The 56515-nt window shown below is 68.5% G+C and carries 45 protein-coding genes and 7 pseudogenes; 26 read left to right on the top strand and 26 right to left on the bottom strand.

The genetic code is table 11. The features are described 5' to 3' along the window. Nucleotides 1–3: 3 nt before the first annotated feature. A pseudogene (locus ACIRA5_RS49970) lies at nt 4–219 on the top strand (MarR family winged helix-turn-helix transcriptional regulator); the annotation flags it as partial. A gap of 70 nt (nt 220–289) precedes the next feature. Here the strand turns inward: ACIRA5_RS49970 and ACIRA5_RS49965 are convergent. After that, nucleotides 290–484: pseudogene (locus ACIRA5_RS49965) on the bottom strand (zinc ribbon domain-containing protein); the annotation flags it as partial. A gap of 6 nt (nt 485–490) precedes the next feature. On the opposite strand from ACIRA5_RS49965, the gene ACIRA5_RS49960 reads away from it, so the two are divergent. Continuing rightward, on the top strand, nt 491–853 hold the full coding sequence (locus tag ACIRA5_RS49960) for a hypothetical protein (protein ID WP_403704308.1): 363 nt from the start codon (nt 491–493) through the stop codon (nt 851–853). Here ACIRA5_RS49960 and ACIRA5_RS49955 read toward each other — a convergent pair. The 7 genes from ACIRA5_RS49955 to ACIRA5_RS49925 form a co-directional block, all read right to left on the bottom strand. After that, nucleotides 848–1543, bottom strand: a complete 696-nt coding sequence (locus ACIRA5_RS49955) for a hypothetical protein (RefSeq protein ID WP_403704285.1) — start codon at nt 1541–1543, stop codon at nt 848–850. The two genes, ACIRA5_RS49960 and ACIRA5_RS49955, sit on opposite strands and share 6 nt — an antisense overlap. A 1032-nt stretch (nt 1544–2575) precedes the next feature. After that, nucleotides 2576–5770: an RICIN domain-containing protein gene (locus ACIRA5_RS49950; protein WP_403704282.1), complete on the bottom strand. Its 3195-nt coding sequence runs from the start codon at nt 5768–5770 to the stop codon at nt 2576–2578. Nucleotides 5771–5854: 84 nt separating this feature from the next. Continuing rightward, a complete protein-coding gene (locus tag ACIRA5_RS49945; RefSeq protein ID WP_403704279.1) occupies nt 5855–7615 on the bottom strand; it encodes an amylo-alpha-1,6-glucosidase in 1761 nt (586 codons plus the stop codon). Between the two features lie 87 nt (nt 7616–7702). Next, the gene (locus ACIRA5_RS49940; protein ID WP_403704276.1) at nt 7703–8527 is read right to left on the bottom strand and encodes a carbohydrate ABC transporter permease; all 825 of its coding nucleotides are present in this window, start codon (nt 8525–8527) and stop codon (nt 7703–7705) included. Then, nucleotides 8524–9507, bottom strand: coding sequence for a carbohydrate ABC transporter permease (locus ACIRA5_RS49935; RefSeq protein ID WP_403704274.1), 984 nt, complete (start codon nt 9505–9507; stop codon nt 8524–8526). The genes ACIRA5_RS49940 and ACIRA5_RS49935 overlap by 4 nt, the downstream gene beginning before the upstream one ends. Before the next feature lie 10 nt (nt 9508–9517). Next, nucleotides 9518–10765 carry an extracellular solute-binding protein gene (locus tag ACIRA5_RS49930; protein WP_403704271.1) on the bottom strand — a complete coding sequence of 416 codons (1248 nt, stop codon included), beginning with the start codon at nt 10763–10765 and terminating at the stop codon, nt 9518–9520. Between the two features lie 193 nt (nt 10766–10958). After that, nucleotides 10959–11975: a LacI family DNA-binding transcriptional regulator gene (locus ACIRA5_RS49925; protein ID WP_403704268.1), complete on the bottom strand. Its 1017-nt coding sequence runs from the start codon at nt 11973–11975 to the stop codon at nt 10959–10961. Nucleotides 11976–12466: 491 nt separating this feature from the next. Between ACIRA5_RS49925 and ACIRA5_RS49920 the strand changes: the two genes are divergently transcribed. The 8 genes and pseudogenes from ACIRA5_RS49920 (at nt 12467) to ACIRA5_RS49885 (ending at nt 19757) form a co-directional block, all read left to right on the top strand. After that, entirely contained in the window at nt 12467–12823 is a 357-nt protein-coding gene (locus ACIRA5_RS49920; protein ID WP_403704265.1) for a hypothetical protein, read from the top strand. Then, nucleotides 12820–12957 carry a hypothetical protein gene (locus ACIRA5_RS49915; RefSeq protein ID WP_403704262.1) on the top strand — a complete coding sequence of 46 codons (138 nt, stop codon included), beginning with the start codon at nt 12820–12822 and terminating at the stop codon, nt 12955–12957. The genes ACIRA5_RS49920 and ACIRA5_RS49915 overlap by 4 nt, the downstream gene beginning before the upstream one ends. A gap of 342 nt (nt 12958–13299) precedes the next feature. Next, the gene (locus ACIRA5_RS49910) at nt 13300–13899 is read left to right on the top strand and encodes a flavodoxin family protein (RefSeq protein WP_403704259.1); all 600 of its coding nucleotides are present in this window, start codon (nt 13300–13302) and stop codon (nt 13897–13899) included. Between the two features lie 46 nt (nt 13900–13945). Beyond that, nucleotides 13946–14338, top strand: coding sequence for a nuclear transport factor 2 family protein (locus ACIRA5_RS49905; RefSeq protein WP_403704256.1), 393 nt, complete (start codon nt 13946–13948; stop codon nt 14336–14338). 393 nt (nt 14339–14731) lie between these two features. Further along, entirely contained in the window at nt 14732–15601 is an 870-nt protein-coding gene (locus ACIRA5_RS49900) for a helix-turn-helix domain-containing protein (protein WP_403704252.1), read from the top strand. A 377-nt stretch (nt 15602–15978) separates the two neighbouring features. Then, nucleotides 15979–16524, top strand: a pseudogene (locus ACIRA5_RS49895) (RNA-guided endonuclease InsQ/TnpB family protein); the annotation flags it as partial. 577 nt (nt 16525–17101) lie between these two features. Next, a complete protein-coding gene (locus tag ACIRA5_RS49890) occupies nt 17102–17962 on the top strand; it encodes an aldo/keto reductase (RefSeq protein WP_403704249.1) in 861 nt (286 codons plus the stop codon). Between the two features lie 208 nt (nt 17963–18170). Continuing rightward, complete coding sequence (locus ACIRA5_RS49885) at nt 18171–19757, top strand: Na+/H+ antiporter (RefSeq protein ID WP_403704246.1); 1587 nt, start codon at nt 18171–18173, stop codon at nt 19755–19757. 71 nt (nt 19758–19828) lie between these two features. Here the strand turns inward: ACIRA5_RS49885 and ACIRA5_RS49880 are convergent, their stop codons facing one another. Further along, nucleotides 19829–20353 (bottom strand): aldo/keto reductase, encoded by a 525-nt coding sequence (locus ACIRA5_RS49880; RefSeq protein ID WP_403704243.1) that lies wholly within the window; start codon nt 20351–20353, stop codon nt 19829–19831. 126 nt (nt 20354–20479) lie between these two features. On the opposite strand from ACIRA5_RS49880, the gene ACIRA5_RS49875 reads away from it, so the two are divergent. Continuing rightward, nucleotides 20480–21313, top strand: a complete 834-nt coding sequence (locus ACIRA5_RS49875; RefSeq protein WP_403704240.1) for a helix-turn-helix domain-containing protein — start codon at nt 20480–20482, stop codon at nt 21311–21313. A 717-nt stretch (nt 21314–22030) separates the two neighbouring features. On the opposite strand, the gene ACIRA5_RS49870 is transcribed toward ACIRA5_RS49875, so the two are convergent. The 6 genes from ACIRA5_RS49870 to ACIRA5_RS49845 form a co-directional block, all read right to left on the bottom strand. Further along, complete coding sequence (locus ACIRA5_RS49870) at nt 22031–22945, bottom strand: aldo/keto reductase family protein (RefSeq protein ID WP_403704237.1); 915 nt, start codon at nt 22943–22945, stop codon at nt 22031–22033. A gap of 349 nt (nt 22946–23294) precedes the next feature. Next, nucleotides 23295–24041 carry an SDR family NAD(P)-dependent oxidoreductase gene (locus ACIRA5_RS49865; RefSeq protein WP_403704234.1) on the bottom strand — a complete coding sequence of 249 codons (747 nt, stop codon included), beginning with the start codon at nt 24039–24041 and terminating at the stop codon, nt 23295–23297. A 170-nt stretch (nt 24042–24211) separates the two neighbouring features. Beyond that, nucleotides 24212–25096 (bottom strand): aldo/keto reductase, encoded by an 885-nt coding sequence (locus ACIRA5_RS49860; RefSeq protein WP_403704231.1) that lies wholly within the window; start codon nt 25094–25096, stop codon nt 24212–24214. A 159-nt stretch (nt 25097–25255) separates the two neighbouring features. Next, nucleotides 25256–26713, bottom strand: a complete 1458-nt coding sequence (locus ACIRA5_RS49855; protein ID WP_403704227.1) for an ATP-binding protein — start codon at nt 26711–26713, stop codon at nt 25256–25258. Beyond that, nucleotides 26710–28374, bottom strand: a complete 1665-nt coding sequence (locus tag ACIRA5_RS49850) for an FAD-dependent oxidoreductase (protein WP_403704224.1) — start codon at nt 28372–28374, stop codon at nt 26710–26712. Before ACIRA5_RS49850 ends, ACIRA5_RS49855 begins: the two co-directional genes overlap by 4 nt. A gap of 20 nt (nt 28375–28394) precedes the next feature. Beyond that, on the bottom strand, nt 28395–28655 hold the full coding sequence (locus ACIRA5_RS49845; protein ID WP_403704221.1) for a UBP-type zinc finger domain-containing protein: 261 nt from the start codon (nt 28653–28655) through the stop codon (nt 28395–28397). 204 nt (nt 28656–28859) lie between these two features. Between ACIRA5_RS49845 and ACIRA5_RS49840 the strand changes: the two genes are divergently transcribed. The 5 genes from ACIRA5_RS49840 (at nt 28860) to ACIRA5_RS49820 (ending at nt 35828) form a co-directional block, all read left to right on the top strand. Continuing rightward, nucleotides 28860–29837 (top strand): NADP-dependent oxidoreductase, encoded by a 978-nt coding sequence (locus ACIRA5_RS49840; RefSeq protein ID WP_403704218.1) that lies wholly within the window; start codon nt 28860–28862, stop codon nt 29835–29837. A gap of 1179 nt (nt 29838–31016) precedes the next feature. Then, on the top strand, nt 31017–31670 hold the full coding sequence (locus ACIRA5_RS49835) for a hypothetical protein (RefSeq protein WP_403704215.1): 654 nt from the start codon (nt 31017–31019) through the stop codon (nt 31668–31670). Then, a complete protein-coding gene (locus ACIRA5_RS49830; protein ID WP_403704212.1) occupies nt 31667–31837 on the top strand; it encodes a response regulator transcription factor in 171 nt (56 codons plus the stop codon). The genes ACIRA5_RS49835 and ACIRA5_RS49830 overlap by 4 nt, the downstream gene beginning before the upstream one ends. A gap of 511 nt (nt 31838–32348) precedes the next feature. Further along, nucleotides 32349–34991: a fibronectin type III domain-containing protein gene (locus ACIRA5_RS49825; protein WP_403704209.1), complete on the top strand. Its 2643-nt coding sequence runs from the start codon at nt 32349–32351 to the stop codon at nt 34989–34991. Between the two features lie 195 nt (nt 34992–35186). After that, nucleotides 35187–35828, top strand: a complete 642-nt coding sequence (locus tag ACIRA5_RS49820; RefSeq protein WP_403704206.1) for a hypothetical protein — start codon at nt 35187–35189, stop codon at nt 35826–35828. Between the two features lie 7 nt (nt 35829–35835). Here the strand turns inward: ACIRA5_RS49820 and ACIRA5_RS49815 are convergent, their stop codons facing one another. Next, nucleotides 35836–36054 carry a hypothetical protein gene (locus ACIRA5_RS49815; RefSeq protein ID WP_403704203.1) on the bottom strand — a complete coding sequence of 73 codons (219 nt, stop codon included), beginning with the start codon at nt 36052–36054 and terminating at the stop codon, nt 35836–35838. 157 nt (nt 36055–36211) lie between these two features. Between ACIRA5_RS49815 and ACIRA5_RS49810 the strand changes: the two genes are divergently transcribed. The 3 genes from ACIRA5_RS49810 to ACIRA5_RS49800 all read left to right on the top strand — a co-directional run bounded on the left by ACIRA5_RS49810 (nt 36212) and on the right by ACIRA5_RS49800 (nt 39247). Next, complete coding sequence (locus ACIRA5_RS49810) at nt 36212–36733, top strand: hypothetical protein (RefSeq protein WP_403704201.1); 522 nt, start codon at nt 36212–36214, stop codon at nt 36731–36733. 169 nt (nt 36734–36902) lie between these two features. Beyond that, complete coding sequence (locus ACIRA5_RS49805; RefSeq protein ID WP_403704198.1) at nt 36903–37877, top strand: tyrosine-type recombinase/integrase; 975 nt, start codon at nt 36903–36905, stop codon at nt 37875–37877. 146 nt (nt 37878–38023) lie between these two features. After that, nucleotides 38024–39247, top strand: coding sequence for an MFS transporter (locus ACIRA5_RS49800; RefSeq protein ID WP_403704300.1), 1224 nt, complete (start codon nt 38024–38026; stop codon nt 39245–39247). Between the two features lie 35 nt (nt 39248–39282). Here the strand turns inward: ACIRA5_RS49800 and ACIRA5_RS49795 are convergent. Then, nucleotides 39283–41261 (bottom strand): annotated as a pseudogene (locus ACIRA5_RS49795) (Tn3 family transposase); the annotation flags it as partial. Between the two features lie 107 nt (nt 41262–41368). On the opposite strand from ACIRA5_RS49795, the gene ACIRA5_RS49790 reads away from it, so the two are divergent. Further along, entirely contained in the window at nt 41369–42268 is a 900-nt protein-coding gene (locus ACIRA5_RS49790; RefSeq protein ID WP_403704195.1) for an NAD-dependent protein deacetylase, read from the top strand. Nucleotides 42269–42395: 127 nt separating this feature from the next. Here the strand turns inward: ACIRA5_RS49790 and ACIRA5_RS49785 are convergent, their stop codons facing one another. Both ACIRA5_RS49785 and ACIRA5_RS49780 read right to left on the bottom strand, forming a co-directional pair. Then, on the bottom strand, nt 42396–43229 hold the full coding sequence (locus ACIRA5_RS49785; protein WP_403704192.1) for a class I SAM-dependent methyltransferase: 834 nt from the start codon (nt 43227–43229) through the stop codon (nt 42396–42398). Between the two features lie 214 nt (nt 43230–43443). Then, entirely contained in the window at nt 43444–43902 is a 459-nt protein-coding gene (locus ACIRA5_RS49780; RefSeq protein WP_403704189.1) for a hypothetical protein, read from the bottom strand. A gap of 469 nt (nt 43903–44371) precedes the next feature. Here ACIRA5_RS49780 and pepN point away from each other — a divergent pair, with 469 nt between their 5' ends. Next, nucleotides 44372–46807, top strand: coding sequence for an aminopeptidase N (gene pepN, locus ACIRA5_RS49775; RefSeq protein WP_403704186.1), 2436 nt, complete (start codon nt 44372–44374; stop codon nt 46805–46807). A gap of 552 nt (nt 46808–47359) precedes the next feature. Then, nucleotides 47360–47896 carry an AAA family ATPase gene (locus tag ACIRA5_RS49770; RefSeq protein WP_403704183.1) on the top strand — a complete coding sequence of 179 codons (537 nt, stop codon included), beginning with the start codon at nt 47360–47362 and terminating at the stop codon, nt 47894–47896. Here ACIRA5_RS49770 and ACIRA5_RS49765 read toward each other — a convergent pair. From ACIRA5_RS49765 to ACIRA5_RS49755, 3 genes and pseudogenes are all read right to left on the bottom strand, one after another. Next, the gene (locus tag ACIRA5_RS49765) at nt 47817–48368 is read right to left on the bottom strand and encodes a hypothetical protein (protein ID WP_403704180.1); all 552 of its coding nucleotides are present in this window, start codon (nt 48366–48368) and stop codon (nt 47817–47819) included. The two genes, ACIRA5_RS49770 and ACIRA5_RS49765, sit on opposite strands and share 80 nt — an antisense overlap. 26 nt (nt 48369–48394) lie before the next feature. Further along, nucleotides 48395–49224: pseudogene (locus tag ACIRA5_RS49760) on the bottom strand (IS5 family transposase). 284 nt (nt 49225–49508) lie between these two features. Further along, nucleotides 49509–50726 (bottom strand): acyl-CoA dehydrogenase family protein, encoded by a 1218-nt coding sequence (locus tag ACIRA5_RS49755; protein ID WP_403704177.1) that lies wholly within the window; start codon nt 50724–50726, stop codon nt 49509–49511. Nucleotides 50727–50947: 221 nt separating this feature from the next. Between ACIRA5_RS49755 and ACIRA5_RS49750 the strand changes: the two are divergent. Then, nucleotides 50948–51249: pseudogene (locus ACIRA5_RS49750) on the top strand (IS3 family transposase); the annotation flags it as partial. Here the strand turns inward: ACIRA5_RS49750 and ACIRA5_RS49745 are convergent. After that, nucleotides 51250–51687, bottom strand: a pseudogene (locus tag ACIRA5_RS49745) (LysR family transcriptional regulator substrate-binding protein); the annotation flags it as partial. It abuts the pseudogene before it with no gap. A 2-nt stretch (nt 51688–51689) separates the two neighbouring features. Between ACIRA5_RS49745 and ACIRA5_RS49740 the strand changes: the two are divergent. Together ACIRA5_RS49740 and ACIRA5_RS49735 are read left to right on the top strand one after the other, a co-directional pair. Then, nucleotides 51690–51902 carry a hypothetical protein gene (locus ACIRA5_RS49740; RefSeq protein ID WP_403704306.1) on the top strand — a complete coding sequence of 71 codons (213 nt, stop codon included), beginning with the start codon at nt 51690–51692 and terminating at the stop codon, nt 51900–51902. After that, nucleotides 51811–52233, top strand: a complete 423-nt coding sequence (locus tag ACIRA5_RS49735) for an SUKH-4 family immunity protein (protein WP_403704297.1) — start codon at nt 51811–51813, stop codon at nt 52231–52233. Before ACIRA5_RS49740 ends, ACIRA5_RS49735 begins: the two co-directional genes overlap by 92 nt. A gap of 23 nt (nt 52234–52256) precedes the next feature. Here the strand turns inward: ACIRA5_RS49735 and ACIRA5_RS49730 are convergent, their stop codons facing one another. The 3 genes from ACIRA5_RS49730 to ACIRA5_RS49720 form a co-directional block, all read right to left on the bottom strand. After that, nucleotides 52257–52631, bottom strand: coding sequence for a transposase (locus ACIRA5_RS49730; protein WP_403704294.1), 375 nt, complete (start codon nt 52629–52631; stop codon nt 52257–52259). Beyond that, a complete protein-coding gene (locus tag ACIRA5_RS49725) occupies nt 52624–53172 on the bottom strand; it encodes a putative immunity protein (RefSeq protein WP_403704175.1) in 549 nt (182 codons plus the stop codon). The genes ACIRA5_RS49730 and ACIRA5_RS49725 overlap by 8 nt, the downstream gene beginning before the upstream one ends. Nucleotides 53173–53904: 732 nt before the next feature. Beyond that, on the bottom strand, nt 53905–54840 hold the full coding sequence (locus tag ACIRA5_RS49720) for an alpha/beta hydrolase (protein WP_403704172.1): 936 nt from the start codon (nt 54838–54840) through the stop codon (nt 53905–53907). A 324-nt stretch (nt 54841–55164) separates the two neighbouring features. On the opposite strand from ACIRA5_RS49720, the gene ACIRA5_RS49715 reads away from it, so the two are divergent. Beyond that, the gene (locus tag ACIRA5_RS49715; protein WP_403704167.1) at nt 55165–56226 is read left to right on the top strand and encodes an Lrp/AsnC family transcriptional regulator; all 1062 of its coding nucleotides are present in this window, start codon (nt 55165–55167) and stop codon (nt 56224–56226) included. Nucleotides 56227–56515: the final 289 nt, after the last annotated feature.

Below are 56515 nucleotides of genomic sequence, written 5' to 3'. Positions count from 1 at the left end.
CGGATGGGCCGGCTGTATCGCGTGCTCGCCGGCCAGCTGATGCGGGAGGTGGGGCTGCACCCGAGCCAGGAGCCGGTGATGCGGACGCTGTGGGAACGCGGCGGCCTGCGGCTGGTGGACCTCGGCGAGCTCACCGGCTCGGACGCGGCGACGATGACCCGGACCGTACAACGCCTTGAGCCGGCCGGCATGGTGCGCCGGGTCCCTTCCCCCACCGACAAGCGGTCCGTCATCGTCGAGATGACGACCGCGGGCCTCGCGCTGCGCCGGAGGGTCGAGGGCATCCGCACTACGGCTCGCGCTGTAGGGATTTCTGCTTCATCGCCGACTGCCCCGTTCGGGAGGACTCCCGTTCAGGTCTTACACCAGCTCCCCAGACAGACACCGCCAGCCCGGCGGTCAGAAGGTTGTTCGCCGCGTTCACGTCCCGGTCATGGGTCGTGCCGCAGACGCACGTCCAGGTGCGGACGCTGAGCGGCATCCTCTCGGCGTGGGCGCCCCCGTGCGAGCGATGAACCCGAACCCGCTTGCCGGCCGGCTTGGTCAGGCCGCCGCGCTCGTCGCCGCCGGTGTAGTCGTAGTCCCAGCGGCGTTGTCGAGCTTCGTGCCGGGGTCGGTTCCGCACCGGCTCCGGCGCGGCACGCTGGTCGATGCCATGCTGGAGCGCCAGGAACGCAACGTCCGCTTCTGGCAACGGATGCGGGAGAGGACGGATACCGTCGAGACCGCTGCGCGGCAGATCGACGACTGGATTGCCTGGTCGCACCGTGAGCGAGCAGTTCGCCTCTCCTGGACCGTGCCACAGGCAGACGTCCTGCCTGCTGGGCCTGAGTACCCGGTCCGTTACTCATAGGCTGATTCCCCCGCGGCCGCCCCCGAGATCCCCGCCGATGGCGGGTCCCCTGACGGTGGGTGTCAGGATCGCGCGGACCCTGTCGACGTATCCGTGGAGTTTGGCGACATTGCTTGCGTAGACCGCCTCGCCGAGCAGACGCGTGGTGTCGCTGAAGATGAGCAACGGCGTGGGGTGCAGCGCATACTTGGCGGCCTTGACGACAGCAGAGAGGTGTTCATCACCCCTCGTCGCTTCGGTGGCAATCTCTGCTACCCAGCCCTCGATCCCGGAGCCGGGGAGCATCGCTTTCCCCAAAGCGTCGATGGTGTCTGCGGCTGCCCGCTCTCCCGGATGCACGGGCTGGCCGGCCTGTGTCTGGATCTCCTCGTACGAAAGACCGCAGGAGACCCAGTTGTGGGAGCGCATCAGGACAGCGATCCAGGCCGCGTTGTCGATGAGATCCTTCAGCGCACGATCAGTCCCCGGCACATTGCACACCGACTGCCGCGGGAGGAACCCGCGGAGCTGTTCCACCAGTCCTGCCGCCTCCCCCGCGAGCTGGTCCTTCCTGGCAGGATCGCCGAGGAGCCCGCGGGCCTGACGTGCCGTGCGCAGCAGTGCGAGGGCCGCGTCCTCACGCAGCCGGGGAAGCCCCGGTCCCTGCCCGGGCTCTCGCGGCTCCGGACCGGCAGGCTTGGTCTGGGTCATCCGTTCCCCCTCAGGTGACTGTCCAGCGCGAATATATTCCGGCGGAGTCAAGATCGAGTTGCCGGTGCGAAAGGAGCTGCGGACGGTTCGCAGGGGTCCTACGCGGTGATGCGCAACCGTGAATGCGCCCCCTGACGCTGCCTGAGATGCGCTCTGAGGCGGGGCGTGGTTCACCGATCCGATCCATCCGGTTTCCGAGCGTCCCGCCCGTCAGCGATACGTGAGGGGAGCGCCGTGCGGACATCCACGCTGCTCTGCCCGCCCGGGCTCTTCCGTACGACGAGACGGCTGCCAGGAGGCAGACGCTCCACCAACTCCACGAGGGTGTAACGGCGTTCCCGCTCCGCGTGCATCCTGCTGCGTTCGCGCGCCATGTCCCCCAGCAGCTGCCACAGTCCCGCCCGCCGCCGCGGCGTGCCATCCATCCCACGGCGGCGGCCCCCCCGCCGCCAGGACCGGAGCCGCTTCGCGTAATTGCCCCACACCCGCCTCCACTGCCTGCATCGGGGCCATTCGGACAGACCCTCATCACAGAAAGGCGCGGGCAGACCCAAAACGCTGCGGCTCAAGGCCCGTTAGCCGAACCCGAGCAGCACCAGCCACCCCGCCCATCCGCCTGTTGCACGGCGGTACCGGGCAAGGCCCGAGCGGCAAAGGGAAGCATCCCGCGAAGGCCCGGTCATGGTCGTGATGCCGGCTCACGGGACGAGCGATCGGCTTCTACTGCATAGAGAAATGCAGCGGTCGCTGCAAGAGCCCTCTCGATCGCGTACCGCGTGTTGAGTCCCGCTGCCCGGACCATCAAGATCCAAGTCCCTGGTGTCCACAACCCAGGGGTCAGGGCCCGCCTGACCAGCGGAAACGCCGTCACCGGTACGGACGGACAACAGCTACTTATAGAAGGTGGAGGAGTAGTCCCAGGTGGTGACAGGACTCCGGTGATCGTCCGCGTCGTCAGACTGGCGCACGCCCGGCCGTCGGCAGCGATGCCAGAGGGCCGGGCGTGCGGGAGCTCTCGGGGGCTGTCGGTCGTCAGTCCTTGCCGAGGAGGCGCCAGATCTGGTTCTTCTTGCTGGTCAGGGCGCCTGCCGCGTCGCATGTCCATTGATGGACGAGGGCGCCGGGTGCGGTGGAGACGTTGCTGACGTCGACGCACTTGCCGCTGTGCACGGCGACCAGTTGGTAGTCGTGGCTGTTACCGAGCGCGGTTACCGCCGCCAGCTTGAACCGCTGGTTGGCGCCGCCGTGGCAGGTCCACTGCTGGACGGCGGCGCCATCGGCCGTCGAGAAGGCCGAGACGTCCAGGCACTTGCCGCTGGAGTGGTTGACGACGGTGTAGGTGTCGGTCGTGCCGGAAACGGGGTGGAAGTCGAAACTCTGCTCCTGTCCGCTTCCGCAAGTGTTCTGCTGGTACTGGGTACCGTCGGCGGTGGACTTGGCGGGGTCTTCGAGGCAGAGCCCGCTGTGCTGGGCGACGGCCGTGGAGGAGAACCCGGCCGAGGCGCCGATGTGCAGGCCCGCGGGTGCGAAGGAGACCTGGTCGAGGTGGGGCGCGGAGCTGGAGCGCATGGGCTGTCCGATGTCGCTGCCGCCGCCGGAGGAGACCAGGCCGATGGTGGTGCCGTCGTAGTTGTAGAGCTGTGAGGCGGTGAACTTGACGGTGTTGGTGCCCTTGGTGAGGGTGACGGGGACGGTGTAGTCGGTGAACTGGTTCCAGTGCAGGGTGCTGGCGAAGTTGACGCGGGTGGCGTCGCCGCCGTTGACGCTGACGTCGGCGTGCTCGGCGTACAGGTCGGGGTTGTAGTGGTTGGAGGGCAGTTCCTCGGCGTTGGCGTAGCGCATGGTCATGGCGTAGGTGCCAGCGGAGGGTGCGTTGACGTTGAGGGTGAGGGAGTTGGCGGTTCCGTTGCCGATGCCGGTGACGACGCCGCCGTTGGCCTGGCTGTAGGTGGTGTCGACGGCCGCGGTGCCGGTGAGGGTGCCGTCCTCGGCCTGATAGGTGACGACGTTGCCGGTGGTGACGGCGGAGGTGGCGCTCAACGCGGTGACGGCCAGGTCGTCCAGGGCGAGGGTGCCGCTGGTGCCGGTCGCCTTGACCTTGTTTATGCCGCCCTTCAGGTAGATCCGGTTGGTGGAGCTGGACCAGGCGTCGGGCGTCGCACCGGCGAGGATCTGATCGTCGGCGGCCTTGCCATTGACGGTGAGGTCAGCCTGGCCGGTGTTGCGGTAGCGGGCCGTCAGATCCGCATATCCGTCTCGCGCGGAGTAGACCCAGAACGTCGCGGACCTGCCAGAGGTGAGGTTCACCGCTCCCGCGCCGAACTGGCCCTGGGAGGCGTAGGTGGTGGTATCGCTGTCGGAGAGGTTGGCCTGCTCGGCCTCGTAGAGCGTGGCGCCCTGGACGGAGGCGTCTTTGTACTGGAGATCGATCTTGTCGATGATGGCGTCTCCGACGGTCTTCGCGCCGTTGTCGCCAGTGGTGGCCAGGGTGATGGTGTGGCTGCCCGAGGTCAAGTGCACGGTGGTGTCGCTGTGCCCCCATACCACCCACTGGAAGCCCACCGGTATGTCCATCCGTGTCGAGGCACCGTCGTCGACCCGCATGTACACGTTCGTCGGGCCCTTGACGTCGGCGTCCTTGGCGTAGCTGTTACCGAAGGCCGACAGGTTGTAGTCGCCGGTGGTGGGGACGGAGACGGGGAAGGAGATCACCGTGGTCGAGCCGGTGCGCAGGCCACCGACGTCCTTGGTGCCCGAGGTGGCGAACTTGTCAAGTCTGCTGGTCGTGCCCTCGGTGTTGATGTTGTAGCCGCTGCCGCTGAGCGTGGCGTTCTCGGCCTCGTACGTGGCCGACCAGGTGCTGTCGGAGGCGGTGGGGCTACCGGTTCCGCCGGGGGAGACGATCACCTGGTACGCGGACATCGCGTCGAGGGTGATGGGGACGGTGATCGAACCGTCGGAGCCCACGGCGACGTCGGCGTCGGAGAGCCGGGCAGGGGTGGCCGCGGCGCCGATGTAGCCGCTGTAACGGTCCTGGAAGACGCTGACGTGCACGGTGCTGCCGAAGACCGCGGGGTCGATGTCCTTGATGACTGTGTTGGAGTCACCGCTGGTGCCGCCCCCGGCGAGGATGACGCGGGCCTGCTTCTTGGCTGTGTCCAGGCTCGCCAGGCCCTGGAGGGTGTACGCGGCGTTGGCCGCGGGGCCGGTGACCTTGGCGGTGTTGCCGCTCATGGAGCTGTACCAGTTGTACAGCCACCACTGGGCGTTGGGGGTGTTCTGGGCGGCGGCGGAGTCGCCGAGGTTGCCGTTGATGTTCCAGTACGGCAGATTGCCGTCGATTTTCTCGTCCTCGAGGGCCGCGATCCACTGCACCATCTGGCCGGGATCGGTCAGGTGGTAGCGGAAGGCGTACTCGTTGAGGTTGATCCGCAGGTGCGAGGGGATTCCCACCGCGGTCTCGGCCGCGCGGTAGTTGTCGACGGTGCTGCGCACGTCCGCCGGGCTGCCCAGGGTGTGCCAGGTCACGATGTCCGGCAGGCAGTTGTTGGCCTTGCAGTAGGTGAGGAAGCCCTTGAGGGCGAATTCGGTGTAGCTGGAGAGATTGGGTCCGGCCACCCGCGCTTCGGGCCAGAGGCCCTTGATGAAGTTGTACGTCTGGAGCCACTCGGCGTTGAAGGCGGCCAGCGGCGACGACTGGGTGCGCATGCCCGGGTACCACATGCCGTCGGGCTCGTTGTAGGGGACGAGGACGATGCGGTCCTTGTAGGGGCTAGCCTTCGCCTGCTCGACCTGGGTCTTCATGGCCGCCTGGTAGGCGGCGTAGCTGGATCGTTCGTAACCGAACGTGCGGTACACGTCCGTCATGTAGATCATGATGTCTTTGCCGCCGCTGTCCACGAACGGCTTGGCGACCTCCAGCGCGTCGGAGCCCGGGTGCTGCTGTCCGTCCTGGGCCTTGGTGTTGGTGGTCTGCAGCCCCATCCCCTCGATGAGGTTATTGGTCGGCAGGTCCGGGCCGTAGAGTCCGTACAGCGCTCCGGAGGCACCTCCGTGGAAGGCTCCGGTGGGGGTGCCGAGGTCGACGGTGACGGTCGGGGTGGCCGCCGAGGACGGCGTCGCCATCCCGGTGGTGACGCCGGCTATGACAGTCAGCGGGAGCAGTGTCCTGGTGATGCCGTGGAGAAGACGTCTTGTGGTCGAGCGTCTTTGCCCGATTCTTGGCATGTGCTTACGTCCCTTCTGGGGTAGGGCTGGTTGTTGCTGCGCAGGCCCCCGTGCCGGACGTGTGGGTGGGTTGTCGCTCGCGGTTCAGGCGCCGGTGGCGTCGGTCCCGGCATCCGCGCGGCGGTGGTGGTCGCGGGCGAGGAGGAGGTAGCTGCTGGCGGTCCAGGTGTAGGCGCGGTCGCGCAGGCCTGTTCCGGTGAGGGCGTCGAAGTTCTCGGCGAAGCCGTGGGTTTCGCACAGGGCGCGGAAGCGGGCGCTGATGTCGTCCGCGAGGCGCTGGTGGCCGGCGCGACGCAGGCCGTCCTCGACGAGTACGGTGGCGGGGGCCCAGATCGGGCCGCGCCAGTAGCCGTCGGCGAGGTAGTGCGGCGAGGTGGTCAGTTCGGTGGCCAGGCCGTACGGGGTGAGGTGGGCCTTGATGCGGTCGGCCAGCGCGCTGCTGACCTCGCCCGGCAGGTGCTCGCCGAGCACGATGGGCATCAGGTCGAGGAGGCTGGCGCTGCTCCAGGTGTTCCCAGTGGCGGCTCCTCGGGCGACGAACCGGTCGCCGGTCCAGAGCTGGTCGAGCAGCGCGGTCTGTGTCTCCACGGCTGCGGCCGTCCACCGGCGCTTTGCGTCCGCTTTGCCCAACTCATGGGCCAGATCGGCGAGTTCGCGCAGCTGAAGAACGAGGAAGGCGGCCAGGTCGGCGGTGACGACCACCCGCTCGGGGTCGAAGGTGGTGGCGTTGTCCCAGCCGCTGTCGTTGCCGTGCTGGTAGTAGGCCAGTTCTGCCCCGGGAGCCCGCCGGGCGGTGAGCCAGAAGTTCGTCCAGCGCTCCAAGCAGGCATACACCTGGGCCAGTTGGGCCTGGTCGGGAGGTGTCGGCAGGCGGCGGCGCAGGTGACTGAAGGCCCAGCCATGGATGGGCGGCTTGACGAAGTTGTACAGGACCTCGGAGTGGGTGACGGAGTCGGGCAGGGCGCCGCTGTCGTCCTGGTGGTCGAAGGGCAGGGCGAACTGGTCCAAAGCCAGTTCGGGGCAACCGGGCGCCAGGGCAAGGGCGTTGAAGCAGTGGTCCCAGCTCCAGACCTTGTCCATCCAGTGCTTGGACATCAGCACGCCAGGCCGCGTGACCAGGCCCGTCGCCCCCACGGTCGCCGACCAGACGACGTAGGCGGCGAGTTCGGCCGCCGGAGTGGCGGACGAACGCCAGGGGGCCACCGCGTCGACGAAGTCCGCGAACGTACGCCGCGCGGACTCCACGATGTCGTCGAAGGTTCCCGAGGACACGTACGGCGGGCGGGCGGTGTCGAGTTCCTCGATCGCGATCTCCCAGGTCCCATCCGCGTCCGCGGTCACGGCGACACCGCGGTCGGCGCTGCCCAGCGCCTGCGCCCCGGCCACCTCGGCGAGGGCGCCGGACAGCACGGTGAGGCGGTAACGGCGTCCGGTCTCGTAAGACGTGAACACGTGCCCGTCCGCCGCCGGGTCGTGGAAGAAGTACGTTCCGCTGAACGGCGTCAGGGCCTGCGCGGCGGCGAAGACGCCGATGCCCAGGCCGCTCCCCCGCAGGCGTACGGTGTCCGGCGACTCGTAGGCGAGGTCGAGGCGCCCGCTCTCGCCGATCCAGCTGAGCAGGCCCGGTGTCGCCTCGACGCGGGTCTCGACGCGGTCGCCCTCCACCGTGATGTTCAGGGGGACCAGGCGCAGCACGGCGTGCATGCCGTTCTGGTGCGAGACGAGGTGGAGGTCCTCGGAGTACGTCTTCTCCGCCACCACGGGCGAGATGTTGAACCAGGATCCGTAGGTGCTGAACGGGATGTCGTGGACGGAGAAGGCCGGGCCGGACAGGGCGGCGGTCATGGTGGCGTGACTCGTTTCTGGAGCAGGGGGCAGCAGCCGACCGACAACTGGCTGGTCCTTGTCCTTGTGGCGGGTTGGTTGGGGGACTCAGTCCTTGACGGCACCGGCGGTCACGCCGGCGGCGACGTAGCGCTGGGCGAGGACGAGGATCACCGCGGCCGGCAGTGAGGCCACCACGGCGGTGGCCATGATGGCGTTCCACTGCTGGTTGTTGTTGCCGATGTAGTGGTAGATGCCGAGAGTGATCGGCTCATGGGTGCCGCCGTTGACCAGGGTGCTGGCGAAGACGAAGTCGGACCAGGACCACAGGAAGGCGAACAGGGACACCGTGACGACGGCGTTGCGGCTCATCGGCAGCACGACGGACCAGAAGGTCCGCAGGGCCTTCGCTCCGTCCATCTGCGCGGCCTGGAGGAGTTCGCCGGGGATGCCGGACATGAACGCCGTGAAGATCAGGACCGCGAACGGGACGGCCAGGGTGGAGTCGGCGACGATCAGGCCGGGAACGGACTGGAGCAGCCCGAGTTGCAGGTAGATGGCGTAGAAGCCCATCGCCATGATGATGCCGGGGATCATCTGGGCGGCCAGCAGGACGAAGCTCAGGATGCCGCCGCCGCGCGGGCGCAGCTTGGCCAGGGCGTAGCCGGCGGGGGCGGACAGCAGCACGGTCAGCAGGACGGTGCCCAGGCCGATGACGAGGCTGGTGCCGAGGTAGGGCAGCTGCTCGCCGAGGACGGTGCGGTAGCCGGCCAGGGTGCCGTGCAGCGGCAGCAGGTCCGGTGGGCTCTTGCGCATGTCCTGGTCGCGGGTGAGGGAGACGTTGATCATCCAGTAGACCGGGAAGAGCATGATCCCGGTCAGCACGACGCCGATCGTGGTCTTCACCCAGGTACTCCTGCGTATGCGGCTCATGCCAGCGCCTGCTTTCTCTGCACGCGGACGTAGACCAGGCCGAAGACCAGGGCGGCGACCACGAGCAGGTTGCCGACGGCCGCGCCCGGGCCGAAGGCCGGCAGGAGGTTGCCGAAGCCGAGCTGGTAGGACCAGGTGGCGAAGGTCGTGGAGGAGTCGGCCGGGCCGCCCTTGGTCATGATCCAGATGATGTCGAAGACCTTGAGCGTGTACACCAGCCCCAGGAGCAGGGTGATCGCGGACACCGGGCGCAGCAGCGGGAAGGTGATGCTCCAGAACCGGCGCCAGGCACCCGCCCCGTCCAGGGCTGCGGCCTCGTACAGGCCGGCCGGGATGGACTGCAGACCGCTGTAGAGCACGACCAGGTTGAACGGGACACCGATCCAGATGTTCGCGATGATCACCGAGGCCAGCGACCAGGACGGCGAGGTCAGCCAGTTCACCGGGGCGACGCCGACGGCGTGCAGGACCGCGTTGACGATCCCGGAGTCGCTGTTGAGCATCCACGACCAGGTGGAGGCCGAGACGATCAGCGGCAGCAGCCACGGCACGAGGAACAGCGCGCGCAGGGTCGCCGACAGCCGGAAGTGCTGGTTGAAGAAGACCGCGAGGGCGAGTCCGATGGCGTACTGGAAGACCAGGCACACGGCGGTGAAGAGGGCGGTGTGCAGCAGCGCTGGGGCGAAGGCCGGGTCGTCGAAGACGGTGCGGTAGTTCGCCAGGCCCGTGAACGGGGCGTCGCCCTGGACGAAGGAGCGGACGGTGTAGTTGCGCAGGCTCAGGTCGATGTTGCGGTAGAGCGGATAGGCGTAGAAGAGGGCGAGGTAGACGGTCACCGGGGCGAGGAATCCCCAGGCGGCCCACTGTGTGGAGGTGGGCCGGCGGCGTTTCCCGCTGCGGGCCCGGGGCGGGGCGGCGGTGGCCGCCCCGTCCCGGACGCCCGCGGCCCGGTGGTCCGGCGGATGTGTGGTCTGCTTCATCGGGCCCACGTCACTTGGCCGCGGCCTGCGCCGAAGTGAGCGCATCCTTGGGCGACTTGGAGCCGCTGAGGGCGGACTGGACGGCCTTCCACATCTGCTCGGAGATCTTGGGGTACTTGGTGCCCAGGTCGTCACTGGTGCGGCCCTTGGCCGCCTTGACCGCGTCCACCCACGGCTTCAGGTCGACGTTCGCGCCCACCTGCTTGTCCTGGGCCTCGCTGGTCGGGGCCACGTAGGACAGGGTGGTATCGGTGTTGTACAGGTTGTCGCCGCTGGTCAGGCAGGTCACCAGCTGCTGGGAGGTGGCGTAGCGGCCGGAGTCCTTCTGGACCGGGACGGTCACGAACTCGCCGCCGGTCGGGGCCGCCGCGTTGCCGCCCGTGGCGGCCGGGACGGGAATCACCCCGTAGTCGAAGCCGGCCTTCTTCGCGTTGGCTAGCTGCCAGGTGCCGTTCTCGCTGAAGGCGTAGTCGCCGCTGGCGAACTCCTGCCAGCTGGTCGTCTGGGTGTTGTTGAGCACCGAGTTCGGGGCGTAGCCCTGCTTCAGCCAGTCCTTCCACAGGGACAGCGCCGACACGGCCTGGGCGGAGTCGAGTTCGGTCAGCTTGGCGCCCGCGCCCCAGAACCACGGCAGGAACTGGAAGCTGCCCTCCTCCGTGCCGATCGCCGAGAACGTGATGCCCTTCTTGCCCGCCTTCTTGACCTTCTCCAGGGCGGCCGTCAGCGACACCCAGTCCTTCACCGAGGCGATGTCGACGCCCGCGGCCTTGAGGACCTTCTTGTTGTAGTAGAGGGCGAGGGTGTTGGCGCCGATGGGCGTGCCGTAGGTCTTGCCGCCCGACTGGCCGGCCGCAAGCAGGTTGGGGTCGACCTTCGAGGTGTCCAGCTTGTTGTCGTCGGTCGTGGTGAGCACGCCCGCCTCGGCCAGGGTCGACACCACCGGGTTGTCGACGATGAGGACGTCCGGCGAGTTGCCCTGCTGCGCCGCCAGCAGCGTCTTGTTACCCAGGTCGCTGGTGTCGAATCCGGTCCGCTTGACCTTCACCCCGGCCTTGGTGCCGCACTCGTCCAGCAGCTTCGCCCAGGCCGAGCTCTTGTCGAACTGCGGGTACGGGTCCCAGATGGTGTACGTGCCGCCGCCGGCGCCCTTGGTGTCGGTGCTGCCCGAACCGGAGGAGCAGGCGGTGGCACTGACGGCCACGGCGAGGACGGTCACGGCCGCGGCGGTCAGACGGCGCTGTCTAGAGGAGCTGTTCATTGCGGGTCCTTCACTTTTGGGCACAGGTGTGCCGCGGGAGGAGTGAACAGGGGGAGGCGGGCACGCCGAACGGCGGCGGTGAGGGATTCGGGTGCTCGGTGCGTTGAGACGGACGGAACGGAGAGAGGGAGCGGGAATGCCTAGGTGTCGTGGCCGGGGAAGGGTGACGGACCCGGCGGCCGGGGCATCGGCCTCAGGAGGTACCGAGGACGGGCCTGGTGCTGGCCCGCAGAGAGATCGGGGGCGCGAGGAGATGGTGCCTGGGCGGCGCGTCGGGATGGTCGAGCCGCTCCACCAGCAGGTCGACGGCGCGCCGGCCCATCTCCTCCGCCGGTACGTCGGCCGCGGTGAGCTGCGGGGTCACCGTCTCCGCCCAGCGGCCGGCCACGACACCGGTGACGGAAAAGTCGCGCGGCACATGGCGGCCCGCCTGGGCGAGCCCCCGGTAGAGACCGCCCAGAGCGGCCTCGTTCAGCGTGACCAGGCCGGTGGTGGCCGGCTCGTCGTGCAGGATCTGTTCCAGGCAGGCCTGGCCCGACGCCGCGTCGTCCCCGCAGCAGTACGTCCGCACGGTCAGCCCGCGCTCGGCCGCGGCTTTCGTGAAGCCGTCCAGGCCGCGGTGCGCGGACTCGTATCCGGCCCGCAGCAGCTGCTCGGGACGGTTGACGAAGGCGACCCGGCGGTGGCCGAGGTCCGCCAGGTGGTGGACGCACGCCGCGGCCAGCGCGGTGTGGTCCAGGCCGACCCACCAGCCGCCCTCCGGATGGGCGGTACGGCCGATGGCGACGGAGGGGAAGTCCAGCGCGGCCAGGTGATCGACCCGGTCGTCCTCCAGCCTGATCTCCATCAGGATCGCGCCGTCGACCCGCCGCTCCCCCAGCAGCCGCTGGAACGAGCGGTCGCTGTCCACACCGCTCGGGGAGAGCAGCACGTCGTAGTCGTAGGCCGCGGCGGCCTCCACCACGCTGCCGATGAAATCCAGCTGCATGCCGGTGTAGTGGTTGCCGGCCGGCGGGAAGACCAGACCGATCGTGTTGGTCCGGCCGTTGGCCAGGGCACGCGCGCTGGCGTTCGGGCGGTAGCCCAGCTCGTCGATGACCTGCTGGATCTTCCTGCGGGTGTCGTCCGAGACCGGGCGCTTGCCGCTCAGCGCGTAGGACACGGTGCTCCGCGAGACACCGGCCCGGCGGGCGATCTCACCGATGTTCACGGGGAACTCCTTACTCGAACCGGTTCGATGCTCCTGTGAGGCAAAGCGTCCGGTCGCATGGGTGCTGGGAGTGAAGAGAGGACGGGCCACCGGGTGTCGAACCGGTTCGCGTGAAGTGAAGGTAGGAACAAGTCGGGTAGCTGTCAACACCTGAAACGACACTTCTCGTAACGACCCTGCACTCCAGGTGATCCACTCACTTCGCTCATGTCAGAGGTATTGCTGGGAGATTTCCCCGGCGCTAGGGTCCTGCGAACCGGTTCGATGAAGTGATCCTTCCGCGGCCGGGACCCGTTCCGCGCAGTGTTCGCGACCCGCGGGGCGCCTGCACTGCCACTCGGTTAGCGACGTGTCACGGGGAGCGCATCCGATCGAACCGATTCGACAGCATGTCACCACGGACTCTCCTCATCGGCAACGGCGTGCGGACGAGCAGCCGACCGAGGCGGGCCGACCGGAACCCGTTACTCAAAGGATTGAGGACGCAATCCATGCCATCCACTGACAGATTCGTCCGGCGCTGCGCCCCGGCCGCCGTGGCCCCGACGCTCGGCGCGGGCCTGCCGGCCGCACCCGCCGTCCCCGCGCAGGCGGCCGATACGCCCCGGCTCGCCGCCCACTACACCTTCGACCAGGACGACCTCGCCTCCGGCAGGATCAGCGACAGTTCCCGCAGCGGCCTCACGGCGGGCCCGGTGAACGGCACCACCGCCCAGTCCGTCGCGGCACGGACGGAGGCAAGGCGCTCACCCTGCCCGGCGGCGCGCCCGCCGCCGACGGCGCGTACGTCAAGCTGCCCCGCGAAGTGCTCGGCGACGCAACCGACTCGACGGTCTCCACCCGGGTGAAGCGGAGCGCCGACAAGTCGGCCTGGCAGCGGATCTTCGATCTGGGCACCGACACCACCAAGTACCTCTTCACCACCCCGTCCAACAACAGCGGGGTGCTGCGCACCGCCGTGACCACCGGCGCGATGAGGTGATCGCCACCGGCGGAGAGGTGCTGCCCGCGGTCGCCGGGTGGCAGGACGCCAACATGCGTCTGATCGTGGTGATCAGGATCCTGCTGCCCGGCAGCCGCAGTGGCTGCCGGGCGTTTGCCGAATTCAGAGTGTCCCCCCTGAATTCCTCCAGATAAGCGCGAACATAGGCGGCGGTGAGCTCGGCGTCGTGCCTGAAAGCGCCCGCCTGACGCGCCCGGCGAGGTGGGTGGCCAGATCCTGGGCACGGTAATCCGGGGTACGGATTCCTCCCCCTCACACGGCTGGCATCCGGTGCCATGGTGGCTCCGTACCTCGATTGACTATTCGGAAAGCAGCACCAAGATGTCTTCTTCTGACCGTCCCGTTGTCGCCATCGCATTTCATTCGGGCTACGGGCACACCGCCGTCCTTGCCGAGGCCGTGGCCCGCGGCGCGGACGAGACAGGGGTCCAGGTCGTGTCGATACCCGTGGACACGATCACCGAGGAGCAGTGGACCCAGCTGGACAACGCGGACGCGATCATCTTCGGCGCCCCGACCTACATGGGTACCGCATCGGCGGCCTTCCACGCGTTCGCCGAGGCCAGCAGCCAGCGGTGGGCCGCCCAGAAGTGGACCGACAAGATCGCCGCCGGGTTCACCAACTCCGGGGGCAAGAGTGGTGACAAGTCATCCACCCTCGGTTACTTCGCCACCCTGGCCGCCCAGCACGGCATGCACTGGGTCAACCTCGGACTCCTGCCCGGCTGGGGCAGCACCACGGGCAGCGAGCACGACATCAACCGTCTCGGCTACTTCCTGGGCGCCGGCGCCCAGACCCCCACCGATACCGGTCCCGAGGGCGTCCACAAGGCCGACATCACCACCGCCGAAGCCCTGGGCGCCCGCGTTGCCCGCGTCGCCTCGATCTTCGAAGCCGGCCTCACCGCCGTCAACGCCTGATAACCGGCACCCCGTGACAACTGATCCGCAGCCGAAGGAGCCCACCATGTCCGACTCGGCGAACATCGCCCTGGTCCGACGCTTCTACGAATCCCGCATGGCCCCGGAAGTCATCGCGGAGATCGTGGCGCCGGACCTCGTCTGGGACATCACACCTGGCTTCCCGGGTGGTGGGATCTACCAGGGCTGGGACAACGTGGCCCGTGACTTCTTCGGCCCGATGCGACCGAACTTCGAGTCGTTGGGAACCGTCCCCGAGCAGTACTACGAGGACGGCGACGGTCACGTCTTCGTACTCGGGCACTACCACGCCGAGACCAAGAGCGGGAACAAAGCGGATGTGCGGTTCATCCACCTGTGGACCATCCGTGCGGGCAAGATCACCGGACTGGTGCAGGCCGCGGACAGCCACGTCCTGCAGCAGACACTGAACAGCTGAGTCCCTCCCTCACCCGGCCTGCCCATGTCGCACGCGCATGGGCAGGCCGTCCGGCACCCTCCGGAGCAAAATGAAGATCCTCTGGTTGGTGCCCGCCGCCTGCCGCCTGCCGCCTGCCGCTGAACCCTGGCCGACGGGACTGACGGTCGGCTGGCGTATGGACCGAGGGGGCGCTCGGCCGCACACGCTCTGTCAGGAAGCCGGCCACGAGATCACCGGCATCCCCGGGGAACCGCACTCAGCCCGCATCTCCGACCATGGCGCCGCTCCCCCCTTCCGGCTGCGTCCACCACACCGAATCCCGGCGAAGGATCTCTCCTACTTTCTCCACAGCAGGATGTCCAGGGACAAGCTCTCCCCCACGGGTCTGGACATCGTGCGATTCTGGGAAGCATGAGTCGTGACCTGCACTTGAACGAGTTGGGCGAGTTCCTCAAAGCACGGCGTGCCAGCGTCAACCCGGCCGACGTAGGCCTCCCCACGAGCAGCGAACAGCCACGCCGGGTGGCTGGCCTACGCCGTGAGGAGGTCGCGCTGCTGGCCTCCATCAGCACGGAGTACTACGCGCGGATCGAGCAGGGCCGCCTGCAGGCATCCACTCCCGTGCTGGCCGAGCTCGCCCGGGTGCTCCGACTCGACGCGGACCAACGCACCTACCTCTTCGAACTCGCCGCCAAGAACGAACTGCCGCCTCGTCGTACCCGGCAACAAGTGGATCCACAGTTGCAGTTCCTCCTCGACGACCTCGCCACGAGCCCTGCGGTCGTGGTCGGCCGTCGAACCGACGTCCTGGGCTGGAACCAGCTGGGCGCCGCCCTGTTCGCCGACTTCGGGAACATCCCGGAGGACCGTCGGATCTACATCCGGATGCTGTTCACCGACCCCGCGCTCAGGGCCTTGTACGCGGACTGGGAAGAAGTCGCCCACCTGGCCATCGCCCAGCTCCGCATGGAGAGCGCACGCTATCCGGGCGACCCGCAGCTGACCGCCCTCGTCAACGAACTCTCGGCCATGGATGCGCAGTTCCGGAAGTGGTGGACGGAGCATCATGTCGCCGCCAGGACCTTGGGGACGAAAAGGCTGCACCATCCGGTCGTGGGAGAACTCACCCTCGGATGGAACGCCCTCGGCTGCACCTCCGACCCCGACCAGCAGATCATCGCCTGGACCGCCCAACCAGGCTCCCCCTCCCACGACGCCTTGCGGCTACTCGCCTCGTGGGCCGCAGACCAGAACCTCATGGCCTCCAGCATCGTCACTTGATCATTCGTCAGGCCGGCTGCCAGACAGTGCGTTTCGTCGGAACGGGCTCAGCGTCGTCACATGCCGCTCCGCCCAGGGATTGGAAGAACTCCACGCCTTCTTTGTCGCGTGCCATCAGCAACAACTGCTCAATTCGTGTGGAGCAGGGCGGCAGCAGGCGCCAACTCCCCCTCCGACCCGGCGGCTGCGCACTTCGGCGCTGTCCGAGCGCTGCCCACAAACGTGCTCCGCGGGGGTGGATTCCTCGCGTCCGAGGCTTGGAAGGTCGCCTTCCGCTCGCTTCAACGGACTGACCATCGTCCTGGAACACCAGGGGGACGGCCTGTCTGCGGTGGCAGTACGTTTCATTGCGGGCGGTGAGGCGCACACCTGTCCGTAGCCAGCGGGCGCCTTCCCGGTTCGGACGAGTCCGTCGGGACAAGCGGACCGCCAACCACCGCCGGGCGGTCGAGAAGGTCGCCAAGCTGCACCGCAAGGTACGCCGTCAGCGGCTCGACCACGCACACAAGACCGCCCTTGACCTCGTACGCGAACACGACTTCATCGCGCACGAAGACCTCAAGATCCGCAACATGAGCAAGGCCCCCGCCCCGAAGCCCGACCCCGAGCAGTCGGGCGGCTTCCTGCCCAACGGGACCGCTGCCAAGGCCGGGTTGAACCGCTCGAACGCCGATGCCGGACGGGGGGTGTTCCTCCAAATCCTCGCCGCCAAGGCTGAAAGCGCCGGACGGGAAGTGATCGCCGTGGACCCCCGCAACACCTCACGGCAATGCCCCGAATGCGGGCACACCGCCAAGGAGAACCGGCCCACCCAGGAGACGTTCCACTGCGTCTCGTGCGGCCACCAGGCGCACGCGGACGCGGTGGGAGCCCTAAACGTTCTACGGGCCGGGCTGGTCCGCCGCGCAGCCCAACCGGCATAGCGAGAAGCCACCCCGTTTACGGGGTGGAGGAGTCACTTACTGCCCTGTGATTCGCCATGGCATCTGCGCTGGCGCGCTACAAGGGGGAGCAAGCCCTCGGAGGAAGGCAAACAGGGGAAAGTTTCTTCCCCCTCACAGCGCTCGGTTCACGTGCAAGGCTGGGTGGCATACCACGTAACTCCCTTTCTCAGGAACGCCGCTGCCATGCCCCCACCGCCTGACCGTCGACGTCGCCCTCTACCCGGGCTGCAGTGCGCTGACTACCGAGGCCTTGGTGCGCGGCGATGCAGACGTCAGCGCGTGCAGCAGCACCACTCAGCAAGTGGTCACCGGCGTCCTCCACCGGACCGCGGTCTTCCGCGCAGGTAACGATGCCCCGGCCGTCTGACCTTCCTCAGTGCTTTCGACGCTGCGCCCCACCACCCGCACGGAGCAGACCACCGGCTGCGGGAACAAACGCGACCGACTCTGGCCTTGATCAGCCTCGACGGTTCAGTCCTCCCTGATTCACCCCGGCCCACGCTGCCAGCTGCCCCAGGCCTCCGGCCAAGTACCCGCACAGAAAGGGCCCGACGCCATGAGTATGGCCCCAGAACCCCACCGCTCTCCGACCGGCCCCGCCGACACCCTGCCCCTCCGGGACGGGATGCACATCCCAGTCATCGGTCTGGGTGTCTTCCGCAGCCCCGCCGGCCACGCCACCCAGCAGGCCGTCACCGCCGCACTGGACGCTGGTTACCGGCACATCGACACTGCCGCCGTCTACGGCAACGAGGCAGACGTGGGCCATGGGCTGCGCGAGAGCGGCCTCGACCGTGACCAGGTGTTCATCACCACCAAGCTGTGGAACGCGGATCACGGCTACCCGTCGACCCTCGACGCCTTCGAGCGCAGCCGCGGCCTGCTGGGGGTCGACCACATCGACCTCTACCTCGTCCACTGGCCTGTGCCCGGCACCCGCCAGGAAACCTGGCGCGCCATGGAACACCTCCTGGAGACGGGCAAGGCCCGCGCCATCGGCGTCAGCAACTACATGGCGCACCATCTGGAAGAGCTACTCGGCTACGCACAGCACCTGCCCTCGGTCAACCAGTTCGAGATCAGCCCCTACAACTACCGTTCCCGCGCGGATGTCATCGACCTCAGCAGGAAGAACGGCATCCAAGTGGAGGCCTACAGTCCGCTCACCAAGGGCCTCAAACTCGATGACCCGCCGCTGGTCCGGATCGCCGACGCACACCAGCGTTCCACAGCACAGGTACTGATCCGCTGGGCCCTCCAGCACGAGCTGGTCGTCCTGCCCAAGTCCACCCACGCCAACCGCATCGCCGGAAATGCCGACGTGTTCGACTTCGCCCTCACGGACGACGAGATGGAAACCCTCGACGCCCTCGACGAGAACCTCGTCACGGCCTGGGATCCCACCACCACCCCCTAGCCGGGGTCGGGGCCTCGCGCGGTGGCTGGGCTGGCGCAGCGAGATGCCTGCTGGCTGAGGAGGACGGGTTTCCCACACCTCCATCAGCACCAACAGGCAAGGCACCTCGCACGAGAGGTTCTCACCCAGCCCAGCAGCCTTCGATGACGGAGCCCCGCCGGCCCATGGCGGGCGGGTGCCCGTGACCCCTTCTTCCAGGAGAAACACCTTGCACGGTCTTGAACTCGTCGTGGTCCTGGGCGTGGCCGTGCTGGTGGGCAACGCCATAGGACAACGCTTCGATATCGCCCCACCGATTCCCCTGCTCGTGACGGGTGCGGCCCTCGGGTCTATCCCACAGGTACGGCAGGCACAGTTCCCACCGGAGGTCGTGCTGCTGCTCTTCCTGCCGGTGCTGCTGCACTGGGAGAGCATCACCACCTCCCTGCGGGAGATCCGGACCAACCTGCGCGGCATCGTGCTGATGAGCACGGTCCTCGTCATCCTCACGGCGTGGGCCGTCGCGGCGGCCGGGCACGCCCTCGGGTTGCCTTGGGGGCCGGCCTGGGTGCTCGGCGCGGCCGTGGCGCCCACGGACGCGACAGCGGTCGGCGTCCTGGCCCGTGCCCTGCCGCGCCGTCATGTCACGTTGCTGCGTGCGGAGAGCCTGGTCAACGACGGCACCGCCCTGGTCATCTACGGCCTGGCCGTCGGCATCACGGTCGGCGAGGAACACCTGAGCATGCCGCACGTCGGCGGGCTGTTCCTGCTCGCCTACGGAGGCGGCGCCGTGGTCGGAGCGGCAGTCGCGTGGGCGAACACGATCGTGCGGCGTCGACTGGACGATCCCCTGCTGGGCAACCTGGTGATGATCCTGGTGCCCTTCACCGCGTATCTGCTGGCCGAACTGGTCGAGGCCTCCGGTGTTATCGCGGTGGTCACCTGCGGCCTGATCATGTCCCAGATCGCCCCTCGCATCATCCGGGCCGAACACCGCACGCAGGCCATGGCGTTCTGGTCGCTGGCCACCTTCATCATCAACGGCGCGCTGTTCGTTCTGGTGGGAGTGGAACTGCAGTACGCCGTCCGCGATCTCAGCCGCGCCGACCTCAAGGACGCGCTGATCGCCGTAGCTGTCGTCTGCGCCGTACTCGTCGCCGTGCGCTTCGCGTTCCTGTTCGCGTCCGCCTACCTGATCCGCATGCTCGACCGCCGTCCCCAGCAGCGCCTGCTCCAGATCGGCCACCGGGCCCGTGTGATCAGCGGGCTGGCCGGATTCCGGGGCGCGGTCTCGCTCGCGGTGGCCCTCTCGGTGCCGCAGACACTCGACTCGGGCGAGCCGTTCCCCGAGCGCAGCTTCATCATCTTCGTCACCTCCGGCGTCATCCTCGTGACCCTGGTGACACAGGGCCTCATGCTCCCGGCAGCGGTGCGCTGGGCGAAGCTGCCCCCCGACACCTCGGTCGACGAGGAACACGGCCTCGCCGAGACCACCGCCATCGAAGCCGCGCTCAAGGCGATGCCGAATCTCGCCGCCGACCTGGGCACCGGGCCGAACACCGTCGAGTGGCTGCGCCAGGAGTACAAGGGGCGCCTGGCATCCGCGCGGGCCCGGAGCACGGGCGCCGACAACGACCCGGCGCTGCTCCAGCACCAGGACTACACCGCGTTGCATCTGGCACTCATCGCCCACAGACGTGACACCGTCGTCCGACTTCGCGACGAACGCCACATCGACGACACTGTCCTACGCCGCCTGCAGGCAGACCTCGACAATGAGGAAGTCCGCCTGTCCGGCAGCTCGATGGTGGAGTGACCAGCAGCTAGACGTCGTTTCTCCACGGTGAGCGGGAACGTCTTGATACTCAGTTGCTGGGGCCGGGGCCGCTACGGACCCTGGTGTCGAGGGCATCGATCGCGGCCACCTCGGCGGGGAGACAGGAAGAAGTCGAAGGCATCGACGTTCTCCTTGATCCGGCTGGCGCGTACCGACTTGGGGATGGCGGACAGGCCGTGCTGGAGGTGCCAGCGCAGCACGATCTGCGCCGGGGTCTTGCCGTAGGTGTCGGCCAGGTCGAGGACGACCGGGTGGCTGAGCACGTTCCTGGCGCCGTCCCCGTCAGCTGTGTGGTAGAGATTCACGCCGCCGATGGGGGACCAGGACTGGGTGATGGTGCCGTGCTGCCTGTCGGCCTCACGCACCGCCTGCTGGATGAAGTACGGGTGCAACTCGACCTGGTTGACGGCTGGCACCTCATCCGTGCGCTCGATCAGGTCGGCCAGGTTCTGCGAACTGTGATTACACCTGCCGATCGCGCGAACGCACCCGTCGGCCAGCATCTTCTCCGCGGCCTTGTAGGCGGCGACGGCGGCGGAAGTGCGCTTCGCAGTAACCACGACCTCACCGGCCACGCGATCAAGCATGCGCCCGCCGCCCATACGGGAAAATGGGAAAGATTCATCCCGGAACCGGGGAACCCAGGAAAACCATGTCCCCGTTCACAGCCGCGCAACTCGCCTGATGGGATCATGGTGGACATGGTTCGTGAACCGCAGTTGAGCCGTCTGGGCGAGTTCCTCAAAAAGCACCGCGCCGAGGTCGGCCTTGACGACAGCGGACTGACGTCCGGTGGGCGGGCACGCCGCGTACCCGGCCTGCGCCGCGAGGAGGTGGCCCAGCTCGCCGCGATCAGCACCGACTACTACACCCGCTTGGAGCAGGGACGTGTCCAGGCCTCCGAGCCGGTCCTCGCCGAGTTGGCCAAAGTGCTGCAGCTCAACGACGATCAGCGCATCTACCTGTTCGAACTCGCCGGCAAGGGGGCAGCGGCACGACCGACCCCGGAGGAACGACAGCACGTGCAGCTCCAGTTGCGCCGCATGCTCGACGACCTCAACACCACCCCGGCCTTCGTCGTCGGACGGCGCACCGACATCCTCGCCTGGAACCACACCGCCGCCGCACTCTTCTGCGACTTCGGCCAGATCCCCGAACCGGAACGCAACTTCGTCTGGCAGATGTTCACCGACACACCGATCCGACGCGGTCACGCCCGCTGGGAGGAGTCGGGTCAGACCACTGTGGCCCAGCTGAGGATGGAGGCCGCCCGATATCCCGACGACCCGCGACTGGCCGAACTCGTCCGTGAACTCTCCCAGCGGGACCCTCACTTCCGGCAGTGGTGGTCCGCCCACGACGTGCTGACACGTACCGGCGGCCACACCACACTGCTCCACGCCGACTTCGGCGAGATCGAAGTGGACTGGGCCACGCTCCTGTGCGCCGACGACCCCGAGCAGCAACTCGTGATCTGGACCACCGAGCCCGGCACCCCGGCGCACGACGCCTTTCGGCAGCTCAGCGTGGGATGAGGCCCCTCGCCGATACGACCGGAAACCTCTCCTGAGCAGCGCACACTCAGCTCTTGAACCGCATTGACGGATTCTGGGCACAGGACCGGCCCCGTCTGCCGATAGGACTCGAAGGCCCAGATGATCAGGCGCCAAAGGCGGCCGCGTCCCGATCAGGCAGGACATCCATCACACGGGCCGCCTCGACTCGACCAGGACAGTGCCGTAGCGCCCCATTTGCGAAGGCGAGCTCATCGACGCCCAGCACCCGCGGAGCCTGCTCAGGCACCGTCGACGCCGTGAGCAGGCCGAGCAGGTGCGTGCGGCCGACGGGCAACTGCAGAGTCCGGCGCAGGCGTTTCTCTGCCGGCCGCCCAGGAACGCAGCGATGGCACGCGACCATCGCCGCAGCCCGACGCTCTGGCGCCGGTCCCCTTCGCTGAGGTCCGGGACCTGCTCGGCGAACGTCCTGCGTGGGCACCAGGCTCACCGGCAGAGGAAGCGACACACGCTGAATTTTGGTGCGGTTGCTGAGCTGCCACCTGTGCGAGCGCAGAACACATCGCTTCATTCTGTTGGCCGTTATCAGACGCCACATCGCGCCGTCGCAGCACCCTGCAGCACGTTGAAACCGGGCATACACAAAGGCCCCCGCGCCTCCTGGCATGAGAGGCGCGGAGGCGCTGGGCACCCTGATCCGATGCCGTCTTGGCAGCGCAAGAGGAAGCCGCGCGTGGCTCAGTCGTGCGTGGTGGGGTCTACTTCACCCCAGGCGAGACCTGCTCCGCGGTCCATACCGCGGATGTAGTCCATGTCGGCGTCGTCGATGCGGAACGAGAAAACGTCCAAATTCTCACGCATACGGACCGGGTTGGTGCTCTTGGGAAGCACCGGATAGCCGTTCTGCACGCCCCAGCCCAGGAGGAACTGCGCCTCGGTGACACCGTATTTTTCCGCCAGCTTCCTGAAGGGGGCATCAGGCTGCTCTCCCTCGGTGCGCATTTCCTGCGTCTTTCCGCTCGCATGACCGGGTGCGATGCGCCAGGTCGACAACGGAGCCAGACTGCTGTAGGCGATGGGGGTGATGTCTTTCTGGTTCAAGTGCGAGACCAGTTCGGGCTTCTGCGACCAGGGATGCAGCTCGATCTGGTTGGCGTGCGGAACGAGAAGTCCCGCCTCGATCAACTCGTCGATGTGATCGGCACCGAAGTTCGACACGCCGATCGCGCGCGTCTTGCCGCTCTTGTAGGCCTCAACCAGCCCCTGCCACTGCGCCAGGCGCTGCTCACGCCCGAACGTGGCGTGGATGAGATACAGGTCGACCTGCTCCAGACCGAGCCGGTCGAGACTCTCGTCAATCGACTGCAGGGTCTCTTCGCTCGTCTTGGGGCGTTCCCCCGCCAGCGGCCACAACTTGGTCGTCACGAACACGTCGCCGCGTTCGAGGCCTGCCTGCTGGATAGCGCGACGCAGTCCTTCACCGACGCCACGCTCGTTCCCATACGCCTCGGCGGTATCGACGTGTCGATACCCTGCGGCGAGGGCATTCTCGACGGCGGACGCGGTCTCTTCGTTCGGAATGAGATAAGTTCCGAAGCCGACCAGGGGAACCTTCACCCCGGTGGTCAACTCACGCTCGTGCGTATTGGTCATCATCATCTCCTTGCCAGGTTGTGCATCTTGCTGATTATTTGAACAGTGATGATGGAGTGGTGTGCCTAGCTCCCTGTTGGCAACGCAGACAGGGCTCACCATGGGAAGTGGGTGCCCGATTACCCGTATATGACACGCCCAAGATCAACCCGATCGACTGTGTACGTGAGTCCGTACCCGCCTATGTGCATGAACTTGTACGCGGGCAGGCCCATGCGACGTCACCGGACAGCTCAAGCGTCTTGCCCGTCGTGACCGGGTCAAGCATCACTGCGGCGATGGCGGCGGCGTAGTCGGCTCGCGGAGTGCACGCGACGCGTCCCGCCTCGGCGCTGGACACGAGTTGTTGTCACCAGGGCAGTTGCTTGCCATCCCTGAAGAAGAGGCCGGTGGGGCCGTCGTCGGGCAGGGTGGCGGCCCATACGACACCCCTGGCGCCGTCGGCGACGGGGCGAGCAAACGCTTCTGTGCCGGGGCGTGTGGCAGTGACTCCGGGGCATACGGCGTTCACGAGGATGTTGTCGCTCTTGAGTTCCTTCGCCATCTTGAGCGTGAGTCCGTTGAGTGCTGTCTTGGTCAGGGCGTAGGCCGAGATCGGCATCGCGCCGAATCGCTCCATCTCGAATCCGGGGTAGTTGACCAGTCCGTAGTCGGGATCCCAGAACGACCCTGCTCCGCTGGACACGTTGACGATCCTGCCGTGACCGCTGGTGACGAGAAGGGGCAGGAACTTCTGGGTAACGCTCCACGTGCCGATCACGTTGGTCTGGAACTCAAGCAGCAGTTCGTCCATGTCCTTGTCGGCCACGTCAGGGGAGCCCACCATCATCGCGGCGTTGTTCACCAGGATGTCCAGTTTCCCGAACTGCGCGTCGACGCGCTGCGCGGCCGTCGTCACGCTTGCGTGGTCGAGCAGGTCCAGTGCCAGGGCGGACGCCTCGATGCCCTGGTCGACAAGCTCTGCGGCGAGGGGCTCCACCTGTTCGAGCCGCCGGGCGGACACGATGACGTGGAGCCCCTCGGCACCCAGCTGCCGAGCGGTCTCGAACCCCAGCCCTTCTCGTCGGCCGGATCCGGTGATGAGTGCAGTGCGCATGCTCTTGCCTTTCTTCGGTCTAGGACGGCCCCTCGGTGGCGAGCGCATACGGAGGTGCTGCGCGAGCCCGCGCATGAAGTGGGCTTGGGATGCAGGCCCACTGCGGAGGCAGGTCCTGGTCTCGGCGGAGGATCCACGATGAGTGGTCCCACCTCCGGGGGTGCTGTCTTCTAGGCATCTGGGATGGTCATGTCGAACACATTGGTGCGGGCCACGTCCGGGTCCGGTCCGTGGCGGACACCGGTGTCGAGGGCGTCGATCGTGGCAAGCTCGTCGTCGGCGAGGGAGAAGTCGAAGACGTCGAAGTTCTCTGCGATCCGCCGAGGGTTGGTCGACTTCCGGATGGCCGAGCGCCCCTGCTGCAGATGCCACCGGAGCAGGACCTGTGCCGCGCTCTTGCCGTGGGCCTGCGCGATGGCGGTGACGGCGGGGTCGTCCATCACATTGCGACGCTCCTCGCCCCAGCCCGGATAGAAGGTGATCCCGCCGATCGGTGACCAGGCCTGGGTCAGGATGCCGTGGTCGGTGTCGGCCTTCTGCACGGCCGGCTGGGTGAAGTAGGGGTGCAGCTCGATCTGGTTGACCGCCGGCACCACACGCGTGCGCTGCATCAGGTCGGCCAGGTGGTCCGGCATGAAGTTGCTGACACCGATCCCGCGCACCTGTCCGTCAGCGAGGAGCTTCTCCAGAGCGGTGTACGCAGCCACGGTCGCGTCGAAGCGACTCGGGGCGGGCTGGTGCAGGATCAGCAGGTCCAGCTGCTCCACGCCGAGCTTGCGCGTCGCCTTGTCGAAGGCGCGCAGCGTCCCGTCGAAGCCGTAGTCGCTGACCCAGACCTTGGTTTCCAGGAACACCTCCGAGCGGTCGACCCCCGAGCGGCGCAGGCCCTCGCCGACCTGACGCTCGTTCTGATAGACGGCAGCGGTGTCGATGTGGCGGTAGCCGGTGGCCAGTGCTGTGGCGACGGCGTCGGCAGTCTCCTCGGGGCTGCTCTGGAAGACTCCGAGGCCCAGGGCCGGCAGGACGACACCGTTGTTGAGGGTGATGTTGATCATGGGTTTACGACCTTTGATACGTGTGCAGCGAGGCTGCGGTTGGTTCTGATTTCCTGCAGGCCAGGGGGACGAGATACTCGTCGGACCGGAACACCGGCTGGCTGCTGTGCGGTGATGGCGTCCCGGGTCCAGATCCGGGCCTACAGCGGTCCCCCATCATCAGGCCGACGGGTCCGCTGGGAGCGGGAGACACACCCGGAACCACGTTTCTCCCGGGCGGGAGTCCACGCGGATGTCGCCGTGGTGCTTGTTGACGACGATGCGGTACGAGATGTCCAGCCCAAGGCCCGTTCCCTCGCCGACCGGCTTGGTGGTGAAGAACGGCTCGAAGATCCGCGGCCGTACTTCCGGGGGGATGCCCGGTCCGGTGTCGCCCACTTCGGCCAGCAGCCGGTCGCCGTCCCGCCGGGTGCGCAGCGTCAGGGTGCCTTCGCCGCGCATGGTGTAAAGGGCGTTGACGATGAGGTTGGTCCACACCTGGTTGAGTTCCGCGCCGTACGCCAGGATCGGCGGCAGGTCCGGTTCGTAGTGGCGCACCACCGTGACGCCGGGCGGGATCTTGGCTCGCAGCATCGTCAGGGTCGCCTCCAGCAGCGTGTGAATGTCGACGGTCTGCTGGGGTGCCCGGTCCAGCTGGGAGTACTGCTTGGCCGCGTCGACCAGGCCGGAGATCCGGGACACCGAGTCGTCGATCTCCGCCCTCAGCAGCTCGGTGTCGATGCTGTGGATGATCCACCGCACCGCCGGGGCCAGCTGTGACTCACCGACCTGCCCGGCCACCGAGTCCAGCCAGGCCGCGTCGACACCCCCGGCCACCAGGGTGGAGGCGAGGTCCCAACTGCCGTCGACCCCGTGCTCATACAGCCAGTCACTGAGCGCGTCCTCGGCGTCCGAGGCGTCCAGGGCGGACAACTGCCGGGCTGTCGCCGCTCGTTGCACCGCTGCTTCCTGCAGCGCCACCAGGCCCTTCAACCGAGGCCCGTCCAGCCCGCCATCGGCGATGGCCGCGAACTCCAGCCGCATGCCCGCGATCCGCTCCCCCAGGGCCGAGGTGGCCCGCAGAGCGGCCGCCGCCGGATTGTTGAGCTCGTGGGTCAGTCCCGCCGACAGCGCGCCGAGGGCGACCAGCCGCTCCCGCTCGCCCGTGACGGTGTTGCTCAGCCGGAGGCCGAAGAACAGCCCTTCCAGCAGGTGCACCGCCATCGGGAACCAGGTGCGCACCGCGGAGCCGAACTCGTCGGCCGGCAGCGCCAAGAAGGAGCTGTCGGTGAGCGCCCGCATGCTGTTGATGTACAGCTGCTCGACACGATCCCCGAGATACGCCTGATTCGCCCCGCCATACGCACCGCGATGGTCGGCGCGCAATACCTCGACGTCGTCCCCGCGCACCCGGCGGCTGAGCGCCACCGACCCCTCCAGCAGCACGAAGAAACAGGTCGCCGGCTCACCCTCGGCGAACACCAGGCTGCCTGCGGCCCGTTGCTCCACGCGGCCGCACGCCGCCAGCAGCTCCAGCTGGGCTTCGTCCAACGATGCGAACAGGAAGAGGCTCCGCAGCTCCGCCGGAGACAGTCGCTCCCGAACCTCCCGGCCTTCGTCGCCCTGTCGCCCACTCACTGCGTCTCCAGATACTGGTGCACCAGGGAAACGGCCATCGCGCCGTCGCCGACGGCGGATGCCACTCGTTTGACCGAGGAGGCCCGCGCGTCCCCGGCGGCGAACACTCCGGGCAGGCTGGTCTCCAGGTGGTACGGGGCCCGTGTCAGTGGCCAGCCCGCTGGCGGACGCCCGTCGGTCACGAGGTCCGTGCCGGTGAGCAGGAAACCCTTCGGGTCCCGGACGACCACGCCGTCCAGCCAGTCCGTGCCCGGCTGTGCGCCGATGAAGACGAACACGTAGGAGGCATCCAAGGTCCGCGTGGCACCGGAGCGGTTGTCGCGCAAGGTCAGCCGCTCCAGGTGCCCCTCGCCCTCCGCGGCCACGACCTCGGTGCTCGAGTGCACCGTGATGTTGTCGATGGCGTTGATCTGGCTGATCAGGTAGCTCGACATCGAGCGGCTGAGGTCGTCGCCGCGGATCAGGATGTGCACCTGCCGCGCGTAGCGGGAGAAGTACACCGCGGCCTGCCCGGCGGAGTTGGCGCCGCCCACCACATAGACGTCCTCCTTGCTGCAGCTGGGGGCCTCACTGCGGGCGGAGCCGTAGAAGACGCCGCAGCCGGTCAGCGCCTCCAGACCCGGGGCAGCGAGCCGCCGGTAGGAGACTCCGGTGGCCAGGATCACGCTCTGGGCGGTGATGGCGGATCCGTCGTCGAAGCGCAGCACCCGCGCGGAGCCGGCCGGCTCCAGGGCTACTACCTCTCGGGTGCTGAGGATCTCCGCGCCGAACTTCACCGCTTGGCGTCGGGCCCGGTCGGTCAGCTGGGCTCCGGAGACCCCGTCGGGAAAGCCGAGGTAGTTCTCGATGCGGCTGCTCTGCCCCGCCTGTCCACCGGTGGCCCGGCGCTCCACCAGGACGGTTCGCAGTCCCTCGGACGCCCCGTACACGGCCGCCCCCAGGCCCGCCGGTCCGCCGCCGACCACCACCAGGTCGTAGAGCTCGGCGGCGGGTGCGGTACTCAGCCCGACGTGGGCGGCGAGCTCCGGCTCTGTCGGACTGGCCAAAGTCGTCCCGTCGGCGGTGACCACCAGCGGTAGCTGGGTGACGGTGAGCCCCGCGGCGGCCAGCAACCGGGCGCCTTCCGCTTCGTCGGCCAGCAGCCAGCGGTAGGGCACCAGGTTGCGGGTGAGGAAGTCCCGCACCGCGAAGGACGGCGCCGACCAGCGGTGCCCGACCACCCGGACGTCGGACGCGGCCGGGTCCGGCGTCGCCCGCCACGTCTCCAGGAGAGTGTCGATGACCGGGTAGAGATGCTCCTCGGGCGGGTTCCAGGGCTTGAGCAGATAGTGGTCGAGGTCGACCACGTTGATGGCGTCGATCGCCGCACCGTTGTCGGCGTAGGCGGTGAGCAGCACGCGTCGGGCGCGCGGGAAGAGGTCCATCGCCGCCTCGAGGAACTCGACCCCGTTCATCTTCGGCATGCGGTAGTCGGCGAGCATCAGGGCAAGCTGCACGCCGCGCAGCTTGAGCTCGCGCAGCGCTTCCAGGGCCTCCTCCACGCTGCTCGCGCGCACCACCCGGTAGCGGTCCCCGTAGCGGCGCCTGAGGTCTCGGGCGACCGCCCGTGACACCGCCGGATCGTCGTCGACGGTCAAGATCGCCGGGTTGGGAACGTTCATGGGCCCCTCCTGGGCAGCCGTCACACCATCTGCTCGTCGATGCAGCACCAGCGCCAGTCCTCACCGGATTCGTATGACTGGATCACCGGATGGCTGGTCCCGCTGAAGTGAGCGGTGGCGTGTTTGCCGGGTGAGCTGTCGCAGCACCCAACATGTCCGCAGGTCAGGCAGAGCCGCAGATGCAGCCAGTACCCACCGGTCGCCAGGCACTCCTCGCAGCCATCCGGTGTACGTGCCGTCGGCGGGTCACCGGCCGGAAGGTGGTCGCAGGTAGCCGTCATGGGATTCTCCTGTCCTTCCAGGCCGAGCTCGCGCCGTGCGTCCTTAGCCTGGCATCTCTGGCAACCGAGTTGAGGGGGAAGGATTCTTACCCTGGTTGCTCTCACCCAGGGATGGGAACCTCCCCTTTTACATGCGCGCACGCAGAGGAAACATGACGAATTGCAGCGTCTGTACGCCAGATTTCTCCAGGAGCGACTTTTTCTATGAAGGCTGTAGGACTGACTGAATTCGGCGGGCCCGAAGTGCTCCGGGTCCTGGAACTTCCCGCCCCCGAGGCCGGGCCCGGCGAGATCCGCATCCGCGTGCACGCGGCGGCCGTCAACCCGATCGACACCATGGTGCGCCGGGGCACGGCCTTCGTTTCCGACGCCGAGCCGCCCTACGTGCCGGGCATGGATGCAGCCGGCGTCATCGAGCAGATCGGCGAGGGAGTCGACACCGACCTCAGCATCGGCGACCACGTCATGGCCGTCGCGGTCATCTCCGGGACGCACGGCGCCTACGCCGAACACCTCGTCGTCCCCGCCGAGTCGGTTGTCCGCACCCCCGCGGGCCTCACCGACATCCAGGCCGCCACACTGCCCATGAACGGCCTCACCGCCCGCATGGCCCTGGACCTGCTCAGCCTCCCCACCGGCTCCACCATCGCCGTCACCGGAGCAGCGGGCGCCGTCGGTGCCTACGCCGTCCAGCTGGCCAAGGCCGACGGCCACCGCGTCATCGCTGACGCCGCGCCAAAAGACGAACAGTTGGTCAAGGACCTCGGCGCCGACCTCGTCCTGCCCCGCGGAACCGACTACGCACAGCTCGTGCGCGAGGAGGTACCCGACGGCGTCGACGGACTCCTCGACACCGCCGGCATCGTCGAACCCACCTCCCACGCCGTCCGCGACAACGGACGGATCGCGTCGTCGGTCCACCGCATCAAGGGGTCCGCTGAACGCGGCATCGTGACGCAGACGACGTTCGTGCCGCAGTACGCACGTGAACACGCCAAGCTCGACCGCCTGCGGCAGCTGGCCGAGGAGGGCCGACTCACCCCGCGAGTCGCGCAAACCCTGGCCGCCGAGCAGGCCCCCGAAGCACACCGGCTACTGGAGGCAGGCGGCCTCCGCGGACGAATCGTCCTCACCTTCTCAACTCCAACCGCCGACCGTACTCCGAAGTCGCCCGAAAGCTGAACGCGCCGACGGCCACGGGAAATCGGAGCTGGCCGACCCGTATCCGACATCGAGACAATGCGGCAGGAGACTGCGATATCGCTACCGAAATCGGCAAGCTCGGTATCTTCCTTCCCTGGATGCGGCTCAGCACCCAACTGGCAGTCGAGGTGAAGGAGTTCGGTTACGTTTGGAATTTCCTTTCGGCCTCCCGACATAGCCCCTTGACGCTACGGCCGTAAGACCCAATCCGGCTGGGATGCCCAGCGCAATTTCGGTCGAACCGCCCGGCACGCCACGCCGCTCTCCCGCCCTCTCTTCGGCGACGTGACCGGCCCCTGTGCGCTACACAGTGACGGTGTCTCGGGCAGCGGGGCTGCGCCATCTGCTGCCGCCCGAGCACCGGGGAGGTCACCGTGTGGCACCCCACTTCCCGGGCGGAGTTGACGCCGCGCTGGGATCACTCGTCGAGCCTTGGGGCAGGTGGCGGCCCGGATCGACGTGCTGGCCCTGCTGTGCAGCGCCGCCCACGGCTTCCCGACCGCCCCGCTTTTGGTCGGGTTCGGGGCCCGCGAAGGCGAACTGATCGAAGTCCGAGGACACCTTGGAGAACGAACGTTCCACGCTGCGGCTACAGCATCCCAAGCAGCGCTGCCAGCCTCCTCCAAAGTGATGAGAACCATTCCGTTCTTAATGCTGAGGCGCCCGACCGGCGAGAAGTTCTACGATCCAGGAAATGCGAAAAGCCATTACCTTCGCGCGTGTCCAACCATTTGACGTCCTACGCGGTATCGCAATCACAGACACACCACCGTCCACCATCAATTCCGGAGGAACTGTCCCCCGGCCCCCGGTCTCCCGATAGGATCAACGAGTCATTTGTCACCGGCGGGTTGCACTACTTCCACCCAGCACCTATTTCGGCAAAGTCAGCGACCGGGTGAACTACTTCTGGGACCTGGCGAGCGGGCCGGCAGGTTGAGCGGGGGCTCGCCGTGGGCGGTCCGGGTGTCGGAGTGCCGAGCGGTGGCGGTACTTCGCGCTGCCCGGCCAGCGTATTCTCTGGGCCCTGTCCCGCAGCACCATCGACCCAGTCGTGGCCATCGGCTACCTGGGACTCGACCTGACTCTGCTGCGGCGCGGAAGCGGACGTGGCTTCCTCCCACCGCAGTCAGCCGCTGCAGGTCGTACCGCCCTGTCGTGCTCCGTGTTCTCGGTCTGATCACCGCCTGGACGATGATCAGCGCCATACTGATGCTCGCTGCCTCTTTGTGGCTACGCAGGCGTACGAACGAGGACGGCTCACGACGGGAGCAGCAGGAACGACACGACAACCAGGAGAGCAGCGCCCCCACCAAGGCGCCCCTAGCACGGAGCCAGATATCGCCCATGCCCAGCAACACGCCCGGAGTGTCCCGGTCTCAGCGCACGACGATGACCGGCTTGGCCGCCGTGGCAGCGGTGATAGATCTGGGCGAGCTCTACTGGTTCGGCTGCACGGCACATTGGCTGGCCGTCCTGGCCCCAGCCGGGGCCGCGTTCGCCGCATCGGTGATCTGGCGCCGTACGCGTCCCCTGGTGGCACTCACCGGTGCATGTCTGGGATACCTGGACGAATACCTCTTCGGGGTGCTGCGTGCGGGCGCCGCCGGCTTCGTACTCAAACATGACCCGGCCACAACCCTCCTCGACGGCATCCGAGCGGTGGCCCGCGGAGAGGGCTTCGTGTCGCCAGGACCGACCCGAAGGCTGATCACCAGGGTCGCCAACGACGACACAGAGCCCGTGCGACTGCCGGACGACCTCACACCCCCCGGGAACGCGACGTGCTCAGTCTCCTCGGGCAAGCGATGAGCAACACGCAGATCGCCCGGAAACTGCACATCGAGGAGACCACGGTGAAGACCCACGTCCAGAGCGTGCTCACCAAACTGGGGGTGCGGACCCGCGTCCAGGCTGCGCTCCTGGCGAACCGGTCCGGGCTGGTCAGCGGGCCGACGGGGACGCGGAGAGGGTACTGACCTCGGCTGCTGGCGTGACGTCAGTCATGCAGGCGACCTGAGGTTCCCGCTGAACGCAGCAGGAACGTCGCATCCCGAGGAAGCCGAGAAGCCCCAGGAGGGCGACGATCGGCGGGTAGCACCGGCCGCGGCGCGCAACCTGCTGCGTGCCGAGCACCGGTCGACGCTATTCGATCTTTTCGCCGAGGTGACTACCGCCGGACTCGGGCGGCAGGCACGTGCTGAGTGGAGCGCCAGGTATGTGGCCTGGACCTCGCACACCGCCTCGATACGGGGCCGTAGAGGAGGCGGACGCAGGTCAGTCGAGTCGGCCCCTCGGCCACGCTCCCGCCCCGACGTCATGGGTGCCGGCGGGGCCACATCGACGACACCCCCCATTTCTTCTGGTGTCCCTGTGCGCACAACCGTGTCGACGCCATGCCTCTCTTGCGTGGGGGCGACACCCGGACTTCCGGGGGCCGCATGCCGCCCGCACCCGGTGGGCGGCGCACCGAAAGGGGCAGACGGCGACATGCCGAAGTGGAGAACGCACAGCAACCGGTACAGACCATCGCGCTTACGCACACACCCCCTCGTAGCCCTCACCGTCTCGCTCGCACTGCTGGCCGGGACCGCGGGGCCGGCGGCGGCTGTGGCCAAGGCGGAGCCGGCGGCCCAGAGGACCGCCCCGGTCGTGCTCGCCGAGTCAAGCCTCGCCCACTCCGCGCTGGTCACGCAGGCCAACGGAGACCTCACGTTCACCCTTGACACGGGCACTGCCTACGATCCTCAGGCTGTGCAGCGCCAGCTCGACGACGACGGAAGTCAGAGCCAGCTGAGCGACACGATCCGGCAGGTGATCGACCAGGATCTGGGCGACATCAACGACGACACGAAGTGGGTCGAATTCGACGGCGTGGTGAACACGGTCGGTACCACCGGCCTGTCCCTCACCGTCCCTGCCGCGGATGTGCAGACGACCGAGACGTGGAAGCAGTCCCTCATCGCGATGGCCGCGGGCTACCTGACGAAGCTCGCGATCACCACGGCCTGCTTCTTCGTCCTGCCCGAGGCCGCCCTCGCGTGCCCCGCGATCGGAAGGCTCACCGGCGCGCTGGTCAAGGGTCTGGCGACGCAATACTTCAACAATGAGCTCAAGGACCCGAAGGCCTATACCAAGACGTTTCTCGAAGCGCTCCGGACAACTGTAAAGGGGAGCGTGCGTGACAGTCTGCTCGCCTGGATGAAGCGTACGTACCCGGCCCAAATGGGCCTCATCGCCGCTTCGATCAACGACATGTTCTCTAGCTGGGCCCAGGCCGCGGGCGGGTGGATTGCCCAAATACTCCGAGACATGGCCGACTTGCTGCCCGACGGCATCGCCGAATGGGGGCCGCCGCCCACGACGACGGACACCCCCCAGTTGCGCGTCATGGTCGTGGGAGATTCCATGACCGAGGGGATGGAGGGCGACTGGACCTGGCGTTACCGGCTGTGGCAGTGGTTCCAGGACCAGCACGTCAATGTCGACTTCGTCGGCCCGTACAAGGGAACCAAGCAGCCCGACGCCGGCGGCCCACCCGCAGCGCCCCCGTTGCAGGGGGAGATCCAGAACCCGTCGGCCACTCCCCCGCCCGTCTCCGGCGCCTACGCACGGGGCGTGCCCCCGAACTTCGACAGTGACCACTTCGCCGTGTGGGGGCGCCAGGCCGCCCAGGACAAGTCCTTGATCGGGCCGATGGTCGCACAGTACAAACCCGACCTGATCCTGTTCGGCATAGGGTTCAACGACATGGGCTGGTTCGTCAGCGACGCGAACGGCACGCTGGACAGCATGAAGACCCTGGTCGACCAGGCCCGCGCGGCGAAGCCGGACGTCAAGATGGCCGTGGCGAACGTCCCGCAGCGCCTGTTCATCAACGGCCGCCAAGACCTGGTGGACAAGACCAACCAGTACAACGCCCTGCTCAAGGACGCGATTTCGACGTGGAGCACCTCCGCCTCCCCCGTGAAGCTGGTCGACTGGGCGGGCTCCTACAGCTGCAATCCGCAGGCGTGCCCCGCCGGATACGACGGGCTGCACCCCAACGCCACGGGTGAGTACCAGATCGCCTACGCCTACGCACGCACCCTCAACAAGGAGTTCGGCATCGGCTGGTCCACGCCGAGCGGCATCCCCTCGTTCCCCGGGCGGCCGGCTTCGCCGGTGTCGGGGCTGAAGGCGGAAGCCGTCCCCAGCGGTGTGAAGGTGAGCTGGGACCCGGTGTTCGGCGCCCGCGGATACACCGTGCGCTACCGGATGGTGGGCGCCACGGACTGGAGCGAGGTGGTGGTGCCGACCAACCGCTACGACACCACGTGGACCGAGGACGGCTGGACCTGGGAGTACCAGGTGCGCACCGACAACTACACCGACGGTGCGTCGGCGTGGTCCATGACCAGCGCGACCGCACACCCCGAGACCGCCGCCGCCCCGGGGAACATCGTCACCCGTGCGACCTCCACCGGCGTCGACGTGTCCTGGGACGCGGCGAAGGGTCCGCACACCGACAGCATCGACCGGTACGAGATCATCACCTGGGACAAGGACGTGCCCGGGGCGTACATCAGCAGCACGGCCGTCAGGGGCACGTCCGTGCACATCGACGGGCTCACGCCGAGCCATCATTACCTCGTCGCGGTGGCGACCTGGAACCGGGCGGGCGGTGGTATGCCGGGCGTGGCCCGGTCCGTGACCGTCGGCGCGGGGACGCCGGCCGTGCCGACCAACGTCACCATCAAGTCCATCGACGCCACGACCGTCCAGCTGGACTGGCAGGGTTCAACAGGCGCCGCCGGATACCGGGTGTGGACGCGGAACGTCAACGACCCCGGCCACACGTACACGGCGGACGAGTACGTCTCCGACACCCCTCAGCGCCAGATCGCCTTCTTGTTCCCGGGCAACTGGAACTTCGAGTTCTGCGTCAGCGCCACCAACGGCGCACTCGAATCCGACCGTTCCGCCTGTGTCTCCGTCCCCCTCCCGCCCCCTTCGACCGGCGGATCCCAACCTCCGCCGTCCACGAAGAGCCGTCAGTCGACAGCGCACCCGGTCGAGGCTCCTCTGCTCGATGAGGGCCGTCTGACCCAACGGCAAAGGGACTTGGCCGCCGCAGCCGCACCGCGCGGCTGAGTCGGACGGGCCTGCCGTAGCCGTACCCATGAGCCGACCCGGCTCGTGGGCACGGCACGGGTTCGGCCCGCCGCGGCCACCGGATCGGGCGCCCGCACATCGCCGCGAGCTCCCACCCCGAAGGTGCAGCATCGGCCATTCGGGCGTTCCGGTTGTGGTGGACGATGTCCGTTTCAGGGTGGCAAGCATGATCAGGTGCCGCGCACGCCGTACCGTCCCGTCGCCGCGGAGGGCACGTTACGCCCGCTCCCCCGGGTCCGCGCGGTGAGCGTCCCCGGCTGGTGGCGGTGGCTCGTACGGCAGCCCGAGGCGCCGGTGTCCCTGCGCCGGACGGTGTGGGCGGCGCTCGCGGCCCTCGACGGGTTCTCCCTGCTGAGGTACGGCTTCGAGCGCCCCGTCATGGCGTTGTACGCGCTGTTCGGCACGCTCCCGCTGGCTCAGTTCTCGAAGATCCCGGGTCGTGGATGGCGTCGCTCGCGCATCCTGCTCGCGGCCCTGCCGACCGGTCTGGTGCTCGTGGCCGCGGGCACCATGCTCGCCGCGCAGTCCTGGAGCGCGGCGGTCGGCATGTTCGTGCTCGCGTTCACCGTGTCCTTCCTCGGCGTGGGTGGCCCCGGCGTCGGGGAGTCAGGGCCCGCCGCCTGGCGCAGGCCGCCGCCCTCGCCCAGGAGGGCTGCTGGGACGGTGTCCTGCCCGAGGTCACCCTGCTGGCCCAATGGCCCCCTCGACACCATCCAGGACCTGCTGAACTGCTGGACCGGAACCTGCACCACCTGCCACCGACCCCTGCCCACAACATCAACCACCAGCCAGAACCCAAGAGCCAGAGCAACCTAACGGAGTCCTACTGGTCGATCCCGCGGTCCAGGACGCGGCGGGCCGCCTCGGCCTCTGCCGCGGGCGGCGACAACTCGTCGAGAGTGTCGAGCTCATCGTCCGCCTCCAATTCCCGTTCCCATGCCGCCGCAAGGCGTTCCTGCTCCTCGCGCGGCCTGGCGCCGACGACCTCCTGCTTCTTCGGGTCCAGGGCTGCCAGGAATCGTCCGACCGTATCCGTCGGCATAGGTGCTCCTCGTCTCCTGAAGGGGTGCCGCCCTGCACCAGCATGGCTGAAGCTCTCACGGCCGACCACCCGACACTACCGGGGAGCACTCTCTTGCCCTCTTGACCTGCTCCCGTCGGTCGGCCCAGGAGCGAGCAGCAGGCAGACGCCGACGGCGATGGACCGGCGAGGGCTGGCGCCGGGGTGGTGTGCGTCTCGTCGTCGGCCCTCCAGGTCCCGCTTCGTCATACGCAACGCCGGCGAGCGGATCACCCAGTCGGTCATCCAGGACCTCGCATACCTGGCCTTCCTGGCCAAGACGCTGTTCGGCACGACCGGGCCGCTCTTCGAGGTCGCGATCCTGCACCACACCCAGTGCGGGACCGGATTCCTCGCCGACCCGAAGTTCCTGCGCCGCGCCGCACAGGCGACCGGCATCGACGAATCGGCCCTGAGGGCGATCGAGGCCGCCGAACCGGACAGGACCCGTCCGGGAGGACGGGGCGCGCCTGCTCGCATCGCCGCTACTACCGCCCGGGATGTGCGCCTCCGGACATGTCTACGCCATCGAAACGGGGCGCGTGACGACGGTCATCGACGCACAGCACCCGCACCCGCACCCGCACCCGGCCACCACAGCCGGCGACCGCACGCCGTGACGAAGGGGGTTGAGGAACCCCCGTGTCAGATCGTGCGCTAAGACTTCGTCGGCCCTGGTGGACGGCTGACGGGGCGCCGGTCGCGGGGCCGGTCTGAAGTCGTCCGACGGATAACACCCCAATGTCTGCGGTAGCTTGATCAGTCACCTGCGGTGACGTTCTCCGCGCCGTACGTGAAGCGGCCCTGTTATCCGTGGCGAGGGGGAAGTGGTGCCCGCCGCCGTGCAACTGCCGGCCGGGAAGGCGTTGACCGTCCGCGCGGCGGCCGACGCCTTCCTCGACTCGCTCCGCAACCCGAACACGGTCCGAAGCTACTCGACCGGCGTCGGCAGGACCGGTGAGCGGATCGGGGAGGGCCGCCCGCTGGGGTCGGTCGCGGACGACGAGATCGGCGAGGCCCTGGAACTGCTGTGGGGCACCACGGCGGTCAACACCTGGAACGCCCGGCGGGCGGCGGTGCTGTCGTGGCTGGGCTGGTGCGAGTCGTACGGCTATGACGGCCCGGCTGTCCCGGCCTGGACGAAGCGGCTGGCGGTGCCGGACTCCGAGACCCCGGCCCGCTCGAAGATGGCCGTGGACCGGCTCATCGCGCGGCGCGAGGTGCACCAGCGGGGGAAGACGCTGTGGCGGATGCTCTACGAGACCGCCGCCCGCGCCGAGGAGGTCCTCGGCGTGAACATCGAGGACCTGGACCTCGCCGCGCGCCGCTGCCCGGTCAAGGCCAAGAGCGCGCGGAGCAAGGCCCGCCGCAGGAGTCAGGCGCGCGAGGACTTCGTGCGGGAGACCATGTACGGGGACGCCGGCACTGCCCGGCTCCTGCCCCGGCTGCTGAAGGGCCGCATCCGCGGGCCGGTGTTCGTCACCCACCGCCGCCCGGGGCCAGGGAAGGTTGTCAGCCCCCGTGACGTGTGCCCGGACACCGGGCTGGCCCGCCTGTCGTACGGGCAGGCCCGCGCGCTGCTCGACGAGCACACCGCGCTGCGCGGGCCGGGAACGGGCTGGAATCTGCACGAGTACCGTCACTCCGCCCTGACCCATCTCGGTGAACAGGGCGCGTCGCTGCTGATGCTGATGGCGACGTCACGGCACAAGAAGTCGGAGAATGTCCGCCGCTACTTCAAACCGTCCCCGGAGGCCATCGCCGAGCTCACCAGCTTGCTCGCCCCCGGCGACAGCCACCGGTGAACGTGCGGTGCTGCCGTGGCCGGTAGGTATCCGCGTCCATGCCGCCAACGGTCTGATGATGGTGGGCCGTGGTGGGACTGGGCCAGCTGCTAGAATGGATCCGTTGGCCTTCGGCGCCCCAACGGGTGTGTCCGGAGGCTTTTTTCATGCCTTCTGACACATCTGCGTCCAGCACGCTTCCCACCACCAGCTACCGTGGCCTGCTCCGCAACCGTGAGTTCGCCGGCCTGTATGCCAGCTTCACCCTGACGGTCGCCGCGAGCACCTTGTCCGGCTTCGCGCTCGGCACGCTGGTCAACCATCAGACCCGGTCCCCGTTCCTGACAGCCGTGAGCATGTACGGCGCCACGTTCGCGACGGTGCTCGGTGCGCTGACGCTGATGTCGGTCGCGGACGGAAGCCGCCCTCGCCGGACCCTCGTCGCGCTCCAGTGCGTCTCGCTCGTGGGTGTTGCCGCACAGGCGGTTCCGGGGCTGCCGCTCGCTGCCCGGTTCGGTCTGCTCCTTGTGCTGGGGTTCTTCCAATCCCTCGGAACCGGAACGCGGATGGGGCTGCTCGCCGAGGTGGTGCCGACCTCCACGTATGCACTGGCGCGTTCGCTGATGAACATCACCTCGGGTGGCATGGCCATCCTCGGCTACGCCATCGGCGCCGTCCTTCTGCGGTACCTGAGCCCGCAAGAGGTCTTCCTCACCGCGACAGCCCTGACCGGAGTTGGATTGATCATTGTGGCGGTGACTGTCCGGGAACGCTCGATCCGTCTGACCCGTCGCCCCGGACTGCGCCAGACCTGGACAACGAACATCGCGCTCTTCTCCCACTCCGGCCAACGCGCGCTGCTGCTGAACCTGTGGGTCCCCAACGGCCTGATCGTCGGCTGCGAGGCTCTGTTCATCTCCTACGCCCCCAATCATGCTGGCGCTTTCCTGGCCGCTGGATCGGCGGGCATGCTCCTCGGTGACCTGACTGTCGGGCGACTGCTCACCGCCGATCAGCGACGCCGCTATGCATTCGCCCTGCGACTGCTGCTCGCCATCCCTTACCTGCTGTTCGCCCTCCACCCGCCCATGCTGGTGGCGACAGCCGCGGTGTTCATCGCCAGTGCCGGGTTCGCCGCCACCCTGCCGCTCCAGGAGCAGCTTTTGGAGTTGACCCCGGATCCGGTCCGCGGTCAGGTCCAGGGAGTTGAGTCCGCCGGCCGGATGACGTGGCAGGGTATCGGAGCCGCAATCGCTGGCGGCGTTGCCCAGCACTTCAACCCCGGCACGGCCATCACTGCTGTGGCCGCGATCTCCGTCGCCATCACTGTCTTCTCCCGGCCCTTCGTGGTCCGGGCCCGAGCCGTCCGCGTCGAGACGGCCAACGCATGAGCCAGCCCGAGTTGGTAGCCGATTAGGAGTACCGGCCCAAGCATGTTTATGTGGTGGCGGACGAACGGGGAGAGGCGGGCCGCGTCCTCGTCGCGGACGTCGAAGCCGTCCGCGCGAAGCTGGGTGACGGTGGCGTCCATGTAGCGGGTGTTGAACAGCACGAGTGCGTTCAGCACCAGGCCCAGCGCCCCGATCTGGTCCTCCATTCCGTCCTGATAGCGCTGGTACAGCTGCCCCTGCTTCCCATGGAAGATCTTCCGGGCGAGCGCGTGGCGGCCCTCCTGGAGGTTGGCCTGCACCTTGCTCTGCCTGCGATAGCCGGGCTCATCGGCCAGGCGCAGGATGTGCAGGGTCTTCGCGATCCGCCCGTAGTGCGCGATCGCGTCGCCGAGCGGGGTCGGCCGTCCGTCGCGCGAGAGCATCCGGATGACGTCGTAGGCGCGGACGGCTCCGGTGTGGATGGAGCCGATGATCCGCAGGATGTCCTCCCAGTACCGCTCGATCCGGGCCAGGTCGATCCGGCCGCGGGCCGCGTCCTGGAAGGCGCCGTAGTCGGCGGTGCGGTCGATGCGCCACATCTTCTCGTCGGGCAGGTCCGCGAGCTGCGGGGCGTAGGCGAAACCCGGTCGGCGACCTCCCGGTAGGTGCCGTCCAGCAGCGCGGCCCGCCCCTTCAGGCGCCCGCCCGCCTCGCCGGGCAGGTTCAGCGAGGCCAGTACGGTCGGTCGGGCCTGCTGCCACGCCTCACCGGCCAGCAGCTTCGCCCGCGGGTCGCCCTACTTGGAGGAGTTCCTGGCGAACACCTGCTTGCTCCGCAGCATCCGGTGCAGCTGCTCCAGCACGCAGAACGTGTACGCCTTCCAGTCCACCGTGCCCGGCTCCAGGTGCGGGGCCGAGAGCACCAGGCGCCGCCACGAGCCGGTCAGCAGGCCGGTGTCGATCTCGGCCGGGCCGACCTTCTTGCGGCCCATCCCCTCCGGCAGCGACCGCAGCGCGTTCAGCACGGCCTCGCCCTCCGGCGTGGCGTCGAAGTCCACCAGGGTGACCAGCAGCCGCAGGAACGGGCGGACGGTGCCGAACCGGTCGACCAGCATGGCCCGCCATGCCTCGTCGGCGTCGGACTCCAGCGGCGGGGTCAGCTCGAACAGCGCGGCGATCGCCGCGGCCGGCTCGTGGCGGGGCACCACCTGCTCGATCTCCGCCCACATCGCCCCCAGGCTCGCCTTCTTCGGCGGGGCGATCTCCCCGGTGTCGGTGTCGACCTGCTCGGACGTGGTGTCGAACACGACCTGGAACGCGGTTGCCAGGTTCGCCGACGCCCGCTCGACGCGCGGCAGGGTCTTCAGCTTCTCCTTCGCGCTCTCGTGCTCCGCGCGGGCCAGCAGCTTCGTCGCGATCAGCACCCCCAGCAGGTCCAAAGCGTCGTCCACCGCCCGCGAGGTGAGGTACACCGTGGTGGCCAGCAGCGTCTCCAGTGCCGCGCGTCCGAGTGCCGGCGTAGCCGCGACGCCTTGCCGTCTACCCCGTACCGTGACAGCTCCGCAAGGCGCCGCGGCGGTATCCCCGACACGTCCAGGGCGCCTATCCCGAGCGCGGCGATCTCCTCGGCCCGCTCCAGGGCCCGCTTCATCTGCGGGCCCGAGATCCGCACCGGCCCGCGCCGCAGCCGTCCAGCTCCGAGACCCGCTCGCCGGGCAGCACCGTCAGCAGGGAGTCCAGCACCGCCCGCTCCCGACGCTCAGCATCCCGTGCAGGGTGTCCCACAGCCGCTGGTTCGCCGCCTCCCGCACCGAGCCCACCAGCCACGCCAGACGGCTCGCCCCCGGCAACAGCACCCGCCCCTCGCGCAGCCACCCCGCCGCCGCGTCGAACAACGCCTTCGGCCCGTCCCCCGTCGTCCACGCCCTCGCGTCCAGTCAGGCCACCAGCTCCTCGCGGACCTCGGCGAAGTCCCGCCAGCCCCCGGCCTCCTGGATCTCCCCGGCGTGCGTACGGGCCGTACCGTCCCGCCCACCAGACGACCCCCAGGGGGCGGATCACGGACAGCCCGGGGAACTGCCGAGCCTCCTGCACCATGCGACGCGGGACGAACGGGACGCAGCCGGTTGCGTACCCTGGCGGCATGCGCATGCGCCCCACTCTGAGCTGGACCCCCGGCGAAGACCTGCCCGCGGGCACCACGGATCTGCAGCCAGTCGCCGAGGCACTGAGCCGCGGCGGTGTGCTGGTGCTCAGCGGGGCCGGCATCTCCACGGAGTCGGGCATCCCCGACTACCGGGGCGAGGGCGGGAGCCTGAGCCGGCACACCCCTATGACCTACCAGGAATTCACCGCCGGCACGCAGGCCCGGCGCCGGTACTGGGCACGCAGCCACCTCGGCTGGCGCACCTTCGGCCGCGCCCGCCCCAATGCCGGACACCGGGCCGTGGCCGCCTTCGGGCGCCACGGCCTGCTCTCGGGTGTGATCACCCAGAACGTCGACAACCTGCACCAGGCCGCCGGCAGCGAGGGCGTCACCGAACTCCACGGAAGCCTGGACCGGGTCGTGTGCCTTTCCTGCGGCGCCCGCAGCCCGCGCCGCGCACTTGCCCGGCGGCTGGAGGCAGCCAACGCGGACTTCGAGCCGTTGGCCGCGGGAATCAACCCGGACGGTGACGCCGACCTCACCGACGAACAGGTCGGCGACTTCCGCGTACTGCCCTGCACGGTCTGCGGCGGCATCCTCAAACCGGACGTGGTGTTCTTCGGCGAAGCCGTCCCGCCGCAGCGGGTCGAACACTGCCGCACGCTGGTCCAGGAAGCGGCCTCACTGCTGGTCCTGGGCTCCTCGCTGACGGTGATGTCCGGGCTCCGGTTCGTCCGCCAGGCGGCCCAGGCCGGGAAACCCGTACTGATCGTCAACCGGGATGTGACCCGGGGCGACCGGCACGCCCTCACCCGCATCGCGCTCCCCCTGGGCACCGCCCTCACCAGCGTCGCCGGCCAACTGGGCATCACCGTCGACCACCAGACGGCGGCCTGACAAAGAGTGACGGCAGGGGGACGTCCTGCGCCGCCAGGAGCTGGCCCGGCAACCGGGCAAGCGCCCATTGCGGCCGTGCACCTGCGCCGGCACCCCGCGCGTCAACGCCCCCGCGGCCGACGGCGTCTCATCCCCGGCCCTCCCCGTCCCCGGGCTTCCACCCCCACACGGTGAGCATGCCGGCCGACAGCGCGGCGCACTCGACGGAACCCAGGTAACGCAGCGCCTCGTCGACGGCCGCGTCGTCGACGAGGCCGGTGGCGAGCATCGCCGCTCTGCTGCGCTCCCACGTGTCCGCCCAGAAACGGCTGATGGGACTGCCCGGCAGCAGCGGCGGCACCAGGACCTCGGCAGCAACGGACACCAGCCCCGCCGCACGCAGCAGCCGCGGATACGACGGCACCCAGGACACATCAGTGCCGATGGTGGCCCGCAGCCCCTGCCACATCGCCCGCATCGCCGCGCCATAGGGCGTACTGGGTGTCCGGTCCCCCGTCAGGTCGACCGCGTCACTGAGCACCAGCACACCACCCGGCTCGACCAGATCCGCCAACACTCCGATCACACGTTCGCGCTCGGGCAGATGCATCAGCACGAAACGCGCGTGCACGAGCCGGAACCGGCCCCTGACGGCGTCCGGGGCAGTGATGTCGGCCTCCAGCACCTCGAGCCCGGGCACCGGCCGCGCGCTGAGGAAACGCCCGTCGCGGTCCACCGCGAGCACGCCCGCAACCCCCGCCTCCTCCAGCAGCCGGCGGGAGACCGTGCCCGTGCCGGCCCCCACGTCCAGACAGCGCCACCCCGGGCCGACCCCCAGCGCCCGCAGCCGCGCCACGGTGAAGCCGTCGTAGGCAAGAGCACCGAAGTCGATGCGCTCGCCCTCGCCCGCCTGTTCCGGACGGAACACGGCCTCCCCGTAGCGGCCACCGCCCGGCTCATCCCCGCGCCCGGCGCCGCTCACGTCGCACTCCGCCCGGAGAGAAACTGCACCAGCGGGTCGGCGAACGCCTTCATGACCAGACCTCTTCACGGGATGGGGCAGTACAGGACGGCCCACACCGGGACCGCCCCACCGATAGTCCACCGGCAGCCGCCCGCGCCACCCAGGCGCGCCGCGCCTCAGCCGATCGGACCCACGGCACACCACACCGAGACACCCGAGCGCCGCCACCGGGTCAGGATGCACGCGTCGACGATCTTCGCGGCGCTCGGGACACGACAGGCGCCGAGCACCTACCCAGCCCCCTCACTCGCAGCATGTCCATCCAGTCGAAGAGAGCGCCCAGGAGGTGTCGGCGCCGCTGCTCCACCGCGTGGTACTGGCGGCCGATGTATTCCAAGGTTTCCCGATCCGGACCACCCAGCTCCCCCGCGGCCGCACAGACGCTCCGTGTCATTCGCTTCATCGCCTCAGTGAGGTCACGCAGACTTCGGGCCTCCGGTGACGCGCCTTCCCAGTAGCGCGTCTCGGGCGTGCCCCGCGGATGGACGAACTCGAGGCCATCGCGCTCGGCGTTGTCCGTGCCCTCTCTCACCTCCCGGTGCGCGGAACTCATCGCAGCCCTGAACTCCTTGGGGTCAACAGGCTCATCACGCAGCAGCGCCTCATCCGCGTCACCGGGGAGCAGCAGCACCTCGCGCCTCGCCCTGCGCAGGCTCATCCCGGTCGAACTCGGCTCCAGCGTCCGACCGTTGCTGCCGACGTCTGGTATCGCGATGCAGCAGCACAGGGGCCGCAATCGTTGCCCCAGCCCCCAGGACGACTCCCCCCAGGGCACCGGCCAGGCCGTAGACCGCCGCAAGACCTGTCACGCGGACAGGCTCCCACGGCAGCCACCGACTGTCAGGCGTTTCGATGGCGGGGATCACCTGGCCCCGGACGACGCGTTCGTATGCGTTGGCGTTCTGGTTCGTGGCCCGGCCCGCCACACGCCGCAGGTCATGAGCCGAGTCCAGAGCCGCCCAGGCCCGACCCGACCCGCGTCCCACCGTCGCCCCCTCCTCCACCTCCTCGGCCCCAGAACACGCCTCCGAGGAAAACCCCTGCGCCGACTGCCGCCCTCCGTCATACGCTGGCGCCCGCTGTCTGCCGAGGGAGGACACATGGGGATCCGAAGCCTGACCCGTACCGAAGCCGAGCGCCGGGCCGAGCTGTTGAGCATCGAGCGGTACGACGTGGACATTGATCTCACCGCGCTGCCCGCCGGGCCCGAGGTCCGCTGCGTCTCGACCGTGGCCTTCACCTGTCGCGAGCCGGGCGCGGAGAGCTTCGTGGACTGCGCGGCACAGGTACTCAGCGCCACGCTCAACGGCACCGCGCTCGCCCCGACCAGTGACGGCCGTATCCCGCTGCCCGCGCTGGCCGGACACAACGTGCTGCGCGTGGAGAGCGTCCAGGCCGACACGGCCACGGGCGAGGGCGTACACAAGGCCGTCGACCCCGCGGACGGCGAGGTCTATGTGTGGATGAGCTTCGAGCCGGACGAGGCCCGGTTCGTGTGGGCATGTTTCGACCAGCCCGATCTCAAGGCCCCGCACGCCTTCACGGTCACGGCCCCGTCCGCGTGGACTGTCACCAGCAACTCCGGGGAGGCGCGCATCGAGGAGCTGGGGAAAGCCCGCCGCTGGATCTTCCCCGACACCCCTGCCCTGGCCGTGTACAACACAGTCGTCAATGCGGGCCCCTTCCACGAGATCCGCCGTGAAACCGACGGCCACGACCTCGGCCTCTACGCCCGCCGCTCGCTCGCCGGCGTCCTCGACCGCGACGCCGACGAGATCTTCACCCTCACCCGCCAGGGCCTGGCCTTCTTCGGCGAGGCCTTCGCGATGCCGTTCCCGCAACGGAAGTACGACCAGGTGTTCATGCCTGAGTTCGGCGGAGCGATGGAGAACTACGGCTGCGTGACCTGGTCGGACGCCTTCCTGCGGCGAGCCGATCCGACGCCCGCCGAGCGGGAGCTGCTGGCCAAGGTGCTACTGCACGAGATGGCCCACATGTGGTTCGGCAACATCGTCACCATGCGCTGGTGGGACGACCTCTGGCTCAACGAGGCATTCGCGGAGTTCGCCTGCCATTGGGCCGCCGAACGCGCCACCCGCTACACCGACGCCTGGGCCGGCCACCTGGTAGGCGACAAACTCAAGGCCTATCTCGCCGACCAGGGCCCCGTCTCCCACCCCATCCACCAGCCCATCCACGACGTCGCCCAGGCCGCGTCGATCTTCGACAACATCACCTACCCCAAGGGCGCGTCCGTCCTGCAGCAGCTCATGACGTACGTCGGCGAAGAGCACTTCCGGGCCGGCATGGCCGCCTACTTCGCCCGCCACGCATGGGGGAACACCACCCTCCAGGACCTGATCGACGAGCTCTCGGAAGCCAGCGGGCGCGACCTCGACGCCTGGCGCTCGGCCTGGCTCGCGACGGCCGGCACCGACCGCTTCTCGCTGGAGCGCGACGGCGAACAGGTCACCCTGGTGGCCGCCGCGACCCCGCGCCCGCAGGTGCTGGCCGTGGGCGCCTACCGCCACAGCGGCCAGGCATGGGAGCGTACGGCGCTGGTGCGCATCGAGGTGACTGGCACCCGTACCGCCGTCGCCGGCCTGCCGCCCGCCGCGGACCTCCTGCTCATCAACGACGACGACCTCACCTTCGCCACCACCCGCCCCGACCCCTCCACCAGGGACGTCCTCTTCTCCCAGGCCGCACAGCTGCCCACCGCCATCTCCCGCGGCGTGGCCGCCGCCACCGTCTGGGACATGCTCACGACCGGCGAGGCCACGGCTGCCGAAGCCGGGCAGTGCCTCACCGAGATCCTCGCCGCCGAGACCTCGGACGCGGTGATCGAGCCATGGCTGACACTCGCAGCCGACATCGCCGAACTCTGGGCCCCGCCCGCCGAACGCCCCGCGCTCACCGCCGCGGTCGCGGCCGCCTGCCGGCGCCTCGCCGCCGATACCGGCCGCCGCCAGGTCGCGCTGCGCGGCCTGGCCCGTACCGCCACCACCCGCGACGACCTCGCCTGGCTGCGCGAACAGGCAGGCGACGACGTGGACCTGCACTGGCGCGCTCTCGTTCGCGAGGCGGAACTCGGCCCGGACGTCGCGCCCGAAGCCGCCCGCCTGCTCGCACGCGACCCGGACCCCGACGCCTGGATCCGTGCCCTCACCGTGCGCGCCGCGCTGCCGGACGCAGCCGCCAAGGCCGAGGTCTGGCAGAAGGTCACCGTCGACCGCGCCGTGCCCGTGCACGCGGTCGGCCAGGTGACAACGGCCTTCTGGCGTCCCGGCCAGGACACCCTCCTCGCCCCCTACGCCCAGCACTACCTGAACGCCATCCCCCAGCTCGACCAGGGCGGAATGATCCCCGCGATGGTCTACACCAGCCGTCTCTTCCCGCCGCACGCCATCGACGACTCCTACATCGAAACCGCCCAACAAGCCTGCGAGAATGCGGCCCCCGTGGTCCGCAAGACACTCCTCGAACGCTCGGACACGGTCCGGCGCATGCTCCGGTCCCGAACCCGCACCGCCTGACCAGGCCGCCGGACGAGCCTGCGCCCCGCCGTCGACGATGGCGGGGCGCAGACATTCATGAACTCCCGGTCCAGGCAGCTCAGTTGCCGTAGCCAACGACCGCGACGTCACCGGCAGCGTGATCATGGATGCGGCGCACGGTGCTGTTCCGCTGCTGCTGGGCGTTTCTGCCTGATCTTCACACCAGACGGACTTCGCTCACGAGAACCGGAGCAAACGGGCGGCCAAGTCCGCAGCTCAATGGACACGAGAGTGAGCATATGAGGCAAACAACTCAAGCGTGACGGCCGCGAGAGTTACTTACTGGCACAGAGTTTCTCCAAATGCCCACCCAGAGGGCGGTACGTGAGTTGATGTCCGTTTCGGCTTGGGTGCAGTTCGGGCTGAGTGACCGGTCGCGATGGCGTGCTTGAGGCACGTGGCACGGTAGCTGAGTTGGAGCTTTGGCCGTCCACCGGCTGTGCCGGACGCAGTCACTCGGTCGAAGCCACACCTTGCTTGATCGCGGCGTTCGCGTCGCTAACCCCGGGTGGTCATGTCTACGCTGGCGGCGTGACGTTGGTGTGGGTGACGGGCAATTCAGGGACTGGTAAGTCCACGGTCTGCGGGGCGTTGCGAGAGCGTGGCTACGTCGCACTCGACGCCGACGAGGACGGCTTCAGTTGCTGGATCGACCGAGCTGAGAACGAGGTCGTGATGGATCCTCCGTATCCGGTTCCCGGGGGCTGGCTCGATCGATATGGGTGGGCGATCGTCCGCGAGCGCATTGAGACCCTCGTCGAGGAGTCTCGTTTCCGCATCGCATTCTTGTGCGGGTCGGCGGAGAACGAGGCAGACGTCCGCGATCTCTTCGACCTCATCGTGTGCCTGGTGATCGACGACGACGCCCTTCGCCACCGACTCGCGACCCGCACTACGAACGCATTCGGTCAACATCCCGAAGAGCTCGCAGCGGCCCTGAAGTGGAATCCTCGGATGCGAGCGATCTACGAACGCCATGGCGCGACGATCATCGATGCTTCCAAGCCGGTGACCGAGGTGGTGGACAGCGTGATCGACGCAGTTCAGGAGCTGAGAGGCGGTGCGTGAGTCGATGTCCGTTCCACTCTTTCGGGAGGGGTGTGCGGGCTGGCCGCGGTGTCGCCAGGCGGTTACGGCCGCGGCTGCGTGAGCAAGCCCTGCCCTGCCCGGCCTCGGCCTCGGCCTCGGCCAGGATCCCGCGCTCGGCGAGCCGCTTGAGCTTCAGTCGGGTGTTGTTGACGTTGTTGGGCGCGATCTCCAGGTCCATCGCCTCGCACACCTGCCGTGCACGCAGAGGCGCGGCGGCCGCGGCGAACACCGCCATGATCTGCTGGTAGGCCGGATGGTCCGGCAGCTGCGGGGCCGGTGGCGCGGGCGGCTGCGGATCGGGCAGCACCAGCAGCGTCTTGCGGGTGATCCGGACCTCCTCGGCGGCCCGGCTGAGCTCATCCAGCTGTGCGGTCAGCTGCGCGATCTGCTCCCTCGTCGTCTCGGCCCGCGCGGCGATCTCCCCCTCCCGCTCCTTCAGCCGCGCCAGCACCGCCCCGAGGGTCAGCTCCCTGCCACTCATGTACTGCGCCAAGCCGCCGCGGTGGCCCCGGTCAGTCGCCGCAGTATCACCGCGGTCATCGCCCAGTACACCCGCGACTCCGAACTGCGCGGCAGGTGCTCGTAGTCGCGCACCAGCCTGCGGTGCAGCATCAAGATCCCGTAGGCGCGCTCCACGATCCACCGCTTGGGGATCGGCACGAACCCGGTCTGGGCCGGGTTGCGCTCGACGATCTCCACCTTGACGCCCACCTTCTCCCCGTGCGCGACAACGGCGTTCTTGAAGCCCTGGTCGACCAGGGTCTTCTGGACGGTGTCGGTGTCGGCGGTGACCTTGTCCCGCAGCGCGATGCCGGCGGCGTTGTCGTGCACCGACGCGGCGAGCACCACTACCGCGATCACCAGGCCCAGCACATCAACGGCCAGGCCGCGCTTGCGGCCCGGTACTTTCTTTGCCGCATCACACCCCGTCGACTCCGCGGGCACCCCGGCCGTCGCGTGCACGCTCTGAGTGTCGAGCACCACCAGGCTAGGGTCCGCCTTCCGCCGCGCCTTCTCCCGCACCTGCCAGCGCAGCAGGTCGTGGATGGCCTGGTCGGTGCCGTCGTCGCGCCACTTGGTGAAGTAGTACATCACCGCGCCGCGCGGCGGCAGGTCGTGCGCAAGCAGGTCCCACGGGCAGCCGGTGCGGCCCTGGTAGAGGAGCGCGTTGACGATCTCCGGCATCTCGTACCGGCCCTGGTGGCCGCTGACCGAGGGGTGTGGGCCTTCCCCGCGGCGATCACTGGCTCGACCAGCGCCCACTGCTCGTCGGACAAGTCGGTGTTGTAGGGCTTGCGCTCGCTCACGGTGCTCAGCCCAGCACGGCCGAGCCCGCCGACTGGCTGGGATGCCGCAGTCCCATACGTTCAGGTGACGGCAAATCACCTATCAAATCACATACCGCCCTCTAAAGGGTGTTGCAGACGGCTGAGATGATCTTTCGGGGCCGTTCCCGAGCTCCTGCGGTAGCGGGGCAAATCGATGCACAGACGGACAGTTGATCTCGACGGTGGTGGCTGGATCCGAGCCTGATCGTCGTTGTGCAACACCCTTTAGCGGCACACGCTTCCTCGGAAGGTTGCCGGACGGCTTACACGAAGGCGCTGTGCCCGGTGATGGACTTGCCGACGATAAGGGTGTTCATTTCGCGGGTGCCCTCGTAGGAGTAGAGGGCTTCGGCGTCGGCGAAGAACCGGGCGACGTCGTAGTCGAGGAGAATACCGTTGCCACCGAAGATCTCGCGGCTGAAGGCGACGACCTCCCGCATACGGGAGGTGACGAACGCCTTGGCGAGCGACGAGTGCTCATCGCGGAAGATGCCCTGGTCCTGCAGCCGGGCGAGGTGCACCAGCATGCCCCAGGAGGCGGTGATGTTGCCCAGGCTCTTCACCAACAGGTCTTGGACGATCTGGAACTTGGCGATCGGTCGGCCGAACTGCCGGCGCTCCTTGGCGTAGTCGAGCGCGAGTTCGTAGGCGCCGATCATGACGCCCAGGGCTTGCCAGGCGACTCCGCTGCGGGTGAAGCGCAGGATCTCCGTGACGTCCCGGAAGGAGTTGATCTTCTGGAGGCGGTTCGCCTCCGCCACGCGTACGTCGGTCAGGGTGATCTCGGCGTTCTCCACGATCCGCAGGGCTATCTTGCCCTCGATTTTCACCGGCTCGAAGCCGGGGGCGCCCTTCTCCACGACGAAGCCCTTGACCTGGTTGTCGTTGACGTCCCGCGCCCACACCACGACATAGTCGGCGAAGGTGGCGTTGCCGATCCACTTCTTGGCGCCGTTGAGGACCCAGGTGTCGCCCTCGCGCTTGGCGGTGGTGCGCATGCCGCCGGAGACGTCGGAGCCACCGAGCGGCTCGGTGAGGGCGAACGCGCCGATCTTCTCCATCGAGGCCATGGCGGGCAGCCATCGGTCGCGCTGCTCCTGGTCGCCGCCGTAGTAGATGGAGTAGAAGCCGAGCCCGGTGTGGACGCCGAAGAAGGTGGCGACCGAGGCGTCGACGCGGCTCATCTCCATGGCGAGCATGCCGCCGAGCAGGTGGCTGACGGCCGGCAGGTGCTCGCCGTAGCCCTCGTAGGACAGGGCGGCCAGTCCGCTGCCGCGGAACTTCTCGATCAGCTGCTTGGGGAACTCGCCCTTGCTCCAGTACTCGTTCACCAGCGGCTTGACCTCGTCGCGCAGGAAGGTGCGGGCCTTGAGCAGTATCTTGCGCTCGTCGTACGGGAGCAGCGCCTCGTAGAGGTAGAAGTCGGCGGCCAGCTGGTCGTCCAGCGGTGAGAGAGGGGTGGCGGTGGCGGTGGCGGTCATGTCAGTTCTCCTTCTGGTGTCGGACAGGGCGGAGGTCGTCCAGAGCGGGGATTCCCAGCAACTAGTTGACCGGCAAGTCACCTCCCTTGTGACGGCTGAGGCTGATCCTTTGGAGTGGACACCCTGACAATGGATCTTGATGGTCCGGGGAGGGATGCCCAGGTGGAACGCAGGTCTCCGTATCCGGAGGAGTTCAGGAGGCACTGCCCGAGCTCCGCGAGGCCGGCGGGAGTCCGGCTGAGGAACCGGCCCGGTTGCGGGCGAAGAACGCCCGGCTGCGGAAGCCGGAGAAGGAGCGGCACCTGGAGCGCGCAATCCTGCGCCGGGCGGCCGCCTGTTTCACCCGGGAGGTGAAGTAAGCCCCCGTCGCTGGGACTTCATCTCCGAGAACCGCGCCGCCTTCGGCGTGCAGCGGATCTGCCGGGTCCTGGGCATCTCCCGCTCCGGCTACCACCAGCACCGGACCACTGCGGACGCCCGCGCCGAACGACCCGTCGAGGAAGAGCGAACGGTGTCGGAGATTGATTTCGACCGAGTTCGGTGCTCCGGCCAAGGACAGCGCCGGCATGATCGCCATTCCGTGGCCTCCGCTTACCAAGGAGAGCACCGCTCCGTCGTCCTCCGCCTCGACGGTTGCCTTCGGGATCCCGTCCTGCGCAGCCCACCAGCCGCGGGTGTACGAGCCACAGTTCTCGGCCCAGTCGACCAGCGACAGCGAGCGCGGGGCGACATGCCCCGCCGCATGCACCAGCGCATACGGCTCTTCCAGGAACCCGCCGGCGACCAGACCGGGCGCAAGCGGCACGGAGCCGCCCAGTGCGGCGATGGCTATGCCGGCCTTCCCGTCGGCCACTTCGCCCGCAGTGCCGCGCCCCGCCTCGCGCACGATCCGCACCCGCGGCTCGATCCCGGGGTGCCGGGCGCGCAGCCGCTGCAGGACGGCCGGCAGCAGGTGCAGCGCCGGTGTGGCAGCTGTCCGATTCCGGGCGCATGGACACCCTCGACACCTCGGCGCAGCTCGCTGAGCTGCGTCAGCGCATCGACCACCTGCTGGACCGGCTCGCCTCGAACACCCGCCTGACCACTGACGGGCTCGGCACTCTCGACGTGGCCAAGGTGCCGTCCGGGTACGCGCTGCAACTGGCACCTGCTGCGCGGCATCGGGGGAATCGGTGAGCGAGGACTGGTCGCCATCGCGACGAGTGGCCTGTTCGGACGTATCGCCGTCTACGTGGCCAGTGGTCACGTGGTACAGATCCCCAATATCGCGTCATCGACGACCCACCACGTAAACCGCGACCTCGACTCCTTCAGCCGATGCGTCGCGGCCGTGATCGCACGCTTCCCGTTCTGTGCGGAGGACGACGAGGAGAGGTTCGAGGAGGTGGCGGAAGAACTGCGCGAGCTCATCTCCGGCATCGACGGGACCGCTCTCGCGGACAACGGATTCTGGGAGACCTTCTGCGACGGCGTGGCAATCGGAGACTATGTGGACTGGGATGGGTGATCCGGACCAGTTCCCCACGTTGGTCAGCCGTCCAGGCTCAGGCCGGTGGCAGTTATACAGCCGTCGACGAGGTCAGGGCGGTACTGGATCTTCTTGAGCCGACGTGTCACGGCTCTGGTGATCTCGCTGAGGCCTGCAGCGGCCAGGTTGCCCAGGTCGCGCTTCACCAGCGCCCAGATACCCTCGGTCGGATTGAGGTCAGGGGCGTAAGCCGGGAGCTGGAACACGGTCAGCCACGCGGCATTCGCCTCGATGAACTCCTTCGTGCCGACGGTCAGGTGGAGGCGGACGTTGTCCCTGCGTGCCGCCGGTCTCGGCGCCCTCGCGGACTGACGAACCTCGAAGTCGACCGCTGACGGATGTGGGCCGACGCCGTCCGGACGCTGACAGTCACTCAGCGAAGGTGAGTGAACGAAGGCCAGTGTCCAGCATGCGGATCAACTCACCAACCCGTCCGCCGCCACTTGGCGCTGCCGGGAAGCGTTTGAGCACGTCAACGACGACCGGTGTTGCACGATGCACCGTCTGCTCAAGGTGTTGGGCACCAACGCTCCGATCGTCTTCGGCGACGAGTTCTGCTGCTCTGGCCGCGTAAGCGCCCGCTCCGAGAATGTGCTTGACCTGGGTGGCCTTGGCCAGCGGATGCAGGTAGGCGGAGCCTGCGGCCGACATCGCTGCCCACGCCGCCTCGCGCGCAGCCGCAGTGTCCGCCCTCTTGGCCGCCTTGAGGGCCGCCGACGCTGTGTCGCGCAGAGATTGCCCACGTTCGCCGCCCCGAGCGAACTCACACGCGGCACGGACAGCGTCTCGAGGCCGCGAGTCGCCCGGCTGGTCGGCCTCGAATATCTCGAGCACCATCTCTGCACACGCTGCGGCGAACGCGGCGACCTCACGAAGGTCCTGCTTGCTCAGGACAATCTCGCTTGCTTCCCCTGCCATGGTTCCCTCTTTCACGATTGCGCTGGACAGCTGGGCGGTTGGGTTGGCTCCGGGCCGTCCATGCCGACTGGTTCCCAAGCAGACGGGATCGTAGAAGGCCGCCCGGCCACAGAGAGCAGGAACCGGTCAGCCGACCGCTCTGCCAGATGATCTACTCCGTAGACTGCCGCCCACGACCAGCCCGAGTACGCCGGTCGGTACGGCGAGAATCGTGCCGACCGAGAGTGCGCTGGCGATTCCCAGTCCGAGCAGACGCTTTGACGGCTTCCCGTTCATTTGAATCCTCTCGCAAGATGCTGATGTGGAGATGGTCTGATAGTGGTCATCGAACGGCAGGAGTTCGGCCAGGAAGGCCCGCCACACCTCGTCGCACTCCGGGCCCAGGTCGTGGTCAGCCGATAGAAGTTGATGAGGTAGGACAGCATTGCCCGTCCCCAGCACTGGCCGTTGTCCTGCCACTCCTTGAGGACCGCTCGCAGCTGTTCGGGGTCGAGGAACGCCGCGCAGGGCGGGATGGCACTGGCCGCGATGAACTGACCGGTGTCGAAGGAGCCCGCCTGCTGACGAGGCCGGCTTCTCCATGACGCCGCCGCACATCAGGACCTGGTCGCAACGCGGCCGCACCCCGGTGTTCCGGGACAGGGGCCACCGGAAGGCGTCTGGGCAGTGCGGTAGGGCAGGAGACGGACACGCCACCAGATATGGCACTGATTAGTTCAGTGCGCCACTGAACTAATCAGTGCCGTTCAACACTCTTCTTGAGGCGGCATGCGAACGTGTCAGATGTTTTTCCAGGAAGGTGATTTCCGCCTCGACGGCGTCCTCGTGCGCTTCGAGGAACGGGGCGTAATGCCGGCCCGTCAGGTGGACCACCTCGGACTCCGTTGTGTTTTGGGCCGCCTGGACGGCGGGTCCTGGAAGCGCGCTCTGGTCCTGGTCGCACACGACCACCAGCAGCGGGCACCGGATCCGGGAAGCATGGCGGCCGGGCCGGTACCCGCCGAGCCGCAGCACGATCCGGGCGGCGACCGTCTGCTCCCAGTCCGTGTAGCGGTGGCCGGGGTCCAGGGCCCGGTCGCCGTCCATGGCGTCGGGTGTGGTGAGCGAGGCGACCGTGCCGCGAGCTCCGGCGGTCGGGACCAGCAGCGGCGGCCGCCCGACGAGGCTGCCGAGCGCGTCCGCGACGCCTCGGCCGAAGAGCCTCAGGAGCGCGAGGGGAGTCATGCAGCGCACCGCGTGGGGAGCGACGGCGCGGCCGTCGACCAGGGGCGTCTGCGCGATCGCGGAGGCCAGTTGTGGGTTGTCGGCCGCGACACGGAAGACGTGGCCGCCTGCGAGCGAGAAGCCCCAGATCGAGATCCTGTCCGGGTCGACGTCGGGCAGACCGGCCGCGCACGCGATCGCGGCCTGCCAGTCGGCGATCTGCTCACCGAAGCGGACGACTTGGCGCGGCGCGCCGCCACTCTCGCCGAACCGTCGGTAGTCGAAAGCCAGGACGGCGAAGCCGGCGTCGTTGAACCGTGCAGCGAACAGGTCCGAGGCCGGTTCCTTCGTCACCGAGGTGCCTCCGGCCATGATCACGCAGCCGCCGTTGGACCCCGGGTAGTGCCAGGCGGCGCACGAGGTGTCACCGCTGGCGAAGCGTAGTTTTTCGCGTTGTCCGGACACAGGCACATGGACCTCCGTGGTGAATCCGTCGTTCTCCGAGTTCGGGGCTCTGGGGGTTTCGGAAAGTCGGGCGGCCCGGTGCGAGGCGTCGTTGCGTCGGGCCGCAGGCCCCTTCGCCGGGTCGCGGGTGACAGCCCAGATGGTGCGGGGCGGTCAGCCGATCAGGCCGGGGAAGCAGATGCGCGGATCGAGGATCATCGAGTGCTCCTTCCGTGGCTCGGGTCCGCTGACGCAGGTCGGGGACGGGTGGATGACATCCATTCTTGGGGCGCCGGTCCCCGGCGCAGGCTCCACACCACGGCGGAATGGGCGAAACTTGCCTTCATGGCGCGCGCATCGGCGGATTCCGTACTGAGCCTCGTAGACCAGCGGTTGGTGGCCACGCTGCAGTGCGACGGCCGCCTCACCGCGGAGCACGCGGCGCAGGTGCTGGGTCTCAACCCCGCCACCGTGCGCCGCCGGCTGCACGCGCTCGGCGCCGACGGCACCGTGCGCGTGGTGGTCTCCCCTGTCGCGCGGCCTCGTAACGGGGGCGCGGCCGGGGCCCTGTTCCTGCGCATCCGGGTACTCCGCGGAAAGCTCGACACGATCGTGGCCGCACTCGCGGCGCGCGAGGACATCCCGTTCATCGACGTCACCACCTCGGGTGATGAGATTTTCGCGGTCGCCCGCACCGAGCCAGGCTCGCGCGACCCGCTGGTCTTCCGTCAGCTGCCCTCCACTCAGGCGGTCACGTCACTGGAGAGCGCCACCATCCTGCACGTCTTCAGACTCACCTCCGAGTGGCGGCACCAGGTGCTGACCGCACCGGAACGCGCGGCCCTGACCCCGGCCGAGCCGGTCCCGGGGGCAGCGGCTTCCGATTCCCAGGGCCCGTACGGCGTCGACACCGATGCCCTGGAACAGTCCCTCATCGACGCCCTCACCCCGGACGCCCGCCTGACCGCCGCGACCCTGGCCGCCCGCACCGGACACCCCGAGAGCACGGTGCGCCGGCGCATCGCCCGATTGACCGCTCAGGGCCGCCTGATCACCCAGGTCCTCGTCGATCCCCGCCGACTCGGGCTGCCCATCGAGGCCAAACTCCTGCTGCACGTGGCCCCGGACTACCTGGCCGCCGCCGGGCAAGCGCTGGCCGATCATCCTGCCGTGCACGGCGCGTTCGCCACGTCGGGACCCTCGAACCTGCACGCGGCCGCGTACTTCCCAGACCTGACCGCCCTCTACGACTTGCTCTCCCGCGACCTGGCGGGCCTGGGAATCAGCCACGTCGAGACAGCCATCGTCAGCCGCGGCATCAAACGCACTCCCTCACCCGACGCTTCCCTGCCCGCCCTCGCAGTCGCCCAGCGTCGCCGGGCACGTGCGGGGCAGGGCGGAAGCTGAGACCGCCCACCCCGTGAACCGTCCCTTGCGATGTCTTCATTCGGCTCCCAGTACAACCAAGGAGGAACCGTGCTTGGAATCCCAGGAGTTGCCGTGCAGAAAAGTCAGGGGCCGGGCAGCCCCCAGGAGGCATCGACGACACGCGGCTGGGCCAACTTCACCGTGGCGCTGCTGTGGTGGGGGGGGGCCGGGCCCCCCCCCCCGGGGGCGGGGGCCCCCCCCCCCCCCCCCGGGGGGGGGGGGGCCGGCCGGGGGGGGGGGGGGGGGGGGGGGTGGGGGGACCAGCGGG

This window comes from Streptomyces sp. NPDC096311 (assembly GCF_044763085.1).
Classification (GTDB): Bacteria; Actinomycetota; Actinomycetes; order Streptomycetales; family Streptomycetaceae; genus Streptomyces.
Note: the sequence above shows the minus strand (reverse complement) of the source record. Positions and strands in the feature narration are given on the sequence as shown.

Bases quoted from the DNA above. Each gene is read 5' to 3' on its own strand.
- ACIRA5_RS49955 (WP_403704285.1), bottom strand. From the start codon at position 1,543: ATGACCCAGACCAAGCCTGCCGGTCCGGAGCCGCGAGAGCCCGGGCAG.
- ACIRA5_RS49950 (WP_403704282.1), bottom strand. From the start codon at position 5,770: ATGCCAAGAATCGGGCAAAGACGCTCGACCACAAGACGTCTTCTCCAC.
- ACIRA5_RS49945 (WP_403704279.1), bottom strand. From the start codon at position 7,615: ATGACCGCCGCCCTGTCCGGCCCGGCCTTCTCCGTCCACGACATCCCG.
- ACIRA5_RS49940 (WP_403704276.1), bottom strand. From the start codon at position 8,527: ATGAGCCGCATACGCAGGAGTACCTGGGTGAAGACCACGATCGGCGTC.
- ACIRA5_RS49935 (WP_403704274.1), bottom strand. From the start codon at position 9,507: ATGAAGCAGACCACACATCCGCCGGACCACCGGGCCGCGGGCGTCCGG.
- ACIRA5_RS49930 (WP_403704271.1), bottom strand. From the start codon at position 10,765: ATGAACAGCTCCTCTAGACAGCGCCGTCTGACCGCCGCGGCCGTGACC.
- ACIRA5_RS49920 (WP_403704265.1), top strand. From the start codon at position 12,467: ATGCCATCCACTGACAGATTCGTCCGGCGCTGCGCCCCGGCCGCCGTG.
- ACIRA5_RS49910 (WP_403704259.1), top strand. From the start codon at position 13,300: ATGTCTTCTTCTGACCGTCCCGTTGTCGCCATCGCATTTCATTCGGGC.
- ACIRA5_RS49905 (WP_403704256.1), top strand. From the start codon at position 13,946: ATGTCCGACTCGGCGAACATCGCCCTGGTCCGACGCTTCTACGAATCC.
- ACIRA5_RS49900 (WP_403704252.1), top strand. From the start codon at position 14,732: ATGAGTCGTGACCTGCACTTGAACGAGTTGGGCGAGTTCCTCAAAGCA.
- ACIRA5_RS49890 (WP_403704249.1), top strand. From the start codon at position 17,102: ATGAGTATGGCCCCAGAACCCCACCGCTCTCCGACCGGCCCCGCCGAC.
- ACIRA5_RS49875 (WP_403704240.1), top strand. From the start codon at position 20,480: ATGGTTCGTGAACCGCAGTTGAGCCGTCTGGGCGAGTTCCTCAAAAAG.
- ACIRA5_RS49870 (WP_403704237.1), bottom strand. From the start codon at position 22,945: ATGACCAATACGCACGAGCGTGAGTTGACCACCGGGGTGAAGGTTCCC.
- ACIRA5_RS49865 (WP_403704234.1), bottom strand. From the start codon at position 24,041: ATGCGCACTGCACTCATCACCGGATCCGGCCGACGAGAAGGGCTGGGG.
- ACIRA5_RS49860 (WP_403704231.1), bottom strand. From the start codon at position 25,096: ATGATCAACATCACCCTCAACAACGGTGTCGTCCTGCCGGCCCTGGGC.
- ACIRA5_RS49850 (WP_403704224.1), bottom strand. From the start codon at position 28,374: ATGAACGTTCCCAACCCGGCGATCTTGACCGTCGACGACGATCCGGCG.
- ACIRA5_RS49845 (WP_403704221.1), bottom strand. From the start codon at position 28,655: ATGACGGCTACCTGCGACCACCTTCCGGCCGGTGACCCGCCGACGGCA.
- ACIRA5_RS49840 (WP_403704218.1), top strand. From the start codon at position 28,860: ATGAAGGCTGTAGGACTGACTGAATTCGGCGGGCCCGAAGTGCTCCGG.
- ACIRA5_RS49830 (WP_403704212.1), top strand. From the start codon at position 31,667: ATGAGCAACACGCAGATCGCCCGGAAACTGCACATCGAGGAGACCACG.
- ACIRA5_RS49825 (WP_403704209.1), top strand. From the start codon at position 32,349: ATGCCGAAGTGGAGAACGCACAGCAACCGGTACAGACCATCGCGCTTA.
- ACIRA5_RS49815 (WP_403704203.1), bottom strand. From the start codon at position 36,054: ATGCCGACGGATACGGTCGGACGATTCCTGGCAGCCCTGGACCCGAAG.
- ACIRA5_RS49810 (WP_403704201.1), top strand. From the start codon at position 36,212: ATGGACCGGCGAGGGCTGGCGCCGGGGTGGTGTGCGTCTCGTCGTCGG.
- ACIRA5_RS49800 (WP_403704300.1), top strand. From the start codon at position 38,024: ATGCCTTCTGACACATCTGCGTCCAGCACGCTTCCCACCACCAGCTAC.
- ACIRA5_RS49790 (WP_403704195.1), top strand. From the start codon at position 41,369: ATGCGCATGCGCCCCACTCTGAGCTGGACCCCCGGCGAAGACCTGCCC.
- pepN (WP_403704186.1), top strand. From the start codon at position 44,372: ATGGGGATCCGAAGCCTGACCCGTACCGAAGCCGAGCGCCGGGCCGAG.
- ACIRA5_RS49755 (WP_403704177.1), bottom strand. From the start codon at position 50,726: ATGACCGCCACCGCCACCGCCACCCCTCTCTCACCGCTGGACGACCAG.
- ACIRA5_RS49725 (WP_403704175.1), bottom strand. From the start codon at position 53,172: ATGGCAGGGGAAGCAAGCGAGATTGTCCTGAGCAAGCAGGACCTTCGT.
- ACIRA5_RS49715 (WP_403704167.1), top strand. From the start codon at position 55,165: ATGGCGCGCGCATCGGCGGATTCCGTACTGAGCCTCGTAGACCAGCGG.